Origin of the sequence: Pseudomonas sp. UBA4194 (assembly GCF_002379585.1) — a bacterium.
Lineage (GTDB): Bacteria > Pseudomonadota > Gammaproteobacteria > Pseudomonadales > Pseudomonadaceae > Aquipseudomonas.
The window spans coordinates 1-47,670 of sequence record NZ_DFUE01000069.1 but is presented as its reverse complement, the minus strand read 5'-3'; the positions used below and the strand labels follow the sequence as shown (position 1 = coordinate 47,670).

The 47,670-nt window shown below is 60.8% G+C and carries 43 protein-coding genes and 2 tRNA genes; 23 read left to right on the top strand and 22 right to left on the bottom strand.

Annotation, left to right across the window (positions count from 1 at the left end; translation table 11 throughout):
- Positions 1 to 257 precede the first annotated feature (257 nt).
- Both dld and B3397_RS16895 read left to right on the top strand, forming a co-directional pair.
- On the top strand, positions 258 to 1,991 hold the full coding sequence (gene dld, locus B3397_RS16900; RefSeq protein WP_296252181.1) for a D-lactate dehydrogenase: 1,734 nt from the start codon (positions 258 to 260) through the stop codon (positions 1,989 to 1,991).
- Positions 1,992 to 2,160: 169 nt separating this feature from the next.
- The gene (locus B3397_RS16895; protein WP_296252178.1) at positions 2,161 to 3,063 is read left to right on the top strand and encodes a carbohydrate kinase family protein; all 903 of its coding nucleotides are present in this window, start codon (positions 2,161 to 2,163) and stop codon (positions 3,061 to 3,063) included.
- A gap of 74 nt (positions 3,064 to 3,137) precedes the next feature.
- Here B3397_RS16895 and ptrR read toward each other — a convergent pair whose 3' ends face one another.
- Positions 3,138 to 3,986 (bottom strand): putrescine utilization regulator PtrR, encoded by an 849-nt coding sequence (gene ptrR, locus B3397_RS16890; protein WP_296252177.1) that lies wholly within the window; start codon positions 3,984 to 3,986, stop codon positions 3,138 to 3,140.
- A gap of 100 nt (positions 3,987 to 4,086) precedes the next feature.
- Here ptrR and B3397_RS16885 point away from each other — a divergent pair, with 100 nt between their 5' ends.
- The 5 genes from B3397_RS16885 to B3397_RS16865 all read left to right on the top strand — a co-directional run bounded on the left by B3397_RS16885 (position 4,087) and on the right by B3397_RS16865 (position 14,099).
- Positions 4,087 to 5,460: an aldehyde dehydrogenase family protein gene (locus B3397_RS16885; protein ID WP_296252176.1), complete on the top strand. Its 1,374-nt coding sequence runs from the start codon at positions 4,087 to 4,089 to the stop codon at positions 5,458 to 5,460.
- A 319-nt stretch (positions 5,461 to 5,779) separates the two neighbouring features.
- Complete coding sequence (locus B3397_RS16880) at positions 5,780 to 6,634, top strand: pirin family protein (protein ID WP_296252174.1); 855 nt, start codon at positions 5,780 to 5,782, stop codon at positions 6,632 to 6,634.
- A gap of 320 nt (positions 6,635 to 6,954) precedes the next feature.
- Positions 6,955 to 12,570, top strand: coding sequence for a M10 family metallopeptidase C-terminal domain-containing protein (locus B3397_RS16875; RefSeq protein ID WP_296252172.1), 5,616 nt, complete (start codon positions 6,955 to 6,957; stop codon positions 12,568 to 12,570).
- A gap of 193 nt (positions 12,571 to 12,763) precedes the next feature.
- Positions 12,764 to 13,231: an Lrp/AsnC family transcriptional regulator gene (locus tag B3397_RS16870; protein ID WP_296252170.1), complete on the top strand. Its 468-nt coding sequence runs from the start codon at positions 12,764 to 12,766 to the stop codon at positions 13,229 to 13,231.
- 355 nt (positions 13,232 to 13,586) lie between these two features.
- On the top strand, positions 13,587 to 14,099 hold the full coding sequence (locus tag B3397_RS16865) for a sigma factor-like helix-turn-helix DNA-binding protein (protein ID WP_296252168.1): 513 nt from the start codon (positions 13,587 to 13,589) through the stop codon (positions 14,097 to 14,099).
- A 5-nt stretch (positions 14,100 to 14,104) separates the two neighbouring features.
- On the opposite strand, the gene B3397_RS16860 is transcribed toward B3397_RS16865, so the two are convergent.
- A complete protein-coding gene (locus B3397_RS16860; protein WP_296252166.1) occupies positions 14,105 to 16,468 on the bottom strand; it encodes a DNA polymerase II in 2,364 nt (787 codons plus the stop codon).
- Between the two features lie 159 nt (positions 16,469 to 16,627).
- Here B3397_RS16860 and B3397_RS16855 point away from each other — a divergent pair, with 159 nt between their 5' ends.
- Positions 16,628 to 18,529, top strand: a complete 1,902-nt coding sequence (locus B3397_RS16855; RefSeq protein ID WP_296252165.1) for a DNA topoisomerase III — start codon at positions 16,628 to 16,630, stop codon at positions 18,527 to 18,529.
- Positions 18,530 to 18,723: 194 nt separating this feature from the next.
- On the top strand, positions 18,724 to 19,023 hold the full coding sequence (locus B3397_RS16850; protein WP_296252189.1) for a YkgJ family cysteine cluster protein: 300 nt from the start codon (positions 18,724 to 18,726) through the stop codon (positions 19,021 to 19,023).
- A 7-nt stretch (positions 19,024 to 19,030) separates the two neighbouring features.
- Here the strand turns inward: B3397_RS16850 and B3397_RS16845 are convergent, their stop codons facing one another.
- The 3 genes from B3397_RS16845 to B3397_RS16835 all read right to left on the bottom strand — a co-directional run bounded on the left by B3397_RS16845 (position 19,031) and on the right by B3397_RS16835 (position 20,920).
- Positions 19,031 to 19,723, bottom strand: a complete 693-nt coding sequence (locus tag B3397_RS16845) for an anti-sigma factor (RefSeq protein WP_296252186.1) — start codon at positions 19,721 to 19,723, stop codon at positions 19,031 to 19,033.
- Between the two features lie 26 nt (positions 19,724 to 19,749).
- Positions 19,750 to 20,280, bottom strand: a complete 531-nt coding sequence (locus B3397_RS16840; RefSeq protein ID WP_414704398.1) for a sigma-70 family RNA polymerase sigma factor — start codon at positions 20,278 to 20,280, stop codon at positions 19,750 to 19,752.
- Between the two features lie 103 nt (positions 20,281 to 20,383).
- Positions 20,384 to 20,920 carry a DUF3455 domain-containing protein gene (locus tag B3397_RS16835; protein WP_296252162.1) on the bottom strand — a complete coding sequence of 179 codons (537 nt, stop codon included), beginning with the start codon at positions 20,918 to 20,920 and terminating at the stop codon, positions 20,384 to 20,386.
- A gap of 300 nt (positions 20,921 to 21,220) precedes the next feature.
- Between B3397_RS16835 and B3397_RS16830 the strand changes: the two genes are divergently transcribed.
- Positions 21,221 to 22,033 carry a ZIP family metal transporter gene (locus B3397_RS16830; protein ID WP_296252184.1) on the top strand — a complete coding sequence of 271 codons (813 nt, stop codon included), beginning with the start codon at positions 21,221 to 21,223 and terminating at the stop codon, positions 22,031 to 22,033.
- A 9-nt stretch (positions 22,034 to 22,042) separates the two neighbouring features.
- Here B3397_RS16830 and B3397_RS16825 read toward each other — a convergent pair whose 3' ends face one another.
- The 6 genes from B3397_RS16825 to B3397_RS16800 all read right to left on the bottom strand — a co-directional run bounded on the left by B3397_RS16825 (position 22,043) and on the right by B3397_RS16800 (position 25,734).
- The gene (locus tag B3397_RS16825) at positions 22,043 to 22,870 is read right to left on the bottom strand and encodes an NAD-dependent protein deacetylase (protein ID WP_296252160.1); all 828 of its coding nucleotides are present in this window, start codon (positions 22,868 to 22,870) and stop codon (positions 22,043 to 22,045) included.
- Between the two features lie 21 nt (positions 22,871 to 22,891).
- Positions 22,892 to 23,089 (bottom strand): hypothetical protein, encoded by a 198-nt coding sequence (locus tag B3397_RS16820; RefSeq protein ID WP_296252158.1) that lies wholly within the window; start codon positions 23,087 to 23,089, stop codon positions 22,892 to 22,894.
- Positions 23,090 to 23,259: 170 nt separating this feature from the next.
- Entirely contained in the window at positions 23,260 to 23,562 is a 303-nt protein-coding gene (locus B3397_RS16815; protein ID WP_296252156.1) for a hypothetical protein, read from the bottom strand.
- A 3-nt stretch (positions 23,563 to 23,565) separates the two neighbouring features.
- Positions 23,566 to 23,733 carry a hypothetical protein gene (locus B3397_RS16810; RefSeq protein ID WP_296252154.1) on the bottom strand — a complete coding sequence of 56 codons (168 nt, stop codon included), beginning with the start codon at positions 23,731 to 23,733 and terminating at the stop codon, positions 23,566 to 23,568.
- 503 nt (positions 23,734 to 24,236) lie between these two features.
- A complete protein-coding gene (locus B3397_RS16805) occupies positions 24,237 to 24,797 on the bottom strand; it encodes a DUF924 family protein (protein ID WP_296252152.1) in 561 nt (186 codons plus the stop codon).
- A 61-nt stretch (positions 24,798 to 24,858) separates the two neighbouring features.
- Positions 24,859 to 25,734 (bottom strand): LysR family transcriptional regulator, encoded by an 876-nt coding sequence (locus B3397_RS16800; protein ID WP_296252182.1) that lies wholly within the window; start codon positions 25,732 to 25,734, stop codon positions 24,859 to 24,861.
- Between the two features lie 100 nt (positions 25,735 to 25,834).
- Between B3397_RS16800 and B3397_RS16795 the strand changes: the two genes are divergently transcribed.
- From B3397_RS16795 to B3397_RS16780, 4 genes are all read left to right on the top strand, one after another.
- Positions 25,835 to 26,899: an alkene reductase gene (locus tag B3397_RS16795; protein WP_296252150.1), complete on the top strand. Its 1,065-nt coding sequence runs from the start codon at positions 25,835 to 25,837 to the stop codon at positions 26,897 to 26,899.
- A gap of 10 nt (positions 26,900 to 26,909) precedes the next feature.
- Positions 26,910 to 27,749 (top strand): pirin family protein, encoded by an 840-nt coding sequence (locus tag B3397_RS16790; protein WP_296252148.1) that lies wholly within the window; start codon positions 26,910 to 26,912, stop codon positions 27,747 to 27,749.
- Positions 27,750 to 27,804: 55 nt separating this feature from the next.
- Complete coding sequence (locus B3397_RS16785; RefSeq protein WP_296252147.1) at positions 27,805 to 28,389, top strand: isochorismatase family protein; 585 nt, start codon at positions 27,805 to 27,807, stop codon at positions 28,387 to 28,389.
- Between the two features lie 86 nt (positions 28,390 to 28,475).
- Positions 28,476 to 29,216, top strand: coding sequence for a pirin family protein (locus tag B3397_RS16780; RefSeq protein ID WP_296252145.1), 741 nt, complete (start codon positions 28,476 to 28,478; stop codon positions 29,214 to 29,216).
- 13 nt (positions 29,217 to 29,229) lie between these two features.
- On the opposite strand, the gene B3397_RS16775 is transcribed toward B3397_RS16780, so the two are convergent.
- The 7 genes from B3397_RS16775 to B3397_RS16745 form a co-directional block, all read right to left on the bottom strand.
- A complete protein-coding gene (locus B3397_RS16775) occupies positions 29,230 to 29,409 on the bottom strand; it encodes a hypothetical protein (protein WP_296252143.1) in 180 nt (59 codons plus the stop codon).
- A 267-nt stretch (positions 29,410 to 29,676) separates the two neighbouring features.
- A tRNA-Cys gene (locus B3397_RS16770) sits at positions 29,677 to 29,750 on the bottom strand.
- A 39-nt stretch (positions 29,751 to 29,789) separates the two neighbouring features.
- A tRNA-Gly gene (locus tag B3397_RS16765) sits at positions 29,790 to 29,865 on the bottom strand.
- 67 nt (positions 29,866 to 29,932) lie between these two features.
- Positions 29,933 to 30,493, bottom strand: a complete 561-nt coding sequence (pgsA, locus tag B3397_RS16760) for a CDP-diacylglycerol--glycerol-3-phosphate 3-phosphatidyltransferase (RefSeq protein WP_296252140.1) — start codon at positions 30,491 to 30,493, stop codon at positions 29,933 to 29,935.
- A gap of 32 nt (positions 30,494 to 30,525) precedes the next feature.
- Positions 30,526 to 32,349, bottom strand: coding sequence for an excinuclease ABC subunit UvrC (uvrC, locus tag B3397_RS16755; RefSeq protein ID WP_296252138.1), 1,824 nt, complete (start codon positions 32,347 to 32,349; stop codon positions 30,526 to 30,528).
- 2 nt (positions 32,350 to 32,351) lie between these two features.
- Complete coding sequence (gene uvrY / locus B3397_RS16750; protein ID WP_296252136.1) at positions 32,352 to 32,996, bottom strand: response regulator transcription factor GacA; 645 nt, start codon at positions 32,994 to 32,996, stop codon at positions 32,352 to 32,354.
- A gap of 130 nt (positions 32,997 to 33,126) precedes the next feature.
- Entirely contained in the window at positions 33,127 to 33,510 is a 384-nt protein-coding gene (locus B3397_RS16745; protein ID WP_296252133.1) for a helix-turn-helix domain-containing protein, read from the bottom strand.
- A gap of 81 nt (positions 33,511 to 33,591) precedes the next feature.
- Between B3397_RS16745 and B3397_RS16740 the strand changes: the two genes are divergently transcribed.
- A complete protein-coding gene (locus B3397_RS16740; RefSeq protein ID WP_296252131.1) occupies positions 33,592 to 33,813 on the top strand; it encodes a DNA-binding protein in 222 nt (73 codons plus the stop codon).
- Between the two features lie 41 nt (positions 33,814 to 33,854).
- Here the strand turns inward: B3397_RS16740 and B3397_RS16735 are convergent, their stop codons facing one another.
- Positions 33,855 to 34,328: a GNAT family N-acetyltransferase gene (locus B3397_RS16735; RefSeq protein ID WP_296252130.1), complete on the bottom strand. Its 474-nt coding sequence runs from the start codon at positions 34,326 to 34,328 to the stop codon at positions 33,855 to 33,857.
- A 523-nt stretch (positions 34,329 to 34,851) separates the two neighbouring features.
- Between B3397_RS16735 and B3397_RS16730 the strand changes: the two genes are divergently transcribed.
- Complete coding sequence (locus B3397_RS16730; RefSeq protein WP_296252127.1) at positions 34,852 to 35,937, top strand: 3-deoxy-7-phosphoheptulonate synthase; 1,086 nt, start codon at positions 34,852 to 34,854, stop codon at positions 35,935 to 35,937.
- Between the two features lie 217 nt (positions 35,938 to 36,154).
- Complete coding sequence (mntP, locus tag B3397_RS16725) at positions 36,155 to 36,721, top strand: manganese efflux pump MntP (protein WP_296252126.1); 567 nt, start codon at positions 36,155 to 36,157, stop codon at positions 36,719 to 36,721.
- A 47-nt stretch (positions 36,722 to 36,768) separates the two neighbouring features.
- On the opposite strand, the gene hppD is transcribed toward mntP, so the two are convergent.
- Positions 36,769 to 37,845, bottom strand: a complete 1,077-nt coding sequence (gene hppD, locus B3397_RS16720; protein ID WP_296252125.1) for a 4-hydroxyphenylpyruvate dioxygenase — start codon at positions 37,843 to 37,845, stop codon at positions 36,769 to 36,771.
- 311 nt (positions 37,846 to 38,156) lie between these two features.
- Here hppD and B3397_RS16715 point away from each other — a divergent pair, with 311 nt between their 5' ends.
- The 3 genes from B3397_RS16715 (at position 38,157) to rarD (ending at position 40,909) form a co-directional block, all read left to right on the top strand.
- A complete protein-coding gene (locus B3397_RS16715) occupies positions 38,157 to 38,309 on the top strand; it encodes a hypothetical protein (protein WP_296252123.1) in 153 nt (50 codons plus the stop codon).
- A gap of 89 nt (positions 38,310 to 38,398) precedes the next feature.
- Positions 38,399 to 39,940: a cyclic diguanylate phosphodiesterase gene (locus B3397_RS16710; protein WP_296252122.1), complete on the top strand. Its 1,542-nt coding sequence runs from the start codon at positions 38,399 to 38,401 to the stop codon at positions 39,938 to 39,940.
- 84 nt (positions 39,941 to 40,024) lie between these two features.
- On the top strand, positions 40,025 to 40,909 hold the full coding sequence (rarD, locus tag B3397_RS16705; RefSeq protein ID WP_296252120.1) for an EamA family transporter RarD: 885 nt from the start codon (positions 40,025 to 40,027) through the stop codon (positions 40,907 to 40,909).
- A 16-nt stretch (positions 40,910 to 40,925) separates the two neighbouring features.
- Here rarD and B3397_RS16700 read toward each other — a convergent pair whose 3' ends face one another.
- The gene (locus B3397_RS16700) at positions 40,926 to 42,473 is read right to left on the bottom strand and encodes a TerC family protein (protein ID WP_296252118.1); all 1,548 of its coding nucleotides are present in this window, start codon (positions 42,471 to 42,473) and stop codon (positions 40,926 to 40,928) included.
- A gap of 170 nt (positions 42,474 to 42,643) precedes the next feature.
- Positions 42,644 to 43,576: an AEC family transporter gene (locus B3397_RS16695; RefSeq protein WP_296252117.1), complete on the bottom strand. Its 933-nt coding sequence runs from the start codon at positions 43,574 to 43,576 to the stop codon at positions 42,644 to 42,646.
- 263 nt (positions 43,577 to 43,839) lie between these two features.
- On the opposite strand from B3397_RS16695, the gene B3397_RS16690 reads away from it, so the two are divergent.
- The 3 genes from B3397_RS16690 (at position 43,840) to B3397_RS16680 (ending at position 47,612) form a co-directional block, all read left to right on the top strand.
- Entirely contained in the window at positions 43,840 to 44,448 is a 609-nt protein-coding gene (locus B3397_RS16690; RefSeq protein WP_296252115.1) for a cysteine dioxygenase, read from the top strand.
- Positions 44,445 to 46,028 (top strand): rhodanese-related sulfurtransferase, encoded by a 1,584-nt coding sequence (locus tag B3397_RS16685; protein ID WP_296252113.1) that lies wholly within the window; start codon positions 44,445 to 44,447, stop codon positions 46,026 to 46,028. Before B3397_RS16690 ends, B3397_RS16685 begins: the two co-directional genes overlap by 4 nt.
- A 240-nt stretch (positions 46,029 to 46,268) precedes the next feature.
- Positions 46,269 to 47,612: an LLM class flavin-dependent oxidoreductase gene (locus B3397_RS16680; protein WP_296252111.1), complete on the top strand. Its 1,344-nt coding sequence runs from the start codon at positions 46,269 to 46,271 to the stop codon at positions 47,610 to 47,612.
- Positions 47,613 to 47,670 lie beyond the last annotated feature (58 nt).

The following is a 47,670-nucleotide window of genomic DNA, read 5'->3' as shown; positions in this document are numbered from 1 at the left end:
CCGACAAGTGCAGTCAGTGGAGACAGTGCTACCCGCAGCCGCCCCCCTCCGAAGGCAGTATTTACCCCCCCCCAAACGCCCCCCCCACCTGTGGGACCGGCGTAAGCCGGGTCAAGCCCCCCCCCAAGATCGCACGCCCTATCCCAACAGCCCCGACGCGCTCACACCGCGACCACGCCACCCCCAACGAATCCATTTGAATGATTGCCCCACAGCGCCTAACTTGGCAGAACAATAATGTCCCGCGGAATCGCCCAATGAACACGATTGCCCTCGCCACGCCCGCCCCGGCGACCACCGACGCCAAGCAGCTGATCGCCCAGCTGCGGGGCCTGGTCGGTGCTTCCCACGTGCTTACCGAACCAGCCGACACGGTGCGTTTTCGCCACGGCTTTCGCTTCGGCAGCGGCAGCGCCCTGGCGGTGGTGCAGCCCGGCTCGCTGCTGGAACAGTGGCAAGTGGTCAAGGCCTGCGTGGCTGCCGACCGCATCGTCATCATGCAGGCCGCCAATACCGGTCTCACCGGCGGCTCGACGCCTGACGGCGGTTACGACCGCGAAGTGGTCATCATCAGCACGCTGCGCATGCGTACCGTGCAAGTGATCGAAGAAGGCCGGCAGGTCATCTGCTTCCCGGGCTCGACCCTCGACCAACTGGAAAAGGTGCTCAAGCCCCTGGGCCGCGAACCGCACTCGGTGATCGGTTCTTCGTGCATCGGTGCGTCGGTGTTTGGCGGGGTGTGCAACAATTCTGGCGGCTCCCTGGTACGCCGGGGCCCGGCCTATACCGAGATGGCCGTGTACGCGCAACTCGACGCCCAGGGCCAGCTGCACCTTATCAATCACCTGGGGGTGGAACTGGGCGACACCCCGGAGGAGATTCTCGGCAACCTCGACGCGCGCCGCTACACCGACAGCGATATCCACACCGATGCCGGGCGCGGCTCGGACCATGGCTATGCCCAGTACGTGCGCGACGTGGACGCTGCTACCCCTGCACGCTTCAACGCTGACCAGCAGCGCCTTCACGAAGCCAGCGGCAGCGCCGGCAAGCTGGCCGTGTTTGCGGTACGCCTGGACACCTTCGTTGCCGAGCGCGACACCGCAGTGTTCTACATCGGCAGCAACGATACCGGCGACCTTACGCAGATCCGCCGGCAGATGCTGGCGCAGTTCGAAGAGCTGCCCATCGCCGGTGAATACATGCACCGCGATGCCTACGACGTGGCCGCCGACTACGGCAAAGACACCTTCCTCATGATCCATCACCTGGGCACCCAACGGCTGCCTAAGATGTTCGCGCTCAAGAGCAAGGTCGACACCGTGCTCGGGCGCTTCAAATGGCTGCCGTCCAATCTTGCCGACCGCGCCTTGCAGATCGCGGCGCGCTGCTTCCCGGATCATCTACCCAAACGCATGCAGGACTATCGCCAGCGCTACGAGCACTACCTGATGCTGAAAGTCTCGGCGGGCTCGGTGAGTGCGACCGAAAAACTGCTGAGTGAACTGTTCGCCGGACGCGACGGCGGCTACTTCCGCTGCACGGCCGAGGAAGGCTCCAAGGCGTTTCTGCACCGCTTCGCCGCTGCCGGTGCCGCGGTGCGTTACCGCGCGGTGCACGATGATGAGGTCGAGGATATCGTTGCGCTGGACATCGCCCTGGCGCGCAATGACCGTCAGTGGTTCGAAACCCTGCCCGATGCCATCGAGCAGCAGATGATCGTCAAGCTGTATTACGGCCACTTCTTCTGTCACGTCTTCCATCAGGATTACATTGTGCGCAAGGGCAGTGACTGTCTGGCTGTCGAACACCAGATGTGGGCGTTGCTCGACCGGCGCGGGGCCGAGTACCCGGCCGAGCACAACGTCGGCCATCTGTACCCCGCCAAACCCGCACTCAAGGCGTTCTATCAACAACTGGACCCCTGCAATGCCTTCAATCCTGGCGTGGGCCAGACATCGAAATGTCGGCACTGGCAGAACCAGGCCTGAATCCAGCGCCTGGGGCCGGCGAGATCAAGAAAGTATCGCTGGCAGGTGCACCCCGTATTAGAGCTCAGCGGCCATTGGCGTTAAGGTAGGGCTTCCAATATCCCAGACCAGGCCAGGGCCGACCGTGAGCGTTGGCCTCGAGCGCTGGCAAAGCGACAAGGAACAATCGATGGCAATGCCCCGCATAGTGGTTTTCGGCGAAGCCTTGACCGATATCGTTCAAGGCTCCCCTGGTCAATGGCGCGGATACCCGGGCGGTGCGCCCTGGAACGTGGCCCGTACCTTGAGCAGGCTCGGCCTGTCCGCCGCGTTTGCTGGCGCCATCAGCAGCGACTCGCTGGGTGACGAAATCGCCGAGCAGTCGGCCCAGGCCGGCCTGGACATGCGCTTCATCCAGCGGGTGGACGCCGACCCGTTGGTGGCCATCGTGCCCAGCGCGCGACCGCCGCGCTATTTTTTTGCCGGGGAAGCCGATCTGCGTTTTGATCCCGCCTTGCTCCCCGAGGACTGGTTGGCGGCGGCGCAGATCTGTCACTTCAGCTGCATCAGCCTGGCTCGCCAACCCTTGGGCGCGCAGTTGCTCAAAGTCGCCGAGCAGTGCCGTGAGGCTGGCAAGCACATCAGTTACGACCCCAACTGGCGCAACCTGATGGACGCCCACTACCGCGAGCAGACCTTCCCGACCCTGATCGCCATGGCCGACACCATCAAACTCTCCGACGAAGACTTGCGCCAGATCTACCCGGGCCTGACCGAAGCCCAGGCCCTGAATGAACTCCGCGCCATGAACCCCGCCGCCGAGGTGCTGTTCACCCGCGGCGAGCACGGCATGGTGCTGCACACTCAGGACCGCCAATACGAACAGGCAGCCATCGCGATCGAGGTAGTGGATACCGTGGGTGCGGGCGATGCCAGCATGGCCGGCTGGCTCGCCTCTCATATGCTCGGCCTCGAAGACCCGCAACAACGCTTGCGCTTCTCCGCCGCGTGCGCTTCGGCCTCCTGCCAGCACGCCGGTGCCCATGCGCCGGACCTGGCAGAAGTGCAGGCGCTACTCTCTCCCACCCCGTAGCAGCGGATTAATCCGCGTCAGCTGGCGCCACGGTGCATCGTGAACACTCGGATGGGACGCGGATGAATCCGCTGCTACAGCATTTCGAGCATGGCGGTGAGGTTGGGGGAGCCGCCACCGCGGCGCCAGATCAGCCAGGTCTGCAACCAGCGAAAATCCTCCACCAGCGGCCAGACGCTGACATTGCTGCTGCCCGGCATGCTTTCCAGCATGCTGCGCGGCATCAATGCCAGGCCCGCACCGGCGCTGACGCAGGCGAGCATGCCGTGGTATGACTCCATTTCGAAGATCTTGCCGGGGGCTGCGCCATCGGCGACGAACCAGTTCTCGAAGTGCCGCCGGTAGGAACAGTTGGCGCGAAACGCATAGATCGTCTCGCCGTTCACATCCCGAGCGCGAGCGACCTCGGCATGGCTACGGGCACTGACCAGCACCATTTCCTCGTCATACACCGCACGCCCGTCCAGCAGCGGATGGTGCAACGGGCCGTCGACGAAAGCTGCGGCCAGGCGGCCGCTGAGCACGCCATCGAGCATGTCGCCGGAAGGACCCGTGGACAAGTCCAGCTCGACCTTGGGAAAGCGCTGGTGATAGGCAGCCAGCAGCGGCGGGATGCGTACCGCGGCCGTGCTCTCCAGTGAGCCCAGGGAGAACGCGCCCTGGGGTTCGCTGCCGGAGACCGCTTGGCGCGCTTCCTCGACCAGATCGAGGATGCGCCGGGTGTAGTCGAGAAAATTCCAGCCATTGGGCGACAACCGCAGGCGCAGCTTTTCGCGAATGAACAGCTCCACCCCTAAGTCGCTCTCCAGCTGTTTGATGCGCGTCGTGAGGTTCGACGGCACTCGGTGCACGCGCTGGGCGGCAGCGGCAATGCTGCCTTCCTCGGCGACGGCGCGAAAGAGCTCCAGCTGCGTGAGGTCCATACATTCTCCAATTGAGATGGTTTTGCTTATTATTATTCAATATTCATAAGCATCCAAGGGGCTTATCGTAGGTTCATGTTCTTCCAACGGAGCCACCGACATGACCCACGCCCTCTCCCTGAATCCCACCACCGGCCAGACCTTGCAGCACTATGCGTTCCAGAGCGACGAGCAACTGGAGCTTGCCCTGGCAGGTAACTTCGCGGCATTCCAGCAATGGCGCTACACCCCTCTGGCGGAGCGGGCCGACACCCTGGTGCGCTTGGCCCAAGTGCTGCGCAACATGGCCGAGCCCCTGGCCCGCATGATCACCGAGGAAATGGGCAAGCCCATCAGCCAGGCCCGCGGTGAAGTGGAAAAATGCGCCGGCCTGTGCGAATGGTATGCCGAGCACGGTCCGGCGATGTTGGCCGCCGAAGCGACTCAGGTCCCGGGCAACAAGGCGCGCATCGAATACCGCCCACTGGGCCCGGTACTGGCCGTCATGCCCTGGAATTTCCCCCTGTGGCAGGTACTGCGCGGCGCGGTCCCGGTGCTGCTGGCGGGTAACAGCTATTTGCTCAAACACGCGCCCAACGTGATGGGCAGCGCCACCTTGCTGCACGACGCCTTCATCGAAGCCGGATTGCCGGAGCATCTCTTCGCGTTGCTCAACGTGGAACCGCAGGGGGTCTCTCGAGCGATTGCCGATTCCCGTGTAGCCGCAGTCACCGTCACCGGGAGCGTTCGGGCAGGCTCGGCGATTGCCGCTCAGGCCGGCGCCGCGCTGAAGAAATGTGTGCTGGAGCTGGGCGGTTCCGATCCGTTCATCGTCCTGGCCGATGCGGATCTGGACGAAGCGGTCAACGCCGCGTTGCTGGGACGCTTCCAGAACACCGGCCAGGTCTGTGCGGCCGCCAAGCGCCTGATCATCGAATCGAGCGTGCTGCCGGCGTTCACCGAGAAATTCGTCGCCGCGGCCAAAGCGCTGAAAATCGGCGATCCTTTGAACGAGGATACGTATATCGGCCCCATGGCCCGCTATGACCTGCGCGATGAACTGGACGGCCAGGTACAGGCGTCCATTGCCCAAGGTGCACAGCTGTTGTTGGGCGGACACAAGATCGAGGGCGTAGGCAATTACTACGCACCCACAGTGCTGGCAGGCGTGGAACCCGGCATGACCGCGTTCGATCAGGAGCTGTTTGGCCCTGTCGCGGCGATCATCGAAGCCCGTGATGCCGAGCACGCCTTGGCGCTGGCCAACGACAGCGAATTCGGCCTGACCGCCAGCGTGTGGACGGCCAACGAGGCGATGATCGAGCGTTTCATCGAGCGATTGGAAACAGGTGGGGTGTTCATCAACGGGTACAGTGCGTCGGATGCCCGAGTGGGTTTTGGAGGGGTGAAGAAAAGCGGGTTTGGCCGTGAACTGTCTCACTTCGGGATTCGCGAGTTTTGCAACGCCCAGACGGTGTGGCTGGATCGTCGTTGATGGGTGGAGAGCTGGGATGGGTTTGATGTGAGATGATTGTTTGATCTTGGGTGTAGGGGGTTGAGGATTGTGGTGAATGGTCCCCTCACCCCAGCCCTCTCCCTGAGGGAGAGGGAGTCGTACGAAGGTGTCACAGATATAGGCGATCTGCTCTTAGCTCCCTCTTCCTCAGGGAGAGGGGTCGGACGAAGATGTCACAGCTATAGGCGATCTGCTTTTGCTCCCTCTCCCTCAGGGAGAGGTCTGGGGTGAGGGGACCATTCACCGCAAATCCCAACCCCTGCTCCATCCCAACCCCCCGCCACCAGCGAGTTCCCCCATGCCCACCCGTACCGTCACCCACCAGTACCCCGCTTACCGCGACGACATCGGCGACCTCACCACTCGCCGCCCTCTACCCGGCCCGGATATCGAGCAACTGGACCCGTTCCTGTTCCTCAACCATCACGGCCCACAGACCTATCCCCCCGGCAACCAGGGCCTGCCCTTCGGCCCACACCCACATCGCGGCTTCGAAACCATCACCTTCATCCTGCAGGGCAACCTGTCACATCTGGACAGCGGCGGCCATGAAAGCATTATCGGCGCTGGCGGCGTGCAATGGATGACCGCAGGTTCAGGGCTGGTTCACGCCGAACTGTCGCCCGAGTCATTCAAGCGCGAAGGCGGCCCCCTGGAAATTCTGCAGCTGTGGCTCAACCTGCCGTCATGCTTGAAGATGACCGCGCCGGCCTACACCGGCCTGCAGCGCGAAAGCATTACCGTGATCAATCAGGACAACGCTGAAATCCAGCTCATCTCCGGCGACTGTGCGGGGAAAGAAGGCCCAATCCGTTCGCTCACCCAAACCTGCATGATGGTCGTCACGCTACAAGCGGGCGCAAAAGTGCGCTTGCCCGCCCCCAGCAGCAGGAACGTTTTTCTGTACGTGGTCAACGGCAGTGCCGAGATTGCCAGCGTCGTGCTGGAGCAACACCACCTAATCGCCCTCAGCGGGGACGCCGATGAAGTTGTGATCGACAGCGCCCAAGGGTCGACGCTGCTCTATGGCCATGCTGAGCCGCTCAACGAACCCGTGGTCAGCTATGGACCGTTCGTGATGAACACCCAGGAAGAAATCCAGCAGGCGATGGCCGATTACAGAGCCGGCAAGTTCGGCCAAGTGCCTGGCTAACGCCCCTGCTACTCGTCACCTGCTCACCTGATGCGCCCCATCAGGTGCAGCCGACGCGCTTGTAGTCCTACCACTCCTCCCTTGTAACAAAATTGACACCGTCTCAATCCCTCGAAGTTGTACCGAACTCATACGCCCCAACCCGCTGAAAACCCTGATTTTTACCCCGCGATGGCCAGTACAAAGCCAGTATCTCGTGGCGTCATCCCCTGCCCATAAACCCGATATACGGCAAAACTTTTTTACCAATCTGAGTCATATTACCCGGGCGTTAATATTTTGACATTCCGCAACAGCCGCCGCATGCAGGGAGTAAGTCCATGATTTTCAACGTTAAAGACTACGGAGCCAAGGGAGACGGTGTAACCGATGACACCGCATCCATTCAGGCGGCCATCGATGCGGCGGCAGCAGCGGGAGGTGGACAGGTCTATGCCCCCACCGGCACGTATATCGTGTCAGCGGGGGAAGAGCCCTCCGATGGTTGCTTGATGCTCAAGAGCAACGTGTACATGTACGGTGACGGTATGGGCGACACCACGGTGAAGGTGGCGGACGGCTCCGACACCAAGATCACCGGTGTGATCCGGTCAGCCTATGGCGAAGAAACCCACGACTTCGGTTTGAGCAACCTCACCATCGACGGCAACCGTGACAACACCACGGGCAAGATCGACGGCTGGTTCAACGGCTTCATTCCAGGCCAGGAAGGGCATGACTCCAACGTCACCCTGGACGGCGTGGAAATCAAGGACTGCTCGGGCTACGGCTTCGATCCCCACGAGCAGACTGTCAACATGGTCATCAAGAACAGCGTGTCCCACGGCAATGGGCTGGACGGCTTCGTCGCCGATTACCTGGTCGACAGCGTGTACGAAAACAACATCGCCTACGACAACGATCGCCACGGTTTCAACATCGTCACCAGCAGCCACGATTTCACCATGACCAACAACACGGCCTACGGTAATGGCAGCACCGGCATCGTGGTGCAACGTGGCAGCGAGAACATCCCCTCCCCCTACAACATCGACATCAGCGGCGGCTCGGTCTACGACAACGGCGCTGAAGGGGTACTGATCAAACTGTCCAACGGCGTCACGGTCGAGGGAGTGAACATTCACGACAACGGTAGCGCCGGAGTCCGCATCTACGGCAGCAGCGACGTGACCGTGCAAGGCAATACCCTGAGCAACAACTCACTGACCAACCCGGTTCCGGAAATCATCATCCAGTCCTACGACGACCGGGCCGGAGTGTCCGGCAAGTACTTCAACGGCAGCGACAACGTCGTACAGGACAACCTCATCACCGGTAGCGACAAATCGACCTACGGGGTAGCCGAGCGCAACGAGGATGGCACCGATCGCAACGCGATCATCGGCAACACCATCGCTCACACCAGCAAGGGCGCGACCCTGGTGTATGGCGATGGCAGCTTCGTCAGCGATGTAGCACCGATCAAGACCATCACCGGTACCACCGGCAACGACACCCTCACCGGCACCCTCGCAGCCGAAGTGCTGCTGGGCGACGGTGGCAAGGACACACTCGACGGCGGCGGTGGCAACGACATTCTGATAGGCGGGGCCGGGGTCGATAAAATGACCGGCGGCAGCGGCGCCGATGTGTTTCGTTTCACGGCGATCACCGACAGCTACCGAACCGCCAGCAGCTCGTTCAGCGACACGATCACAGACTTCGACACCACCAAGGACAAGATCGACCTCGCAGACCTGGGCTTCACCGGACTGGGCACGGGCTACAACGGCACGCTCAACATCAGCTACAACGCCAGCAGCAACCGTACCTACGTCAAGGACTTCGATGCCGATGCCAATGGCAACCGCTTCGAACTGGTGCTGACCGGCAACCTGCTCACCAGCTTGAAGGCCGATAATTTCATCTTCAAGCGGGTCATCGAAGGCACCGCTGGCAACGACTCGCTGACTGGCACCGAAGGCAATGACACCCTGCTGGGCGGCGCCGGTGCGGATAGCCTCAACGGTGCCGGCGGCGCTGATCGCATCGACGGCGGCGCCGGTGCCGACACGCTGACCGGCGGCGCGGGTGCTGACACCTTCGTGTTCGCCAGCCGCCTGGACAGCTACCGCAACTACAACACCGATGGCGCCAATCTGGGCGATCTGATCACCGACTTCAATGTCGCCCAAGACCGCATCGATCTGTCGGCATTGGGGTTTACCGGCTTGGGCGATGGGAAGAACGGCACGGTCTATCTGGTGCTAAACAGCGCAGGTGACAAGACCTACGTGAAATCACTGGAAGCCGACGCCAACGGCAACCGCTTCGAAGTGGCCCTCAACGCAAATCTGCTCAACAGCCTCACGGCGGCCAATTTCGTCTTTGCCACGGTAGGCACCGTGAACCATGCGCCCATCGTCGCCACGCCGCTGGTAGACCAGAGTGCCAGTGAAAACACCCCGTTCACTTATACCGTACCTGCCATCAGCTTCACTGATGCGGACAACGACGCCCTGAGCTACAGCGCCACCCTCGCCGATGGCAGCGCCCTCCCCACCTGGCTGAAGTTCGAAGCCAGCACCCAGACCTTCAGCGGCCCACCTACATCCACGGCGTCGGGTACCTATAGCGTACTGGTCACAGCCAGCGATGCGGCCGGCGCCAAGGCCAGCGACGCGTTCACCCTGGCCGTGCAGGACACGCCCGAAGGCAACAACGGCGTGATCACCGGGACCTCCGGCAATGACACCCTGACCGGCACGGCCGCCAACGAGCAACTGCTGGGTGGCCAGGGCAACGACACACTCAACGGCGGCGGTGGCAACGACATCCTGATCGGCGGCGCCGGGGTGGACAAGCTCACCGGCGGTACCGGCGCCGACATCTTCCGCTTCACCTCGACGCTGGACAGCTATCGCACCGCCAGCACCAGCTTCAGCGACCAGATCCAGGACTTCAACGTCACGGCCGACAAGATCGATGTTTCGGCCCTGGGCTATAGCGGACTGGGCAACGGCAAGGCCGGCACGCTCTCGGTGAGCTACAGCGCCAGCAGTGGCCGCACCTATATCAAGAGCCTGGACCCGGATGCCAACGGCAATCGCTTCGAGGTGTCGCTGCAAGGCAATTTGCTCACCACGTTGACCGCAGCCAACTTCATCTTTGCCAACCAGAGCCCTCCGGTGAATACCGCCCCCGTGGTCGCCGATCTGCTGCTGGACCAGAGCGCCACCGAGAACACGCCATTCACCTACACCGTGACGCAGACCAGCTTCCGCGACGCGGACAACGACGTGCTCACCTACACGGCCACCCAGAACGATGGCACGGCCCTGCCGACCTGGGTCAGCTTCGACCCGACCACGCTGACGTTCAGCGGCACACCGAACGGCACGGCCGCGGGGGCTTACAATTTCCTGGTAACCGCCACCGATCCGTCAGGCGCCTCGGCCAGTGACAGCTTCGCCTTGACCGTGGCCGATGCGCCAGTCAATACCGTGACGGGCACCGGTGCTGGCGAAACCCTGAACGGCACCGCCGCCAGCGATCTGATTCTGGGCCTGGGTGGCGCCGACACGATCAGGGCCGGCGCCGGTAACGACATCGTCGACGGCGGCGAGGGCCGCGACGCGCTGTACGGCGGTAGCGGCAACGACGTGTTCCGATACGCCAGCCTCAGCGACAGCTACCGCGACTACGATGCCGGCGGCCAGACCGCCACCGACACGATCTACGACTTCACCCATGGTCAGGACAAGATCGATGTTTCTGCACTGGGCTTCCTCGGTCTGGGCGATGGCAGCAACCACACCCTGTACATGACCCTCAGCGGCGACGGCAGCAAGACCTACGTGAAATCCGCCGAAGCTGACGCTGACGGCAATCGCTTCGAGATCGCCTTGAGCGGCAACCTGCTGGGCTCTCTGACGGCGTCGGATTTCGTCTTCGCCGAGCGCGAACCACAGGACATTCTTTACCTGCCTACCTTGGGCCAGTCCAACGCACGCCTGCTGCGCATGACCGAGGACGACAACGAGTCCGGCACCACGGAACTGGTCAAGGACCTGGCGCGTTATACCGACTATGACGTGCGCAGCCAGTTCGACGACGCCGATGGCAATGGCGTCGATATCGCCGTAGGCGGCAGCACGGTGATGGGCGTGTCCACCGGCACCGCCGAGGAATTACGCCTGTGTTGGTGGCTCACCGACACCAACCAGCCTGGGCCCGCCTTGCTCCGCGCTGTAGGCCTGCTGCAAGACCAGTTGGGCGAACTGCGCGCCGTCGACAATGTGACCATGGGCATCATCTGGGGGCAGGGCGAAGAAGCCGCTCAGGAAATCGGCCGGGCCAGCGACAAGGCCGCCGCCGCGGCGCTGTACAAGGCCCAGACCCTGAAGGTCTTCGACTACCTGCACGCGCAATTGGGGGACTTCTCCGTCTACCTGATGGAAACCGGCCATTACGATCAGGCTGCCGCCCGGGCGCGTGGTTATGACGAAGGCAAAATCGCTCAGATCGTGCAAGGTGTCGGCTACGTGCGTGCCGCTCAGGAAGCCATTGCCAGCGAACGGTCGGACGTCAAGCTGGCGGTGGACTACACCGACCTGCCCCTGCGTCATGAGGTCGATCCACTGGTCTACCCTGACGACGTCTGGCATCTGCACGAGGAATCGGCAGAGATCGTCGGCCAGCGACTGGCTGACTATATTGCCGACGACCTGGGCTTTACCGGCAACCCCAACGACAACAACAGCGTGCAGGCCATCTTCGACGGTGTGACCAACGACGGCCGCCTCATTCACGGCACCGACCAGGACGATACCTTGGGCGGCACCGACGGCAATGACACGCTCGACGGTGACATCGGCGCCGACAGCATGTCGGGCGGCAAGGGCAACGATATCTATATCGTCGACAACGCCTTCGATACCGTCACTGAAACGGACGCCTCGCCGTCCCAGATCGACGCCGTGCAAAGCTCGGTCAGCTGGACCCTGGGCGACTACGTCGAGAACCTGACGCTTACCGGCTGGTCGTCCATCGACGGCACCGGCAATGCCTTGCGCAACTTCATCACCGGCAACAGCGGTAACAACGTGATCAACGGGGGCGCAGGCGCCGATAGTTTGAGCGGCGGCGACGGCTCCGACAGCTATTACGTCGACAATGCCAACGACACCGTCATCGAAACCAACAGCGACCGCGTCACGGGCGGCATCGACACCGTGTTCAGCAGCCTGGCCACCTACACCTTGGGCAGCAACGTCGAGAACCTCTACATCAACTCGGCGGCCAGCGCCAACGCCGTGGGCAATGGCCTGGATAACCTGTTGTATGCCGGCAGCGGCGACAATGTGCTTGATGGCCGCGCCGGGGTCGATACCGTCTCCTATGCCAATGCCACCGCTGGTGTAACGCTTACGCTTTCCACCAGCGCGCAGCAGAACACCGGCGGTTCAGGCCTGGATACCTTGAAAAACATCGAGAACCTGACCGCCAGCAGCTTTGCCGACGTGTTGAGCGGCAACAGCAACGCCAACGTGCTCGAAGGCGGTGGCGGCAACGACAGCATTACCGGTGGCGCTGGCGACGACCGCCTGAGCGGCGGCGCAGGAACAGACACATTGACCGGCGGCACCGGCGCCGATACCTATGTGTTTGGCAGTCTGGACGACATGGGTGTCGGCGCGTTGCGCGACGTGATCAATGGCTTCAAGACCAGTGAGAGCGACAAGCTCGATTTCTCCGGCCTGGACGCCAAGCCGCTGACGGCTGGCAGCGACGCGTTCAACTTCATCGGCTCGCAGGCGTTCGGCAGCGATGCCACCGGACAATTGCGGTTCGCCGATGGCGTGCTCTATGGCAGCACCAATGCTGATGCCACTGCGGAATTCGAGGTGCAGCTGGTAGGGGTGAAGGAGCTGCATGCAGCCGATTTCATCGCTTGAGGATGGGGTGATGAGGTGTCTGTTCGGGCGTCATCGCGGGTAGAACCCGCTCCCACAGGGGGGGCGCTCATAACTTCAGAACACCTCGGCGCCGTTTGGCGCATGTCGATGGGGCTGGACCTGTTCAACCAAACCCGCTGAGCGGCATACTCTGCATGAAGCTTGTCGAATAATCATAAAAGCGGACTTGTTCATGCAGACCCCAATCAGCCCCATTGACCGGCGTATCCTGCGCCTGCTCCAACACGACGCCGATCTTTCGGCGGCGCAGATCGCCGAGCGCGTCGAACTGTCCCAGTCTCCCTGCTGGCGGCGGATCAACCGCATGCAGGAAGAGGGTCTGATCGAACGCAAGGTGGCGCTGCTCAACCCACGCAAACTGGGCTTGAGCATGACCATATTCGTCAGCGTGAAGCTCTCCGGGCACGGCCGGCGTTATCTGACGGAATTCGAGGAGGCAATCATCGGCTATCCCGAAGTGCTGGAGTGCTACACCATGGCCGGCGGCATGGACTTCATGCTCAAGGTGGTGGCCAAGGACATCTCCAGCTACGAACGCTTCTTGCGCGATCACCTGCTGCAAAAGCCCCATGTGCAAGAAGCCTACTCGAACATTGCCATGAGCGAAGTCAAACGCACCACCGAGCTGCCGCTCGACTGAGTCGGCGGGCGTATTGGAAAAATTGCAGGAACGGAGAAAAATCATTTGACTTGCAAATGATAACGATTATTATTGAGCTCAACCGATCGAGAGATCGGTTGGATAACCTGAAGGGCCTTAGGTCGGACCTTCAGATTATCTCCTCATCAGGCTAATCACGGTTTTTGACCCGGCTTTTTGCCGGGTCTTTTTTTTGGTTTCTTCAGGCTAATGAAGACTTTTCAGGTGTTGCCAATCGGAATGGCGCGCATGATAGCAAAAGAGCATCGGATAACGGAAGTCCGAACAAAGCCGATTTCTTTCGATTGAACTGCCCCACAGATCATCCGGACTCGCGCAAAAGGAGGTGTCAAGCATGACCCAACTGCTCACTCAGTCTCACAATCTGTTCGACAATACGCCCGGCCAGCAGGGCCAGGACAGCCTCTTCCTGAGCCTGAAGAAACTGCCGCGGCGGGCTCAGCAGGTGCTGCTTTTCAGCCGTTTGGACAATCTGCCCTACCCCGCCATCGCCCAGCGCCTGGACATTTCCCTGAGCTGCGTGGAAAAAGACATGCATGCGGCGCTTGAAGCCTGCTTCCCGCCGCGCACCGCAGCCAACAGTCTGGCCATGGGTTGGTACGCCAGGCTGCAGAACCCCGCTACCACAGCCAGCGAGCGCATCGATTTCCGTCGCTGGCTCGACAGCGCCAGCGAGCACGTTTCAGCCTTTCACGACACCGAGTTGCGGTGGCGTCAGCTTCTCGCTCCCGCCCGGGTGCTGGGCGTGGGTCACTGGTATCGCAAATCGCGGCTGGGATTACGTGCCTGGCTAACGGCCGGCCTGGCGGTGGCGCTGACCCTGGAGTTCATCAGCCAGACGCTGTAAATGCTTCAGAACAAACCGAGCTGGCCGCCTACAAGGGTATTGAAGTCGTCATCGACGAAAGGAAGGATGGCATCGGCAATCGGCTGTAGCTGTCGACTCAGATAGTGGTCGTAGTCGATGGGCGAGTGCAGTGTTTCCAACGGCTCGGGACCTGCAACCGTCATCACATAGCTGATCCAGCCGCCGCGCTGATATTGCAGTGGCCGCCCCTGGGCGCGGTTATGTTCGTCGGCGATACGCGCGGCCCTTACATGCGGCGGCACATTGCGCTCGTAGTCATCCAACGGCCGGCGCAAACGCTTGCGATACACCAACTGCGTGTTCAGCTCCCCTGCCAAGGTCTTCTTGACGTAATCGCGAACGTATTCCTGATAGCGCTCACCGTGGAAAATGCGCCGATACAACGCCTGCTGAAACTCTTTGGCCAAGGGCGACCAGTCGGTGCGGACACTTTCCAAACCCTTGTAGACCATCTCGTCCTGGCCGTCCGGGCGGCGGACCAGGCCGGCATAGCGTTTCTTGCTGCCCTCCTCGGCACCACGGATGGTCGGCATCAGAAAACGTTTGAAATGAGTTTCGAACTGCAACTCCAGCGCGCTTTCCAGGCCGTACTCTTCAAGCAGATGCTCCTGCCACCAGCGATTGACCGTCATCACCAGCTCGCGACCGATACGGGCGGCCGCTTCTTCGTCGTGGGCCGACTTGAGCCAGACAAAGGTGGAATCGGTGTCACCGTAGATCACTGCGTAGCCCTGGGCCTCGATCAGCTCTCGGGTACGGCGCATTATTTCGTGGCCGCGCAGAGTGATGGAGGACGCCAGGCGCGGGTCGAAGAATCGACAGCCACTTGAGCCCAGCACCCCGTAGAAGGCGTTCATGATGATCTTCAGTGCCTGGGACAGCGGTGCATTGCCTTCGCGTTTGGCGGTTTCCCGTCCTTTCCAGACGTTGGCCACGATCGACGGCAGACAATGCCGCGAGCGAGAGAAGCGAGCCCCGCGAAAACCGGGTACCGACTCACGGTCATCCGGATGCGCCAAGCCCTCGATGAGCCCAATGGGGTCGATCAGGAAAGTGCGAATGATCGAGGGGTACAGGCTCTTGTAGTCCAGCACCAATACCGACTCGTACAGCCCAGGGCACGAATCCATGACGAAACCGCCGGGGCTGGCCTCCGGCGGGCGCTGGCCGAGGCTGGGCGCGACGAAGCCCTGGCGATGCATCAACGGCAGATAGAGGTGGCTGAACGCAGCCACCGAGCCGCCACTGCGGTCCACCGGCAACCCAGTCACGCAGGCGCGCTCCAGCAAGAATGTCAGCAGTTGCGTCTTGGCGAAGATCCGCGTAACCAGCTCGCAGTCCTTGATGTTGTAGCGCGCCAGTGAGGGCTTGTCTTCGGCGAACAAGCGGTTGATCTCGTCCATGCGCTGGTAGGGCGTATCGATGGCCTTGCCTTCGCCGAGCAGCGTCTGGGAAACGTTTTCCAGACTGAACGAAGGGAAACTCCACGTTGCCGAGCGCAGCGCTTCGATACCGTCGATGATCAGCCGGCCGGCTGCGGCGGCAAAGAAATGCTGATTGCCGCTGCCGTGCTCGCGCCACGTCATCTCCTCACCACCGCGACCCAGACGCAACGGCACGTTCAAGCGCCTGGCGTGCTCGTGCAGCACCCGCAGATCGAACTGCACCACATTCCAGCCGATGATCGCGTCCGGATCATGCTCGGCGAACCAGGCATTGAGGCACTGCAGCAACTCCACCCGGCTTTCGCAGTACTGCAGGTTGAAATCCACACTGGCCGCATCGCCATTCGGCGGTCCGAGCATGTACACGTCGCGCCGTCCGCAGCCTTCCAGCCCAATGCAGTACAGATCGCCACGTTCGGTGGTCTCGATGTCCAGCGAGGCCAGCCGCAGGGTTGGACGGTAATCCGGCGCGGGCTTGAGTTGGGCTTGCAGCCAGGGGCCCTGGGCTTGCGGCATCGCTTCGAAGGCAACCGGAGCCGTAATGAATCGCTCCATGAGATAGCGCTCCGGCGGCCGGACATCGGCTTCCAGCACATCGATCCCGGCCTTGGTCAGCAGCGTTTCCAGACTTTGCAATTGGCGCTGTTGCGGGCAGTACAGACCCGAGACAGGCCTGTGTTGGAAATCCTTCAGTTCCAGCGGCTTGAGCTCGACGCCCTCTTCGCCCTGCAACAGCGCCTCGACCTGGGCGGTCTGCGCGGTTGGCACGAAGGCTACCGAGACCTGATAAGGCAGGCGCAGGCAGCGCGGGCCCTGATCGGTCGCCAGCCAGAACTCGACTTCGGTGCCTTGCGGGGTGTCGCGCCAGTGGCGAGTCAGGATGAAGCCCTGCTGCAGATTCAAAATGGCCAGGCCTTTGCGCGGTGCGCTGAAATGGCGAAGAGGAAGATAAGCGTCATATGCAGCGACATCATAAACTGTACATCCATACAGATAAAGCTTGCCTATGTGCGCCTGCCTGCGCATCCTAACGTTTCCAGGCATTCATTCCACCAGGTACCTATGCGGCTGTTCCTCTGCGAAAAACCGTCCCAGGCTAAAGACATCGCCAAAGTGCTCGGCGCCGGTCGTCGTGGCGACGGCTGCTGGGTCGGCAACGGCCTTACGGTCACCTGGTGCATTGGCCACCTGCTGGAAACCGCGCCGCCAGACGCCTATGACGCACGTTACAAACGCTGGGTGCTGGCGGACCTGCCCATCGTCCCACAGCAATGGAAGATGCAGGTCAAACGCAAGACCGCGTCGCAGTACAAGGCAGTGAAGCGCCTGCTCGGTGAAGCGACGGAACTGGTGATCGCTACGGACGCCGACCGAGAAGGTGAAATGATCGCCCGTGAACTGGTGGAGCATTGCCGCTACCGTGGCCCCATCCAGCGGCTGTGGCTCTCGGCGCTGGACGATGCCTCCATCCGCAAGGCCCTGGCTGCGCTCAAACCCGGTGCCGATACCTTCTCGCTGTACCACAGCGCACTCGGGCGTTCTCGGGCCGATTGGCTGATCGGCATGAATATGAGCCGGCTGTTCACCCTGCTGGGGCGGCGCGCAGGGTATCAAGGGGTCTTGCCAGTGGGGCGGGTCCAGACGCCCACGTTGCGGCTGGTGGTGGACCGTGATCGCAGCATCGCCAACTTCGTGCCGGTGCCCTACTGGGCCATCGACGTGCTGTTGAATGCCGACGGGGTCGATTTCGTCGCCCAATGGATGCCCCCCAACGACCATTGTGACGATCAGGGACGTTGCCTGAACCCGGCGCTGGCCAAACAAGCGGCCGCAGACCTGCAAGGCGCTCGCGAAGCGCGACTGGCCAAGCTGCGTACCGAGCGCATGCGCGAGGTAGCGCCCTTGCCTTTCGATCTCGGCACTCTGCAGGAGGTGTGTTCGAAGAAGCTGGGGCTGGGCGCTCAGGAAACTCTGGACACGGCGCAAGCGCTGTATGAAACCTACAAGGTCATCACCTACCCGCGCAGTGATTGTGGCTACCTGCCGCTGAGCCAGCATGGCGAGGCAGCCACCATCATTGCCGCCATGGCCCGCAGTGACCAAAGCCTGACACCCTTGCTGCCGCACCTGGATGCCAAGCGCCGCTCCCGCGCCTGGAACGACGCCAAGGTCGGCGCCCACCACGGCATCATTCCCACGGCTGCCGCGCCATCGGCAGGCAAGCTTCAGGGCAAGCACCTGGCGGTCTACAGCTTGATCAGGGCCCGCTACCTGGCGCAGTTTCTGCCCAATCACGAATACGATCGCACCCAGGCCGACTTCGAATGCGCCGGCCAGGCCCTGCGCGCGGTCGGCAAGCAAGTCGTCGAGCCCGGCTGGAAACGGGCCCTGCCACAGGCCGTCAGCGCCGCGAAGGGCCGTGAGGCGCCGCCGCCCCAGCCGTTGCCGCGTCTGATCGAAGGGCAGTCTTGCGCTGTCCAGAGCGTGAAACTCAAAGACCTGTGGACACAGCCACCCAAGCCCTTCACCGAAGGCGACCTGATCAAGGCGATGAAAAATGTCGCCAAGCTGGTAGAGGATCCGCGCCTGAAGCAGAAGCTCAAGGACACCACTGGGATTGGCACCGAGGCGACCCGTGCCGGCATCATTCAAGGCCTTATCGACCGCGGCTACCTGAGCAAGCAAGGCAAGGCCCTGGCCGCCACGCCCGCCGCCTTCAGCTTGATCGACGCCGTCCCGCGGGCCATCGCCGATCCCGGCACCACCGCCATCTGGGAGCAGGCACTGGACATGGTGCAAAGCGGCGAGATGAGCCTGGAAACCTTCGTTGCCAAGCAGTCGGCCTGGATGAGCAAGTTGGTGGAGCGCTGCGCGGGATTGCAGATGACCATCAGTGGGCCAGCCCCCAAAGGCGCCACGCCATGGAAGAACAAGCGCAAACGCAAACCCGCGAAGGCGGCGTGAAAGTGGCCGCTGTCACTGCGCTATCATCCTGTGCATGAGCTTAGGGTCGGGCGGTGTTACAGAGCATGATTCGGCAAAACATTATCGGTCACGGCTGCATCCCGTCGATTAATCAGGCCCGAAGGTCCGCACGCTTTGTGAAAATCCCTTCGGCCCGGTACCCTGCGGCCACCGACTTTGCGCAGGCCTGGCCCTTGATCCCGCTTCACGACCTTACAGATGACACCGGTATAGACCCCAGCATCAGCTGCAGCGCCTGTGCGGCCAAGTGCTGCCGCCTGGAAGTCATGCTGATCACCGATACCGGCGTCCCGGAGCGCTTCATCGAGACCGATGACTGGGGTTCGCAGACCATGGCGCGCCTGGACGATGGCTGGTGCGCCGCCCTGGACAGACACAGCATGGGCTGCAGCATCTATGAGCTGCGCCCACTGATCTGTCGCGAATTCGACATGGGTGGCTACGACTGCCAGGAAGAACGCCTGCGCGCCTGACTCATCGTCAAATGACCTTCACCGCGCGCCCGATGAACTGGATCGGGCCGGTCGGCTTGCCCGTGGTCGAGCCATTGCGGGGTTCCAGCGTCAGCTCGAACAGCTGGTTGTTTTCCAGCGGCGGCAATTTATCCAACGGCACCTCGACACGTTGACCCGGTTGCACCAGACCCAACGACACCGGGCCCTGCCAACTGTCGGCCTTGGTCCAGAACTGCAGGGAGCGGTCGGCGGGGACTTCGCTGTCGTGCAGCGGTATCAATTGAATCTCCTGCCGCGCATTGGCCTGCACCACCCAGCCCGGCGCCTTGTCCTGAGGGCCGATCAGCACCACCACATAGGTCGGCGCGGTCGCCACGGGGCTGACGTTGAGCAGCATCGCCCCCAACACCAGTGTCGCCGCCAACCCGGCACCCGCCAGCGTGCGCCACAGCCCCAGGCGATTCCACCAGATCGGAATCGGCTGCGGCGCCGCGCTGTCCAGACTGCGCTCGATGCGTTGCCAAAGGCCAGCGGACGGCTGCACCGGTGCCTGGCGCTGCGCCAACGGTAGCAGCCGCGCTTCCCAGGCATCCACGGCAGCGCGCAGCGCCGGCTCGTGGGGCAGTCGCTTGCGCACTTGATCGCGCAGATCGTTGTTCAAGGTGCCCAGCACGTACTCGCCGGCCAGCTCTTCGATGCTCAGGTGTTCCTCAGGCATAGCGTCCCCAGAACGATTGCGTTCGCTCATGCCATGCACTCCCGCAAGGCAGCCAGGCTGCGCTTGATCCAGGCCTTGACGGTACCCAGCGGAGTGTCGAGCTTGTGCGCGATTTCGGCATGGGAATAGCCATCCAGATAGGCGTGGTAAAGACATTGGCGACGCAACGGCTCAAGCTGCTCCAGGCAGCCGTCGATACGCGCCCCGCCGATCGCCAGACCCGCCGGCTCATCGGCCACCATGGCGTCGATATCCTGATCGGCCAAAGGCTGCAACCGCTCATGGCGGCGCACATGATTGAGTGCCAGGTGCCGGGTAACGCTGAACAGCCAGCCCCTGGCCGAACCGCGTTGCGGATCGAAGCTGGCGGCGCGTGTCCAGATGCGGACGAACGCGTCATGGACGATGTCCTCGGCAAGGGCCGTGTCACCGACGATGCGCTTGGCCACCGCCAGCAAGCGCCCGCCTTCGTGTTCATAAAGGCCTTGCAAGGCGCGCCGATCACCGCGGGCGCAGCCTTGCAGGGCAAGATCGTAATCGAATGGGTTTTCCGGCAAAGACAAGACAGACCGCCATCGCAAATGGAATCGAAAGGTTCGCAGCGCAGCGTAGACCAAGCGCACGGGTTTGCCATGCCATGCGCCCGGTTGTCTTCAACCGTTACTCAGCTGCCCAGAAGATATAGTCGGCCTGGTATTTCACCGTTTCTTTCTGGCCTTTCTGAGCGGTGGTGCAAGCAGTGGCTGGTGCTACCCCACCCTTGAGGGCGACACGCTGGATGTAGCTGACGCCAACCATAGCACCTTTGCCTTCGGCAGGATTGGCCTTGACCAACTGGTACGGCAGATTGCCAGCGCTGGATGGCGCCACGGCCAACTGGGTGCCGGTCACTTTCGAACCGTCTTTGGCTTCCCAGGTAGCGGGCGGGCCGTAGTAGGTGCCCACTTGCTTGCCGGAACGATCATTGAGCACCGCTTTTGGCCCCACGAAGGTCCACTCGGTCTGGCCGGCAGCATTTGGCTTGTCACGGCATTCGTAGGTGATGTCACCCACGCCGACGGTTTCCATGGCGACTTTGTTACCTGCAGGTACCTTGATGCTGTCCGGCAGATCCGACTGCGCCTGGGCACCGGTGGCGACCAGCAATGCAGCGGCAGCGAAGGCATGGGAGAGGCAGAAAAGGCGTTTTGCGTTCATTGGGCAAGCTCCATAAGAGTGATCGAACAGGCAGCGCTTTTTTGTAGCTGCTATCAGTACTACCCGGCAGGAGCGGCTTTGGATGCACCCAAAAAAAAGATTTTTCTGATGGCCTACATAGAAAAGTCGCGCAACCACTGCCCACCGAACAGGTCCATGCTTATGTCCGCCGTTTAAATCCAGAGAGTTTTCATGCCTTCCAACATCGCTTCCGCCGTCGACAGCTGGCCGCAACGCTTCAAGAGCAAGCCATGGTTATGGACATTTACCGGGCTGCTGCTGGCTGTCAGCGGCGGGATCATGATCTGGAGCATCTTCAACGCCCTGCTGCATGCCGATCCCAAACACACCTGGTACGCCGCCTTGGGCGGCACCGGCGGGTTCGTCGCCACGGCCTTTGGCGCCCTGATCGCGCTGGCGCTCAGGGAGATCTCTTCCAAGGTGCAAGATGTCATGCTCGGTTTCGCCGGTGGGATGATGCTGGCGGCCAGCACATTCTCCCTGTTGCTGCCGGGACTGGCCGCTGCCAACACTCATACCGACAGCGGCGCCATTGCCGCCTTGATCGTCATCGTCGGGCTCGGGCTGGGCGTCGCGCTGATGCTGGGGCTGGACAAGGTAGTGCCCCACGAGCACGAGAACGCCGGACGCCATGGCCCGAATGCCGAACGGATACACCGTGTGTGGTTGTTCGTACTGGCCATCACCCTGCATAACCTACCGGAAGGCATGGCCATCGGCGTCAGCCTGTCCAACGGCGACCTGGCAGTGGGCATTCCCTTGACCAGCGCCATCTTGTTGCAGGACATTCCGGAAGGGCTGGCAGTGGCCATGTCCCTGCGCGCGACAGGCCTGAGCGCCGGCAAGGCAGCGCTGGTAGCGATGGGCTCGGGCCTGATGGAGCCCCTGGGCGCCATCATGGGCCTGGGTCTTTCCAGCGGATTCGCCCTCTCCTACCCCATCAGCATGGGCCTGGCGGCTGGCGCGATGATTTTTGTGGTATCCCATGAAGTCATCCCTGAAACCCACCGCAACGGCCATCAGACCCCAGCAACCCTGGGCCTGATGCTGGGCTTTGCAGTGATGATGTTCATGGACACTGCGCTGGGTTGATGCTCGCTGCTAGCCCAGCAAGCGCTGGGCCAGCAACGGCAGTAACTCCTCGCAGGGCTGGGGTGCCTTGATGCTGAGCAGTCCATCGGCCCGGGTTCGACCCAGGTTGATGGCGAACAATGGCTTACCGTGGCGGGACATCTCCTGACACAGGCGAAAGCTCGAATACGCCATCAGAGAAGAGCCCACGACCAGCATCGCCGGAGCGGCTTCGACGGCCTTCCAGGCTGCCTGCGCATGCGCCGGCTCCACCCCACCCCCAAAGAACACCACATCCGGCTTGAGCAAATCGCTGCCGCAGCAGGGGCAATGGGGCATCTGAAAACTGTCCAGAAAGCGCGCTGCCAGATGCGCGTCACCATCGGGCGCCAGCACCGCGTGCACATCCTGAAGGTCGGGGTTGCGCTGCTCCAGCAGCGCTTGTACGTCGTCACGGCGCAACAGCTTGCCGCAATCCAGACACACCACCCGGTGCAGATTACCGTGCAGTTCGATGACGCCCTTGCTGCCGGCAGCATCGTGCAGGCCGTCTACGTTCTGGGTGATCAGCCCGCTGACATGGCCTTGCTCCTGCAGCGCGGCCAGCGCCCGATGGGCAGGATTGGGCAGCGCTTTATGCACACCGCGCCAGCCCACCATCGCCCGCGCCCAGTACCGTTTGCGAGTGGCGGCGCTGGTCATGAAATCCTGGTGCATGATCGGCGCATTCCCCCGGCGAACGCCGTCCGTGTCCCGGTAATCTGGAATACCAGAAGCTGTGCTGATGCCAGCGCCGGTCAACACCAGGACCGGCGCCTCGACCATGCGTTGAAAGAGCGCTTCGACGAGATGAGACATGGACACTCCCAGGAACAGCGCCTACAGCGACTTGGTCGGCTCGGAAACAACGATGTCCTGCGGCGTGACAAGCTCATCCACGGCCCGGGCGCAGCGAACGCGGTAGTCCGCGGGGTGCATGTGCAAACTCTGGCTGCCCAGCAAACGCAATTTCGCCGCCTCTCCCAATGACACCATGTCAGTACCCCGGGCGATCAGCTCTTCGATCAGCGCTGCCATCGCATGGTTTTTCTGTTCTTGGGTGGTTGTGGATATTGGCACGGTTTCAGGCTCTCATAGGTGGCTCGAAGTTGAGCTCTTTAGCTTGGAGAGGCTGAAAAAACGTGGGGTTCGATATTTTTTGGGCCGGTCGTCCGGGTGGGCCACGGCGAATGTGCAAATCCTGCCGATCAGTCTTTCAGACTGGCCGGTTTCAAGACCTCACCGAGCACGAAAACCAGACCAACACCCCCTGCCAACGCAAGAGACAACTGCGCTGCGCCGGCGATCTCAAGAAGCTTCGGAGAAAAGGCTGCGCAGAACATCAGTATGAAGGGGAACACCGAGGCGCCATTAAGCAGCGCGGATGCGCATTGCTCAGATGTGATATCTCGACCCTTGGTCCAGAGTTGCAGGCAACGAAGCATGACGCAAAAGGCCGCAACCACGATGGAAACAGGGTCAGCGCCCACGCTGACAAGTGCTTCAACCATGCCTCAAATGATCGCCGTAGCTTTCATCAGCGCAAAAGCCCCACCCGCCCCAACCACGCCAGCCATGATCTCGCCTGGGGAGCTCAAACTGAACAGAGAGTTACCTGCAGCTACACCGAGTAACGCGCCTGAGAGCAGCAGCCTGAGGGTTTTGAGGGTGAGGATATTCATGAGCATTCCTATGCATTGGAACTCCGGTAGACGCTGAGTACCCACAGCCATGACCGGCGTTTTGACCAGGCCGCAGTCCATCGGCTAGTCGTTGATAGCGCAAATGATAAAGGCTGAGGTTTTTTTGGCAACGTCAGATCTGTAACAGTGCTTGGCACTGCGGCCCTTTTCTCCCGCCCAAAGAAAAACCCCGCAGACGTTAATCTGCGGGGTTCTCAATGATGGAGGCCGAGGTCTGAATCGAACCGGCGTAGGCGGATTTGCAATCTGCCCGCTAAAGCTAAATGGGCTGCGGCCTACAGAGTTTTCCGTTCCAGAAGCTCGGAGAAATGTATGCCCTACAGGTCGCATTCTAGATGGGTGTCCCTTTGAGTTCGCGAACGCTTTTCAAGTGTGGTTTCTGTAATGTGTGCACCCAACAACAATCGAAATCTGCCCCGGCAACGGACCGTGCAACCAAAACTCAGTTTACTTTCTCGTCTCGATCACGCACGCCTTTCCGCCTAGCCAGAGAACCCACCGCTGCTGAGAAAATCCCGTTCGTCAGGAGTTGTCACCCTACCGAGCAGTTCATTTCGATGCGGAAAGCGGCCAAATCTTTCAATGATCCGCGCGTGCTCCAAAGCCCATTTGAGATCCTTCGGATCGAGATCACGATTGAGTTGTACCGATAGCTTCTGGTCATCCTCATTTTCTGAATGTTCAAAAGGCAGGTAGCAGAACATCCGTAACTGCCCAGGAATCTGCTTATCCAGTGCATCCTGTACCATGCGGTGTGCATAAAAGCAGGCCAGAGAATCGGTCGCAAACATGTGAGCTGTGCCCCGAAACGCATTACGGGGATATTGGTCGAGTAAGATCAGCAATGCGAGAGCTCCTTCCGCAGTATCCATCCATTGCTCAAGTTCACGTGCAGCAGCCTTGAAATGCAATGCGAAGAAAGCCTGCCGAAACGTCTCATCAAACGCATCATCTTTCTTAAACCACCTCTCAGGTCCGGCCTGCTTCCAGAAAGCAATTACACCCTGCGCGGTCTGTGATTCCTTGCTGTCGGACGTGATCAAGTCTGGTGCCCCCTAATGATTGTCAGTGCTGAGCTACAACTGCTCGATCTTACGTTATCAGCTAAGCAAGCTTGCTCTGTAGAAACTCGATGAACCGTTGCGTCTTCGCGGGCAGGAGCCGGGTTTCCGTTAGCGCGTACACCGGAATTGGGGAGGCTTGCCATGTAGGTAGTACCTCGCAAAGCCTACCCTCAGCTACGTCTTGCGCTGCGATGCCTGCGGGCAACAGTGCGACTCCTAAGTCTAGCGAGGCCAGGCGCCGGATCATCCCCACGCTGTTCAGTTCGAAGCGGCCACCTACATCAATCGCCGTTTCTCCGTCTGTGCTGGAAAGTATCCACCGGTCAGATCCGGGACCCTTCAAACGCAGGCATTCATGGTGGGCTAGCTGGGAAGGATGATCCAACTCAGCTGAAGTCTCAAGATATAGGGCAGAAGCATAAAGGCGACGATGGAGAGTCGCGAGCTTGCGGGCGATGAGATTCGAATTCGCCGGCTCGCCCATTCGGATAACTACATCCACCGGGTCGGTCACGAGGTTCACCTGGCGAGGAGTAAGGTCGAAGTCGAAGCTTATGCCGGGGTAACGTCTAGCAAACTCAGCAATCAACGGCGCCAGATAGACATTAGCGAAGTCCACAGGCATAGAGGCCCTCAGCAGGCCGCTAGGCATGGCTACCATCTCACCTAGCTGCTCATGTGCCAGCCGCGCTTCATCAACGATCCGCTTGCAGCGATCGAAATACAATTGTCCGGCCTCGGTCAATTCGATCTTGCGGGTGGTTCGATGCAGCAAGCGCAATCCGATCTGTTTCTCCAGGCCGGTGATTCGGCGAGACAGCGTCGAGTTGGGCATTCCTAGGGATTGAGCCGCGCCCCGAAAGCTGCGCATTTTTACGACTTCGACAAACAACGCCATGTCGTTCAAATATTCCAATTCATTGCTCCACCAGTGGATCAGTAATTTCAACTTTACCATCTTTATCCCACCTAACGATTAGCGGAATATGGCTCCATCACGATTGAGGAGCACTGCAATGAACTCGTTGTTTTCCCCAGCCAAAATAGGCCGTCACATCCTGTCCAACCGCATTGTCATGGCGCCGATGACGCGTTCGCGCTCCAATGACGCGGGCGTGCCGAGTGATTTGGTTGTGACCTATTACGCTCAGCGCGCCAGTGCCGGCTTGATCATCACCGAGGGCGTATTTCCGGTCGCTTCGGGCAAAGGCTATGTCCGCACGCCTGGTATCGAAACTGCCGCTCAGATCGCTGCCTGGACGAAGGTTGCTGACGCCGTGCACGCTCGCGGTGGGCGCATTTTCATGCAACTGATGCACTGCGGACGCGTGTCCCACCCATCGCTGATCCCGAACGGTGCGCAACCACTTGCTCCTTCCTCGATCAAAGCTGCGGGCCAGACCTATACAGCGACCGGCCTGCAAGACTTCGTGACACCGCACGCCTTGAGCGTCGCTGAAATTGCAGAGGTCGTTCAGGGGTACCGCAATGCCGCTCGCCTCGCCATTCAAGCAGGGTTTGATGGCGTCGAGCTGCACGCCGCTTCGGGCTACCTGCCCGAGCAATTCCTGTCCACCGGCAGCAACCAGCGTGAAGACCATTATGGTGGCTCGGTCGAGAACCGCAGTCGCTTCGTCCTGGAAGTGCTGGCGGCGATGGTCAGCGAAATCGGCAGCGATCGGATCGGCATCAAGATTTCTCCGGAGATGAATTTCAACGACATCAAAGACGCTAATCCGCAAGAGACCTACACTTATCTAGTCAGCCAGATCACCAATCTCAACCTCGCGTACCTGCACGTAGCGCTGTTTGGCGCGCAATTCGATTACCACGCGGAGCTGCGCCCCTTGTTCAAGGGCAGCTACCTGATCGGAAGTGGCCAAACGAAAGATAGCGCTCAGGCCCTCATCGAATCGGGCAGCGCAGATGCAGTTGTATTTGGCGGCGCCTTCGTGGCCAACCCTGATTTGCCGGAGCGTTTACGCGAGGGGGCTGAACTGAATACCCCTGACAAGAACACCTTCTACACCCCAGGGCCTGAAGGCTATATCGATTACCCAACGATGACCAAAAAGGCCTGAGGAAGTAGGCATGCAAGCCACGGCGCAATTACAGCCGATAAATCACGGCCGCCAGTTCAGAGCCCTTACTTTAACCGCCGACCAGTTCGCCAAGCCCATTGACCCGTTCCTTGGTGTGGACCATGCGTGGATCAGTGGGCCCACCTTCCCGCCGCATCCCCATGCTGGATTCTCGGCGGTTTCCTACCTGTTTCCTGACTCGGAAACAGGTATCGACAACAGAGACTCCCACGGCCAACGCAATCTGATTCAACCAGGCGGATTGCACTGGACGGCAGCGGGTGAAGGCATTGTTCATGAGGAGGTACCCGCCGAAAGCGGCAAGACCGTTCACATGCTGCAAATTTTCATCAATCTGCCAGAACACAAACAGTCAGTGGCACCCTTTGCGCTGACCCTGGAGGCTCAGAACGTGCCGGTCGTGCATTTACCTGGCGCAAAAATACGCGTCCCTCTGGGTACTTTCGAGGGAGTCAGTTCACCTCTGTCGGTACCTACGGAAGTCCGGATGCTCGACATCACCTTAGAGAAAGGAACCGAAATCAATATCTTCGTTCCTGAAGGGCATGTGGCGTTCGTGATGCCGATTGATGGTGAGATTTCAGTCGACGAGCAGGCATTTGGTCTCTCCGATCTCAAGGCGGCGGTTAACTTGCCACAGTCCGCTGACCGTATCGTTAAATTGAATGCAAAACGCGGTAATACCAAGGCTGTAATGTTTTCAGGAATTCCGCTCGGCCAACCGGTGTATCGACAAGGCCCCCTCGCTTTGGCCTCAAAAGATGCGCTGGCCAAGGCAGTAGATGGCTATCGACGCGGCGCCTTTGGAACCTTGCCAGCTCGCGTCTGAGATCCTGATCACACATGGGGCAACAGGTCCCATCTAACTTGTTTGGAGAAACAACATGTCTTATGAAAGATTCAATGCTGACAATGCCGCTCTTCTGTTGATCGACCATCAGGTCGGCACCATGGGCTGGGCCAAGTCCATGCCCTTTGAAGAGCTAAAGCGGAATGCACTGATGCTGGCCAAAGCGGCTCGCATTCTCAAATTGCCAGTGGTCCTCACCTCTAGCATGGAAGAGCATGCACAGGGCCCACTGCTGAGTGAACTGGCAGATATCCTGCCGGAAGCCCACGCCGGTCGCATAAAACGCTTGGGCATCGTCAACGCTATGGATGACGAGAACTTCGCAGCAGCGGTCAAAGCTACTGGTCGCAAAAAACTGATCATTGCGGGCGTGACCAACGACGTCTGCACTGTATACCCCGCATTGACTCTGGTACGTGAAGGGTATGAGGTCCAAGTGGTTGCCGATGGTGGCGCCTCCCCGACCGCCATGGCGGACGACATCGCCCTGCGACGTATGGACAAGGGTGGTGTCACGCTGACCAGCACTAATCAGGTAATCGCCGAGTTGGCGGGAAGCTGGGCTACTCCGGAAGGCGGTGAGCTTGTGCAAGTCATTATGGAAGCCTTCGCTGGATGATTCGCCTTGCATAAGGGCAGCGCTTCCATTCGGCAGCCTGCCCTGTTCGGTGTTCCACACGCCACACAACGAAGTGGAGGCTTTATATGCATATCTTTCGCGCCCAGCAACGCTCCACACATGGCGAGGGTTCGTTTCATATTGAAAGCGTAAACCCAGGGATGGCGTTTGGTGAAAATGCCGATCCAGCACTGGGACCACTCAGCGGTTTCGATCACGCGAACCTCGGCGCTGGCACCTTGGTAAAAATGCACGAGCACGTCAACGACGAGATCCTCAGCTACATGTGGCGGGGCACCATGCTTCACGAGGACAAGGCTGGGAACAGAATTCCGATTTCTAGCACCAAGCTCATGATGATGAACGCAGGAAAGAGCTTCTGGCATGAAGAAAGCGCACCGGACGACGCAGTCGAAATGCTGCAAATATTCGTGCGCCCTAGAGAAACGGACCTGCCCGGCGAAGTAAACTTCCTGGATCGTGCTGATGGAGCCCCCGTTGGACGGTGGGGACTGATTGCAGGCCCTGAGGGGACTGGCTCTCCGTTAACTATTCGCCATCAGGTTTACGTGTATGACACTTTGCTAGAGGCCGGTCGTACGCTGGAAATCCCGGTGCATTACGGTTTTACTCCATGGCTCTACGTCATGGACGGGGAGGTCAAGGTGAGCGAAAGTCACCTCGGTAAGGGTGACGGTGTGAGTTCCGCCGATGAAGAGCTCTCCGCCGTGTCAGCAATCACCGTAAGCTCGCTTGTCCTATTTTTCGTCGATATAACAGCTGCATATTCACTAGCTGGGACTATTAGCGGAAAAAATGTCAGATAGCTCTGTGAACCACCTATCGAGTCACCTGAAACGCCGCGTCCCTACCTATGGAGAGTTCCCAGATCTTGATCTGGGCGGTTTCCTGAAATGCGCCCTTTTTGTGCACGGCCTCTTCCCGTAGATAGCGGCTGAGCGCATCCGCCAGCGTGGTCGATTCGGCCTTGAGGGTATCGACCAATCGCCTGCGAGACATATCACCCTCGGTTTCAGCCGACCAGCTTTGCGCGTCCGCCTTCGTGTCGAACGAGGCGGAAGGAGCGGGATAGCCTTTTCTGCGGATCTTGGTCCGTCAGTTGGCGTTGGAGCGCTGTTGGATAGTAGCCATGCTGCGGATTTTTGAGGGACACCGTGCGACATGCCAGCAATCTCAGTGCCCCAGGATTGTCCCCAGTGTCCCGACCTACAAAATCCGCAGGCACAAAAAAACCCCCGCAGCCCAATGGCTACGGGGGTTCAATGATGGAGGCCGAGGTCGGAATCGAACCGGCGTAGGCGGATTTGCAATCCGCAGCATAACCACTTTGCTACTCGGCCCCAAACGTGAAGTACGACAGCTACTGCACGCAAACAAACTGGAGCGGGAAACGAGACTCGAACTCGCGACCCCGACCTTGGCAAGGTCGTGCTCTACCAACTGAGCTATTCCCGCGTCGTGTTGACGGGCGCCATTCTATCGAATCGGCAACGGCCGTCAAGCCCTTGATTCAAAAAAACTTTTATTTCTTTTCAACGGCACTGCTCAGGTGCGGCCATGCGGCGCGCAGGTATTGCAGCATCGACCACAATGTCAGCGCGGCGGCAATGATCAGCAAAGCGTAGCCGACGACCACCCAGAACGTCGGCGCCGAGGGGTTGGCTAACAGAATGACCAGCGCCACCATCTGTGCTGCGGTTTTCCATTTGCCCATGTTGGACACGGCAACCTGAGCCCGGGCGCCAATCTCGGCCATCCACTCGCGCAAGGCCGAAACCACGATTTCCCGGCCGATGATCACAGCAGCCGGCAGGGTCAGCCAGAAGTTGGCGTGTTCTTGCACCAGCAGCACCAGCGCGACAGCGACCATGAGCTTGTCGGCCACGGGGTCGAGAAATGCGCCAAACGGCGTGCTCTGCTCCCAGCGGCGCGCCAGGTAACCGTCCAGCCAATCGGTGACGGCAGCGATCGCGAACACCGTACTGGCTGCCATGTAACTCCAATTGTATGGCAGATAGAACAGCAGGATGAAAAACGGTATCAACACGACGCGCAGAACGGTAAGCAAGTTAGGGATATTCATCGGCACAACTGGCTGCAAGGTGAGATGGCATTCTACTCGCTGTGCAGGTTCGCATAAATCGACTCTGCCAGCTTTTTACTGATTCCCGGCGCTTTGGCGATTTCCTCGACACTGGCACGCGCCAGTTCTTGAAGACCACCGAAATGCTTCAGGAGTTCGCGGCGGCGTTTTGGTCCTACCCCCGCTACGCCCTCGAGCGTGGAGGTTCGCCGTGTTTTGCCACGTCTGGCGCGGTGACCGGTAATGGCGAAACGGTGGGCCTCGTCGCGGATCTGTTGAATCAGGTGCAAGGCAGGCGAATCACCTTTGAGCGTGAACTCGTGGGCAACATCGTTGAGGTAGAGGGTTTCAAAACCGGCCTTGCGCGTGGTGCCCTTGGCAACCCCGAGCAAGATCAGGTCGGGAACCGCCAGCTCGTTCAATACGTCCCGCGCCATGTTCAATTGACCCTTGCCGCCGTCCACCAAAAGCACGTCGGGTAACTTGCCCTCGCCGTCCTTGATCTTGCTGAAGCGACGGGTGAGCGCCTGATGCATGGCAGCATAGTCATCGCCGGCGGTAACACCTTCGATGTTATAGCGTCGGTAGTCGGATTTGATGGGGCCTTCAGGACCGAACACCACGCAGGATGCCACCGTGGCCTCACCGCTGGAATGACTGATGTCATAGCATTCGAGCCGCTGCGGGGGCTCGTCGAGTTCGAGCACTTCGGCCAATGCTTCGAACCGCGCGGTGACATGTTGGCGGTTGGCCAGCCTGGCGCCCAGGGCTTGTTCGGCATTGGTTACCGCCAGTTGCTGCCAGCGCGCCCGTGTACCGCGTACTCGGTGGCTGATGCTCAGCTCACGCCCGCGCAAGGTGTCGATGGCATCGAGCAACGCTTCATGGTCCTCGGGCACCACGTTGACGATCAGCTCGGTCGGCAGGTCGCGCTCCGAGCTTCCGAGGTAGTACTGCGACAGGAATGCCGACATGACCTCGGCAACCTCCTCCTCGATCCCCACCTGCGGGAAGAAATTCTTGCTGCCCAGCACGCGCCCGGCACGCACGCTGATCAAATGCACACAGGCACCGCCCGGGTTGATGAACGCGGCGATCACGTCGACATCACCGCTGCCGCCTTCCATGCTTTGCTGATCCTGCACACGGCGCAACAAGGCTATCTGGTCACGGAGTTGAGCAGCCTCCTCGAACTGCAGGTTCATGGCCGCCTTTTCCATGCTGCTGGACAGCTCGTTGCTCAACTGGTTGCTGCGGCCCTCCAGAAACATCACGGAATGGCGCACATCCTCGGCATATTCGTCAGGCTCCACCAACCGTACGCAAGGCGCCTTGCAACGCTTGATCTGGTGCTGCAAGCAAGGTCGCGTGCGGTTCCTGAAGTAGCTGTCTTCGCACTGGCGCACGAAAAAGGCTTTCTGCAGAAGGCTCAGGCTCTCGCGAATCGCCCCTGCACTCGGGTATGGACCAAAGTAACGGCCTTTCGCCTTTTTCGCCCCACGGTGAATGCTGAGGCGAGGGAACTCACCGTCGGAGAGGAAAACATACGGGTAGGACTTATCGTCGCGCAGCAGAATGTTGTAGGGCGGACGCCATTCCTTGATCAGCGTCTGTTCCAGCAGCAACGCCTCGGTTTCGTTCGAGGTGATGGTGGTTTCGACCTGATGGATCTTGCCCACCAGCGCTGCCGTCTTCGGCGCCAGGCCAGTCTTGCGGAAATAGCTGGCCAGGCGCTTCTTGAGGTTCTTGGCTTTGCCTACATACAACAGCCGCATGCCATCGTCGAACATCCGGTATACACCCGGACGTCCGCTACAGGTTGCGAGGAAAGCACTTGGATCGAATGGAGCGGTCATGGTCAAAGGCTGGCGTCTACCATGCCGTGTCGGACCGCCAACAGAGTCAACTCCACGTCACTGGTGATCGAGAGCTTCTCGAAAATTCGATAACGGTAGGTATTGACGGTTTTTGGAGACAGGCAAAGCTTGTCGGAGATGATCTGGACTTTCTGGCAGCCCACGATCATCAGGGCGATCTGGATCTCGCGCTCGGACAACAGGTCGAACGGCGAGTGAGTGGTTTGCGGCTGGAAAGACTTCAAGGCCAGCTGCTGGGCAATCTGTGGACTGATATAGCGTTGCCCGGCGAAGACCAGGCGAATGGCCTGGACCATTTCATCGAGCCCGGCTCCCTTGGTCAGGTAGCCAGCGGCTCCAGCCTGCAGAAGCCGAGTCGGAAACGGATCCTCTTCACAGACCGTGACAGCGACCACCTTCATGTCGGGGTGACTGCGCAGAAGCTTGCGGGTTGCTTCCAGACCGCCGATGCCGGGCATTTTCACGTCCATCAGTACGACATCGGGTTTGAGCTCGCGCGCATACTTCAACGCCCCTTCGCCGGACTCGGCCTCGCCAATGACCTGCAGATCGTCGATATCGGCCAGCATCCGGGTGATACCGGTACGTACCAGATCGTGATCGTCGACTACTAGAACCCGAATCAAACGGACACCTCGTAATAGTGGTCTCGGGGAATGGTTGCCACATTAACAAACATTCCCCTTGCTGACCTAGCTCAAAGCGTCACAAATACGGCAGCGCACGCCGCGCCAATTGTGTCGGGTCAGGGACGGACTACTCGGGAATCTTCTTGGCCCGGGACGTCTTCTTGACCGTGTTTCTGGAGGAATAGTTCGCCGACATTTCCGCGAGACTCCTGGCAAGATTGCAGAGTACGTCCTGCCCTGACGTAGGAAGCGTCCGATATGACAATAGGACTTTTTCCTCCCCGCCAGTGAGTCCCTCTTCCACCATGGGTGTGCGTCTGCCCAGCACTACGTACAGAATGTCGACGCCTATCGTCGAAATGGCCGCTAAATAGTCGGCTCGAGGTGATCTTTCGCCGCTTTCGTATTTGCCCTGGGCGTTCGGCTCCACACCTCCCACCAGCCCAAACTCCTTTTGCGTGAGCGTCAACCGCTCTCGCTCCTCCCTCAACCGGGGACCGATTCCAGTCATTTGAATGTATAATCCTTTATCGAAACACCCGAAACGGTGCGAAATGAAACCAAGTTAACCCATCTAAAACGGACTTGAACTATGCACGGTATACGGACTGCCGCACAAGCCAAGGCTTGGCTGGAACAGCAGGGAAAATCAGTACAAGAGTTTGCACGAGAGCATGGCGTCGACCCGGCCACAACCTATCAGGTATTGGCCGGACGCAAGAAAGGGCGCCGGGGTGAGGCGCACAAAGTGGCGGTATTGCTGGGGATGAAGCAAGGCCTGACCGTTACACCAATGGAGCCAGGCCAGCGCTGAAGCGCGACGCCCGTAGCGGCGGGGCGCCCCTGGGCGCCCCGCTATTCACTTATCACAGCGATGTCGTACTGCATGAGTCGGTAACTGTCTTCTTCGCCCACCACCACGAAGCCGTGACGCTGGTAAAGCGCCTGGGCGGGATTCCCTTTGAACACCATCAAGCGCACTCGCGGCAGGTCACGTTGGCGGGCCATCGTCAGCACCTGCTCCAGCGCCCAACCGCCCACCCCCTGGCCACGATGCTGGTCCAGCAGGTGCAGTTCCAACAGGTACAACGCGTTGCAATGAACCCTCAGGCTGAGGTAACCCAACGCCTGTCCCGAGCGGCTGACCACATGGTTCTCGCGCGTCTGCCACGCCTCATCGAAACCCGGGTCCTGCCATAACAGGCCATAGCGAACAAAGTACGGCAGCATGGCGCGGCGCGTCAGATCGCGGGCGAACGCCAAGTGCTGCTCGGTGGCCGGCAGCAGTTGCAAGTGTGTCTGGCCTGCTCCACTCGGGGAAAAAATCATCTTGAATCCGTCGGCATGGCTGAAGTAAGCTCCAGCTCATCAGAACCGGAGACAGTCAATGTCGCACAACCTTTCCAGCCACGCATCCTTGCACGCTCAGTCAGCGTCGATGGCGGCTGCCTGTGCACCGGTCGATTTTTATTATGGGTATTGGTTTAGCCACTGGCGCGCCTGATACCCAACATGGCGCCCACTTCGTAGGGGTCGCCTGACAGAGAATTCTCAACCCCCGGTCGGCCTCCCGACCGGGGGTTTTGTTTTTTTCGGGCTGCGCTTTTGCCCAACCGCTTCAACACCACTTAACGCGAATCGAGGAACACACCATGAACTACGCCACCTATTACCGTTACGACACCTGCCCAACCTGGCGATTTACCACCCACCGCTCGGGACAGCCTGCCGCCTCCGATCGGTCACTCTCGGGTGGCATAACCCCCCATGAAGCCAAACCGGCCACTTGTCGAACATCTCGATAGGGCCGCGCTCGCGGGCATGACCCCGCCGCCGCCCAGGACACTTCCCAATGAACACTGTCAACGCTCTGCAACTTGCTACCGCCCAGCCTTCGCCACACAAGCCTGCCGCTGCCAATACCCCCGTCAGCCATCGCCTGCCCACCCATTTCGCGCTCAAGCAGCAACTGCCGCTTTCCGAGACGCTGCACCATCAGGTAGAAGCCCATCGCTTGGCCATTCGCGCCATTCTCGAAGGTCGCGACCCGCGCCTGCTGGTGGTCGTGGGTCCCTGTTCGCTGCACGATCCCAAGTCTGCCCTTGAGTACGCACGCAACCTCAGCCACCTCGCCCGCGAACTGGACGGCGAAATGCTGCTGGTCATGCGCGCCTACGTCGAAAAGCCGCGCACCACGGTTGGCTGGAAAGGGTTGGCCTACGACCCGTACCTGGATGGCACCGAAGACATGGCCGGCGGCCTCACCCTGTGTCGTGATCTGATGCGCGAGATGCTCAGTCTTGGTCTGCCGCTGGCCACCGAACTGTTGCAGCCGATGATGGCCGGATACCTCGATGACCTGCTGAGCTGGGTGGCGATTGGCGCACGTACGACCGAGTCGCAGATTCACCGCGAGATGGCGAGTGGCCTGGGCATCCCGCTCGGCTTCAAAAACGGTACCGATGGCGGCGTCGGTGTGGCGTGCGATGCCATGCGCAGCGCCGCCCACCGGCATCGCCACTTCGGCGTAGACGCCCAGGGCCACCCGGCGATGATCGACACCACCGGTAACCCGGACACGCATTTGGTGCTGCGCGGTGGCCATAAGGGGCCGAACTTCGACCGCCAGAGCGTCGCTCAAGTCCACCACAACCTGGCCAAGGCTGGCATTGCCCCCCGCATCATGGTCGATTGCAGTCATGCCAACAGCGGCAAAGACCCTTTGCGTCAACCGGCAGTGTTCGCCGAGGTGTTGCAGCAACGCCTGGAGGGGGATCGTTCGCTGGTCGCGGTGATGCTGGAGAGCCACTTGTTCGAAGGCAACCAGCCGGTCAGCGACCGTATGCGCTATGGCGTATCGGTGACCGATGGCTGCCTGGGTTGGGATGCCACGGAGCGTCTGTTACGCGACGCTGCGCGCCAACTGCGTATGCAGTAATGGCAAGACGGTAGCGTTCGCGCCCCAAGGTTGGTTATGATGCGCGCCTTCGTTGGGGAGTAACCTGTCGCCACGCCTGATGGCGACGTTCGTATCAACATTCTCGGCTGCATGCCGTGGTACGAACACCTTCGGGTTGGTGAGACCAGCGACCTATCCATGCCTAAAGTCGGGCGTGTGGACAGGTCGTTGACTCATAGCCCGACTGGAACAAATCGTGAACCCGATTTCTCTCGTTCTCCTAGCCCTGGCCATGTCCACGGATGCTTTTGCCGCGGCACTGGGCAAGGGCTCCAGCCTGCACAAACCGCGTTTCTCGGAAGCCCTGCGCACCGGTCTTATTTTCGGCGTGATCGAAGCTATCACGCCCATCATCGGCTGGATGATTGGCCAGGCGGCCACCCGCTTCGTGGCGGACTGGGACCACTGGATCGCTTTCGTGTTGCTGGTGGGGCTGGGGCTGCACATGATCTACAACGGCATCAAGGAAGATGAAGAAGAACAGGAGAAAGCCAGCCAGCACTCCTTCATGATTCTGGCGGTCACCGCTTTCGCCACCAGCATCGATGCGTTGGCCGTCGGCGTAGGGCTGGCTTTCGTCGACGTGAACATTCTGGTCGCCGCCGGCGCGATCGGCCTGGCGACCCTGACCATGGTCACCCTCGGCGTGATGCTGGGTCGCGTGCTGGGCACCTTGGTGGGCAAGCGCGCCGAGATCGTCGGCGGCGTGGTATTGATGCTGGTGGGCGCAACCATTCTGTACGAACACTTGAGCGCCGCCTGATCGCAGGCAGTGATGCCCTCGCCCACGGCGAAGGCATCACGCGCCGATCATGGCGTAGCCAGCACCCCGCGGCGAACCTGATCGCGCTCGATGGACTCGAACAACGCCTTGAAATTGCCTTCGCCAAAGCCGTCATCGCCCTTGCGCTGGATGAACTCGAAGAACACGGGCCCCATCAAGGTCTCGGAGAATATCTGCAGCAGTAGCCGCTGATCACCGGGCGTCGATGAACCGTCCAGCAGGATACCGCGCACCTGCAATTCGCCCACCGGCTCACCATGCCCGGGCAGGCGCCCTTCCAGCATCTCGTAGTAGGTGTCCGGCGGTGCGGTCATGAAGCGCATACCCAAGGCCTTCAGCGCATCCCAGGTCTGCACCAGGTCATCGGCCAGGAAGGCCACGTGCTGGATGCCTTCGCCGTTGAACTGCATCAGAAACTCTTCGATCTGCCCCGCCCCTTTGGAAGACTCCTCATTGAGCGGGATACGGATCATGCCATCTGGCGCACTCATGGCCTTGGAGGTCAGGCCGGTGTATTCGCCCTTGATATCGAAATAGCGAATCTCGCGGAAATTGAACAGTTTTTCGTAGAAGCCCGCCCAGTAGGCCATTCGCCCGCGATAGACGTTATGGGTCAGGTGGTCGATGACCTTGAGGCCGGCACCCACCGGATTGCGTTCCACCCCCTCGATGAAATTGAAATCGATGTCATAGATCGAGCTGCCTTCACCGTAGCGGTCGATCAGGTACAGGGGCGCGCCACCGATGCCTTTGATGGCAGGCAGGTTCAGCTCCATCGGCCCGGTGGGAATGGCAATCGGCTGGGCGCCCAGTTCAAGCGCCCGGGCGTAGGCGGCATGGGCATTCTTGACCCGGAAGGCCATCCCACACACCGACGGCCCATGCTCGGCGGCAAAGTACGACGCTACGCTGTTGGGCTCGTTGTTGAGGATCAGATTGATGCCGCCCTGGCGGTACAGGTGCACGTCCTTGGAGCGGTGGGTCGCCACCTTGCTGAAACCCATGATCTGGAAAATGGGTTCAAGGGTGTTGGGGGTGGGCGAGGCGAATTCGATGAATTCAAAGCCCATCAGGCCCATGGGGTTTTCGAAGAGGTCAGCCACGGTTGGCTCCTTGTCATATCAGTCAGTGAGCAGCGTCATTTACTGGTGATGGCAAGCAGTGGCGGGGGGCGCGCAGGGGACGCCGCGCACGGTACGGGAAAGGTGGCTACCGAAAATCAGGGTGCAGTGGAGTCTGTGCATGGCGACTCGTCTCTACCGATTGGACGGCTCCATGGGAACGGTCCTTATTGTTATAGGCATAAGCAGACTCTACTCAGCATGAAACGTTTTGTCTGCAATTCTCGGAACCGGGCAACCAAAGGCTTCGGCGAAAGTCGAACGATCACGCCCCCTGACTGCTGGAGACCCCCATGCGTACCGCCCACTACCTCGGCCTGGCGCTGTGCCTGACCCTGCTGCAAGGTTGTTTCGACAGTGCCGACAAGAGCACTACCAAAGCCAACAACGACGGTACGCCGTCCTCGGTGCAGATGCAGAAGCCGGACGAATCCAAGGATAAATAAGGGATAGCGCCCGTTTTTCGCGGGCGCATTCATGAAATGATCACGTCGCTGCGCCCTCCCCCTTCCCGTGCAAGGATCGCTCTCAAAACATGCCGCTGAGCCTGAATACCTCCAAGCGCAAGCTTTCTCGCAGGCTCGCCCCCTGGCTGGCCGCCGCCGTGCCAGTGTTGCTGGGGTCGGCCATCCTTTATTGGCAAGCCGGCCAGGCGTTGCAACAGGCAGCCCATCACACCGATGCCGATGCGCTGGCGCAGTTCGAACTCATCCTGGACAACGTTTCAGCGGCGGCGGCCGAAATACTGCCGCTGGCCGGCCAGCCGTGCGCACGGGCGCAACTGGCTCTACGCGATCAGGTGACGCGCCGGCCGTTCGTACGCTCGACCAACCTGATCGCCGACGGCTCGCTGTATTGCAGCTCGTTGTTCGGTGCCTTCCGTGAACCGGTCAATCCCGGAGACTACGTCGATGGCACGCTGTGGCTGCTGGCGGGCAACCCGGTCACCCCTGATCGGGGCCTGTTGATCTACCGCGCCGCCGAGGGCGACAACGGCGCCCTTAGCACCGTGGACGGGTATCACCTGGCCAATGCCTTGCGCATGATCGGCAGAAGCAACGAAGTGCGGCTACAAGTGGGCGACACCTGGCTCGGTGCCGACGGCAAGGTGCATGACGGGCAGGCACCGACTTTTGCGCTGGCCCATACATCGATGGCGTCGAGCCGCTACCCCTTCAGCGTTTCCAGCGGCTTCCCCACGGGCGCGCGCTGGGACCTGATGCTGGAACAATACGTGCCGCTGTTCGGCCTTCTGCTGTTTCTCGGCGTGATCGCCGGCTTCGCCTGCCATGGCCTCATGGGCCGGGTGCAGTCGCGTTTGCAGGAGCTGCAACGGGCGCTGGACGCCGAGGAGTTCGTGCCCTTCTTCCAGCCCATCGTGCACAGCCGCGACAACAGCTGGGCCGGCGTCGAAGTACTGATGCGCTGGGAACACCCACGCGAGGGGCTGGTGCGACCGGACTTGTTCATTCCCTATGCCGAGGACTGCGGCTTGATCGTACCCATGACCCGGCTGCTGATGCGCAAAACCGCACAGTGCTTGCAGAGCTGCGGCGATGCACTTCCGGCTGGCTTTCACGTGGGCTTCAACATCACCGCGCAACATTGTCAGGAACCCCAGCTGCTGGATGACTGCCGAGCGTTTCTGGCAGCGTTCGCGCCTGGGCAGGTGGCGCTGACCCTCGAGCTGACCGAACGCGAGCTGGTCAAGCCTACCGAGCAGACCCACCGCTTGTTCGAACAGCTGCACGGGTTGGGCGTGACCATTGCCATCGATGACTTCGGTACGGGGCAATCGAGCCTGAGCTACCTGCAGCAATTCAAAGTGGACTTCTTGAAGATCGACCAGAGCTTCGTGGCGTTGATCGGGGCCAATGCCTTGTCCGGACACATTCTGGACAGCATCATCGAGCTGTCGGCCAAACTGGATCTGCAGGTCGTGGCCGAGGGAGTTGAAACCGAGGAACAGCGGGCGTACCTGGTGGCCAAGGACGTGGAGTACCTGCAAGGGTATCTGTTTGCCCGGCCGATGCCGGGGGATGAGCTTGGGCAACGGTTGCGGGCCGTTCGCGGGTAGAACCGGGCCATGCCAGTATTGTGCCCACCCCTGCTGCCCTGAGATCATTGCCGGCTCTGCCCATCCCCCCGCTTCGAGGCTCTCTTGTCCAAAGGCATCATCACGTCCGTCATGGCGTCCACTCTGTTCGCCGTGATGTACTTCTATACCTCCTTGCTGGCACCGCTCAGCGGCGAGGAGATGTTCGGTTGGCGCATGCTGCTGACGCTGCCCTTCGTCACGCTGTTCATGCTCATCAGCGGTGACCTGCACCTGGTCGGCGCCGTGTGGCAGCGGATCAAGGCACGCCCGCTGCTGCTGCTCGGTTCCATGGCCACCTCGGCACTGATGGGGGTGCAGCTGTGGCTCTTTCTCTGGGCACCCTTGCACGGGCGCAGCCTGGAGGTGTCACTGGGCTATTTCCTGCTGCCTTTGACCATGGTGCTGACGGGCCGACTGGTTTACGGCGAGCAACTGTCGTATCTGCAGAAGCTGGCGGTGTTATTTGCCGTGTGCGGGGTGGGTCATGAACTGTTTCAACATGGGCGCTTCGCGTGGGAAACGCTGTTAGTGGCCGGTGGTTACCCGATCTATTTCGTGCTGCGCCGCGCCTGCCGCAACGACAACCTGGGCGGCCTGTGGACCGACATGTGCCTGATGCTGCCCGCTGCGATCTTTTTCATCGTGCAAGGCCCGTTGTCGACCGCCGACATGGCGGCACGCCCGGTGCTCTATGGTTTGATTCCGCTGTTGGGGGTGATCAGCGCATCCGCACTGGTCTGCTATGTGATGGCCAGCCGCCTGCTCCCGTTCAGCCTGTTCGGCCTGCTCAGTTACGTGGAGCCGGTGCTGTTGGTAGGGGTTGCGCTTCTATTGGGCGAAAGCATCGCGCCGGATCAGTGGCTGACCTATCTGCCAATCTGGATGGCGGTGCTGGTACTGATGTTCGAAGGCGCCAAGCACCTGGCCCGATCACGCCGCGCGGTGTGATCGGGCCAGGCCGGGTTCAGGCCTGCTTGCGCAGCAGCACCTGCTGCACTCGGCGTTCCTCTACCGCCAGCACCGTCATGCTCCACTCCTCCCATTGCAAGGTATCGCCCTTGCGGGGCAGGCGGTCGAGCAGGCTCATGACCAGCCCGGCCAAGGTCTGGTAATCATCGGTGGCCTGGGCGCCAAAGCCGATCCGCGCCTGAACCTGGCTCAGGTTCAGCGCCGCACTGACCCGATAGCCGTCGTCTTGCTCGACGATGTCAGGCCCTTGCACCTCACTGGCATCAGGCAACTCACCGGCGATCGACTCGAGAATATCGGTCATGGTCACGATACCGGTGAAATCACCGAACTCGTTGACCACGAAGGCGATGTGCGTGGACTGCGCGCGCATCTGCTCCAGCGCGTTGAGGATGTCGAAGCTTTCGAGCAGGTTGATCGGGTGCCGCGCCAAGCTCGCCAGGTCTGGCGTTTCGCCCGCCAGCAACTGTTTGAGCAGCTCTTTCTTGTGCACGAAGCCCAAGGGCTCATCCACCTTGCCCTGGCTGATCAACGGCAGCCGCGAACATGACGAGTGCATCAGCGCTTCGCGGGTAGCCTCGGCAGACGCCTCCAGTTCCAGGTAATCAACCTGAGCCCGGACGGTCATGATGCTGCGGATCGGCTTTTCGGCCAGGCTCAGCACACCGCTGATCATCACCCGCTCGCGGCGGTCGAACAGCGGCTCGCCTTGTTCCTGGCCGACCAGATCCTCGATCTCCTCGTCCAGGGTCTCGCTTTCCAGACGACGTCCACCCAGCAAACGCAATACGGCATGCGCCGTGCGCTGACGCATTGGCCGGTCCTCGTGCTTGTTCTTGCGCCGCGCGCGGGCGATCTGGTTGAACACCTCGATCAGAATCGAGAAGCCGATGGCCGCGTACAGATAGCCTTTGGGGATGTGAAAGCCCAGGCCCTCGGCGGTCAGAGCGAAGCCGATCATCATCAGGAAGCCCAGGCACAGCATGATCACCGTGGGGTGGCTATTGACGAAGCGCGTCAGCGGCTTGCTTGCAACGATCATCAAACCAATGGAGAACACCACTGCGATCATCATCACCGACAGTTCTTCCACCATGCCGACAGCAGTGATCACCGCGTCCAGGGAGAACACTGCGTCCAGCACCACGATCTGGGCAACGATGGGCCAGAACAAGGCGTAGGTTTTCACGCCATTGTGCTGGGCCACGTGGCCTTCGAGGCGCTCATGCAATTCCATGGTGGCTTTGAACAGCAGGAAGATACCGCCGAACAGCATGATCAGATCGCGGCCCGAGAACGATTTGCCGAAGATCTCGAACAACGGCTCGGTGAGCGTCACCATCCAGGAAATACTGGCCAGCAGGCCCAGACGCATGATGAGCGCCAACGACAAGCCGATCACCCGCGCGCGGTCGCGCTGATGGGGCGGTAGTTTGTCGGCAAGAATCGCGATGAACACCAGGTTGTCGATGCCCAGTACCAGTTCCAGGACGATCAGCGTCGCCAGGCCCAGCCAGGCGGTAGGATCGGCTATCCATTCCATGGTGGGGTACTCATCGAGCAGAGGGGGGGAGTATCAAGTAACGCGGGACTGGGAGGTTCCGTGAGGGGGTTCATAGAGGTCTTGAGTGATTTCGGAACCTGATCCTACCCGTAGCCGAGATATTTCCTACAGCAGCAAAGTATTTCAAACCTTTTCTCAAACGAGCCGATTCAAGGGTGAATCAACATCAACAGGATGCTCACGGTGAAAAACGACGTCAGCGTGGTGATCACCAGCGCGGCCGCGCAACGCCCTTCGAAACCGAAGCGCTGCCCCAGAATGGGATAGACGCTCATCATCGGCGCACTGGCAAACACCAGCCCGGCCAGCATCATGCTCGGCTCCACACTGCCGAGCAGCAGGAACATCAGCCCTACCAGCAAAGGGTGCATGACCAGCTTGCCGCTGGCGATCAGGGCGATTTCGTTCAACTGGCCACGGACCTTGGTGCCGTAGAGCACCCCACCGATCACGAACAAGGCTGCCGGCGCCGAGGCCTGGGCAAGCATTTCAACGACTTTGAGCGGCGCCGTGGGCAGACGAATGTTCAGCACCGAGAGCGTCAGGCCGACAATGATGGAGATGATCAGCGGGTTCTTGCCCAGTCGTTTGAAGGTGCCCAGCAGCACGCTGGCAATCGACCCGCCCTTCTGCAGCCCGGCTTCGGCCAGCGCCAGCGCAAGGGGAATGATCAGCAGGTTTTCCACCAGCATGCCCAAAGCCAGGGCCACAGCGGCGGAAGGCCCGGCGGCCATATAGGCAATGGGGAAGCCGATGAAGGCGCTGTTGGAGCAGGACATGCCCATGGCGGCAATGGCGCGGTTCTGCAACTCGGCTTTGCGGTAGAAGCGGAACACCAGCATGCCGATGCCGAATGCAATGAGCGATGCCACGGCGTAGGCCGTCAGGTAGCCGGGGTCCAGGACCTGGGCGATGGGCCGCTCGGACAATGCCTTGATCATCAGGGCGGGCATGGCGAAGGTCACCACGAAGGTGCCGATGCCGCGAATCTGCTCCCGACTGACCAGGCCCCACCTGGACGCGAAGAAACCAAAACCGATGATGATGAAGATGGGGGCGGTGATCGCAAGAACCTGGAACAAGTCAAACCCCGCGGGTCGGCAACGGCTGGTGTCTAGACTGTAGCAGCGCCACACCCTCCGTCAAAGCAGTCCCCACCGGTATCCCCCGCGCCCCTTGTAGCAGCGGCGTCGAGCCGAGAAAGCACCGGCCCCGTCAACCCATCCTTTGCGCCCCCTGCGCGACCTACAATCCAGGCATAAGCTAATCATTAAACGATTGCATATTAACCGATCGCATTATGCTTAAATCATCGGGTACTCACTGTAGCCGGCGATTCTATTCCATGACCCAGGTCAAACATCCCGAGCGCCTGCGGGCCTTTATTGGCGCCCTGGCCGAGCTGCTCGACAGCAATGTACGCGAAGGCGACATTCTGCATCGCGGCGGCAAGCTGCTTTCCCAACTGGTCAGCCACGACGATTGGCTGCCGGATGAATATGCTCAACCCAGCCCCGAGCGCTATCAACAGTTCCTGTTGCATGCCGACTCACGCCAACGCTTTTCCGTGGTCAGCTTCGTCTGGGGCCCCGGCCAGACCACCCCGGTACACGACCACCGGGTCTGGGGCCTGATCGGTATGTTGCGCGGCGCCGAAGACGCACAGGGCTTCGTGCGCGGTGCCGATGGCGAACTGCAGCCGGACGGCCCAGCGGTGCGCCTCACGCCCGGTCAGGTCGAAGCCGTCTCCCCACGCGTGGGCGATATCCATCAGGTGAGCAACGCCTTCACCGACCAGGTGTCGATCAGCATTCACGTCTACGGCGCCAACATCGGCGCGGTCAAACGCGCCGTGTATCAGCCCGACGGCAGCGAGAAATTGTTCATCTCTGGCTATTCCAACAGCGTCTTGCCCAACATCTGGGACCTATCCAAAGAGAATCAAACCCTATGAGCCAAGCCCTGACCCGCTCCTTTGCCGACATCCGCCGCGCCTTGCTGGCGGGCGAGGAAGTGGCGTTGATCGACGTGCGTGAAGAAGCCCCGTTCGCCGAAGCCCACCCCTTGTTTGCCGCCAACATCCCGCTGTCCAAGCTGGAAGTGGAAGTGTTTGCCCGCGTTCCGCGCCGCGACACGGCCGTTACCCTGTATGACAATGGCGAGGGTTTCGCTGCCAAGGCCTTGAGCCGCTTGCAGACGTTGGGCTACTCCAACCTGGCCCTGCTCGAAGGTGGACTGCAGGGCTGGCGTCAGGCCGGCGGCGAGTTGTTCATCGACGTCAACGTACCCAGCAAGGCCTTCGGTGAACTGGTGGAACATGAGCGCCACACCCCTTCTCTGCCCGCTGAAGAAGTCAAAGCCCTGCTCGATGCCAAGGCGGATGTCGTCGTGCTGGACGCCCGCCGCTTCGATGAATACCAGACCATGAGCATTCCCACCGGCGTCAGCGTACCAGGGGCCGAGTTGGTATTGCGCGCCCGTGAACTGGCACCGGACCCAGCCACCCGGATCATCGTCAACTGCGCTGGGCGTACCCGCAGCATCATCGGCACCCAGTCACTGGTGAACGCCGGCCTGCCCAATCCGATCTCGGCCCTGCGCAACGGCACCATCGGCTGGCTGCTGGCCGGTCAACAGCTGGAGCATGGTCAGGCGCGACGTTTTGGCGACATCAGCGAAGCGACCCAACGGCAGGCGGGCGACGATGCCCGTCGCGTCGCGGATGCAGCCAAAGTTGGCCGCGCTACCCTGGCAGATCTGCACGCTTGGCAAGAGGAGCCGCAGCGCACCACTTACGTGCTGGATGTGCGCACTTCGGAAGAATACGAGGCTGGCCACCTGCCGGGGGCTCGTTCCACGCCGGGTGGTCAGCTGGTGCAGGAAACCGATCACTACGCCAGCGTTCGCGGTGCGCGCATCGTGCTGGCCGATGACAACGGCGTGCGGGCCAATATGTCTGCGTCGTGGTTGGCTCAACTGGGCTGGGAAGTGCACGTGCTGGATGACCTCAAGGCCAGCGACTTTACCGAAAAAGGCGCTTGGCCGGTTCCGGTGCCCGGTACCGCGCCGTTCGAGTCCATCGATCCGCAGACACTGGCCAGCTGGTTGGAGGCCGGGGATACGCAGCTGCTCGATTTCACGACCAGTGCCAACCATGTCAAGCGTCACATCCCGGGCGCCTGGTGGGCGTTGCGCAGTGATTTGGCCCATGCCCTGCACAAGTTGCCGCCGGCCGAGCGCTATGTGGTGACCTGCGGCAGCAGCCTGCTGGCGCAGTTTGCCGTGGCGGATGTGGAGGCATTGACCGGCAAGCCGGTGTTTCTGCTCAAGGGCGGCAATGCAGCATGGTTCGCCGCGCAGTTGCCAGGGGAGGAAGGCGAGCAGCGCCTGGCTTCGCCGCGCATCGATCGGTATCGCCGGCCTTATGAGGGCACGGATGCACCCCGCGAAGCGATGCAGGCGTACCTGGATTGGGAGTTCGGCCTGGTGGAACAGCTCGGGCGCGATGGCACCCATGGGTTCTTCGTGATCTGACCGAGCTTTTGCGCTGAATCAGCCGACGCCTTCGCGGCTTCACGCCGCTCCTACAGAAGATATGCACCCTCCCTGTAGGAGCGGCGTAAAGCCGCGAAAGCCACACCACCCAAACGCACCCCTATGTAGGAGCGGCGTAAAGCCGCGAAAGCCACACCACGGTCCACCGCCGTACCACACACATTCCAACCCGACCCCACATGGCGGAGGGTGCTGACCTTAATTCAAAGGAGTTCCTCCATGAGCCAAGCACACCGCCAACTGAAACTGGGCACCATGATCCACGGCGTCGGCCACGGCTGGGGCGAATGGCGTCATGCCGACGCCCTGCCCAACGCCAGCACCAACTTCGCCTACTACAAGGATCAGGCGCAGATCGCCGAGGCCGCCAAATTCGACTTCGCCTTCATCGCCGACAGCCTGCACATCCATGCCAAATCCAGCCCCCATTACCTCAACCGATTCGAACCCTTGACCATCCTCTCCGCGCTGGCCGCCACCACCGAACGCATCGGCCTGGTGGCCACGGTGACAGTCAGCTACTCGGAGCCTTTCCAGGTCGCCCGCCAGTTCGCCTCTCTGGACCATATCAGCGGCGGCCGCGCCGGATGGAACGTGGTGACGTCCTGGCTCAGCGGCACCGCCGACAATTTCGGCCGCGCCGAACATCCGCCCCATGCGACTCGCTATCGCATCGCCCGCGAACACGTCGATGTGGTTCAGGGCCTGTGGGATTCCTGGGAAGACGATGCCTTCGCCTACGACAAGCAGAACGGCGAATTCTTCAGTCCGCACAAACTTCATACCCTGGGCCACAAGGGCGAGTTCTTCTCCGTTAAAGGGCCGTTGAACATCGCCCGCTCCCGCCAGGGTCAGCCGCCCATCTTCCAGGCAGGCACCTCCGATGCCGGACGGGATTTCGCCGCACAGACCGCAGATGGCATCTTCGCCACGCCCGAGTCGTTCGAACAAGCCCACGAGTACTATCAGGACCTCAAAACCCGTGCCGCTCGCCACGGCCGTGACCCGGCGAAGCTGGCGATCCTGCCGGGCATCCGCCCCATCGTCGGGCGCGATGCTGCCGAGGTGGAAGCACGCTATCAACAGGCGGTCGATCTGGTCAGCATCGAAGACGCCATTGTCGCCCTGGGCCGACCTTTCAACGACCACGACTTCAGCCAATACGAACTCGACGCACCCTTCCCAGACCTCGGCGATCTGGGCAACAACAGCCAGCAGGGCGGTTCCCAACGAATCAAGCAACAGGCCCGCGACGAAGGCCTGACGTTGCGTCAGGTGGCGCTGCGCTTCGCTCGTCCACGTCGAGATTTCGTCGGCACCCCGGAGCAGGTGGCCGATGCCGTGCAGCACTGGTTCGAAGACGGCGCGGCGGATGGTTTCATCATCCTGCCGCTGCTGCCCGACGGCCTGGCCAATTTCACCGACCTGGTGGTGCCGGTTCTGCAGGAGCGCGGGCTGTTCCGCAAGGAGTACCAGGGCGTGACGCTACGCGAGCATCTGGGGCTAGAGGTGCCGGTCAATCGCAATACCCTGGTGAGTGAAGGATTGGCAGCGGCCGGTTAAGCCCTGCACTCAACGGCAGAACGTACACGGTCTGCTCCTAGCCCCCTCTCCCCCAGGG

Excerpts from the sequence above, each read along its gene's own strand:
- B3397_RS16685 (WP_296252113.1), top strand. The coding sequence starts at position 44,445 with ATGAGCCAAGCCCTGACCCGCTCCTTTGCCGACATCCGCCGCGCCTTG.
- B3397_RS16735 (WP_296252130.1), bottom strand. The coding sequence starts at position 34,328 with ATGATTTTTTCCCCGAGTGGAGCAGGCCAGACACACTTGCAACTGCTG.
- B3397_RS16895 (WP_296252178.1), top strand. The coding sequence starts at position 2,161 with ATGGCAATGCCCCGCATAGTGGTTTTCGGCGAAGCCTTGACCGATATC.
- B3397_RS16680 (WP_296252111.1), top strand. The coding sequence starts at position 46,269 with ATGAGCCAAGCACACCGCCAACTGAAACTGGGCACCATGATCCACGGC.
- pgsA (WP_296252140.1), bottom strand. The coding sequence starts at position 30,493 with ATGAATATCCCTAACTTGCTTACCGTTCTGCGCGTCGTGTTGATACCG.
- B3397_RS16825 (WP_296252160.1), bottom strand. The coding sequence starts at position 22,870 with ATGTCTCATCTCGTCGAAGCGCTCTTTCAACGCATGGTCGAGGCGCCG.
- B3397_RS16830 (WP_296252184.1), top strand. The coding sequence starts at position 21,221 with ATGATCTGGAGCATCTTCAACGCCCTGCTGCATGCCGATCCCAAACAC.
- uvrC (WP_296252138.1), bottom strand. The coding sequence starts at position 32,349 with ATGACCGCTCCATTCGATCCAAGTGCTTTCCTCGCAACCTGTAGCGGA.
- B3397_RS16835 (WP_296252162.1), bottom strand. The coding sequence starts at position 20,920 with ATGAACGCAAAACGCCTTTTCTGCCTCTCCCATGCCTTCGCTGCCGCT.
- B3397_RS16790 (WP_296252148.1), top strand. The coding sequence starts at position 26,910 with ATGCAAGCCACGGCGCAATTACAGCCGATAAATCACGGCCGCCAGTTC.
- B3397_RS16690 (WP_296252115.1), top strand. The coding sequence starts at position 43,840 with ATGACCCAGGTCAAACATCCCGAGCGCCTGCGGGCCTTTATTGGCGCC.
- B3397_RS16730 (WP_296252127.1), top strand. The coding sequence starts at position 34,852 with ATGAACACTGTCAACGCTCTGCAACTTGCTACCGCCCAGCCTTCGCCA.
- B3397_RS16820 (WP_296252158.1), bottom strand. The coding sequence starts at position 23,089 with ATGGCAGCGCTGATCGAAGAGCTGATCGCCCGGGGTACTGACATGGTG.
- B3397_RS16865 (WP_296252168.1), top strand. The coding sequence starts at position 13,587 with ATGACCCAACTGCTCACTCAGTCTCACAATCTGTTCGACAATACGCCC.
- B3397_RS16715 (WP_296252123.1), top strand. The coding sequence starts at position 38,157 with ATGCGTACCGCCCACTACCTCGGCCTGGCGCTGTGCCTGACCCTGCTG.
- ptrR (WP_296252177.1), bottom strand. The coding sequence starts at position 3,986 with ATGGACCTCACGCAGCTGGAGCTCTTTCGCGCCGTCGCCGAGGAAGGC.
- B3397_RS16885 (WP_296252176.1), top strand. The coding sequence starts at position 4,087 with ATGACCCACGCCCTCTCCCTGAATCCCACCACCGGCCAGACCTTGCAG.
- B3397_RS16710 (WP_296252122.1), top strand. The coding sequence starts at position 38,399 with ATGCCGCTGAGCCTGAATACCTCCAAGCGCAAGCTTTCTCGCAGGCTC.
- B3397_RS16875 (WP_296252172.1), top strand. The coding sequence starts at position 6,955 with ATGATTTTCAACGTTAAAGACTACGGAGCCAAGGGAGACGGTGTAACC.
- B3397_RS16795 (WP_296252150.1), top strand. The coding sequence starts at position 25,835 with ATGAACTCGTTGTTTTCCCCAGCCAAAATAGGCCGTCACATCCTGTCC.
- B3397_RS16810 (WP_296252154.1), bottom strand. The coding sequence starts at position 23,733 with ATGAATATCCTCACCCTCAAAACCCTCAGGCTGCTGCTCTCAGGCGCG.
- B3397_RS16780 (WP_296252145.1), top strand. The coding sequence starts at position 28,476 with ATGCATATCTTTCGCGCCCAGCAACGCTCCACACATGGCGAGGGTTCG.
- B3397_RS16785 (WP_296252147.1), top strand. The coding sequence starts at position 27,805 with ATGTCTTATGAAAGATTCAATGCTGACAATGCCGCTCTTCTGTTGATC.
- dld (WP_296252181.1), top strand. The coding sequence starts at position 258 with ATGAACACGATTGCCCTCGCCACGCCCGCCCCGGCGACCACCGACGCC.
- B3397_RS16880 (WP_296252174.1), top strand. The coding sequence starts at position 5,780 with ATGCCCACCCGTACCGTCACCCACCAGTACCCCGCTTACCGCGACGAC.
- B3397_RS16855 (WP_296252165.1), top strand. The coding sequence starts at position 16,628 with ATGCGGCTGTTCCTCTGCGAAAAACCGTCCCAGGCTAAAGACATCGCC.
- B3397_RS16700 (WP_296252118.1), bottom strand. The coding sequence starts at position 42,473 with ATGGAATGGATAGCCGATCCTACCGCCTGGCTGGGCCTGGCGACGCTG.
- B3397_RS16870 (WP_296252170.1), top strand. The coding sequence starts at position 12,764 with ATGCAGACCCCAATCAGCCCCATTGACCGGCGTATCCTGCGCCTGCTC.
- B3397_RS16740 (WP_296252131.1), top strand. The coding sequence starts at position 33,592 with ATGCACGGTATACGGACTGCCGCACAAGCCAAGGCTTGGCTGGAACAG.
- B3397_RS16815 (WP_296252156.1), bottom strand. The coding sequence starts at position 23,562 with ATGGTTGAAGCACTTGTCAGCGTGGGCGCTGACCCTGTTTCCATCGTG.
- B3397_RS16845 (WP_296252186.1), bottom strand. The coding sequence starts at position 19,723 with ATGCCTGAGGAACACCTGAGCATCGAAGAGCTGGCCGGCGAGTACGTG.
- B3397_RS16745 (WP_296252133.1), bottom strand. The coding sequence starts at position 33,510 with ATGACTGGAATCGGTCCCCGGTTGAGGGAGGAGCGAGAGCGGTTGACG.
- B3397_RS16775 (WP_296252143.1), bottom strand. The coding sequence starts at position 29,409 with ATGTCTCGCAGGCGATTGGTCGATACCCTCAAGGCCGAATCGACCACG.